General features: G+C 38.2%; 47 protein-coding genes, 8 tRNA genes and 5 pseudogenes (1 of these 60 only partly in view). 52 read left to right on the top strand and 8 right to left on the bottom strand.

Annotated elements, in window-relative coordinates; genetic code table 11:
- The 14 genes from JOC76_RS21575 to JOC76_RS21510 form a co-directional block, all read left to right on the top strand.
- Nucleotides 1-22: transfer RNA gene (locus tag JOC76_RS21575), tRNA-Tyr, on the top strand; it begins 63 nt to the left of the window's first position.
- Nucleotides 23-27: 5 nt separating this feature from the next.
- Nucleotides 28-101: transfer RNA gene (locus JOC76_RS21570), tRNA-Trp, on the top strand.
- 11 nt (nt 102-112) lie between these two features.
- Nucleotides 113-188 (top strand) — tRNA-His (locus JOC76_RS21565).
- 25 nt (nt 189-213) lie between these two features.
- Nucleotides 214-288, top strand: a tRNA-Gln gene (locus JOC76_RS21560).
- Between the two features lie 4 nt (nt 289-292).
- Nucleotides 293-367, top strand: a tRNA-Gly gene (locus JOC76_RS21555).
- A gap of 7 nt (nt 368-374) precedes the next feature.
- A tRNA-Cys gene (locus JOC76_RS21550) sits at nt 375-448 on the top strand.
- Nucleotides 449-479: 31 nt separating this feature from the next.
- Nucleotides 480-565, top strand: a tRNA-Leu gene (locus tag JOC76_RS21545).
- A gap of 21 nt (nt 566-586) precedes the next feature.
- Nucleotides 587-668 (top strand) — tRNA-Leu (locus tag JOC76_RS21540).
- A gap of 237 nt (nt 669-905) precedes the next feature.
- Nucleotides 906-1049, top strand: a complete 144-nt coding sequence (locus tag JOC76_RS21535) for a hypothetical protein (RefSeq protein ID WP_205180838.1) — start codon at nt 906-908, stop codon at nt 1047-1049.
- Nucleotides 992-1342 (top strand): extracellular solute-binding protein, encoded by a 351-nt coding sequence (locus JOC76_RS21530; protein ID WP_372441989.1) that lies wholly within the window; start codon nt 992-994, stop codon nt 1340-1342. Before JOC76_RS21535 ends, JOC76_RS21530 begins: the two co-directional genes overlap by 58 nt.
- Before the next feature lie 44 nt (nt 1343-1386).
- Nucleotides 1387-1524 (top strand): hypothetical protein, encoded by a 138-nt coding sequence (locus tag JOC76_RS21525; RefSeq protein WP_205180836.1) that lies wholly within the window; start codon nt 1387-1389, stop codon nt 1522-1524.
- Between the two features lie 383 nt (nt 1525-1907).
- Nucleotides 1908-2999, top strand: coding sequence for a D-xylose ABC transporter substrate-binding protein (gene xylF, locus JOC76_RS21520; protein ID WP_205180835.1), 1092 nt, complete (start codon nt 1908-1910; stop codon nt 2997-2999).
- 164 nt (nt 3000-3163) lie between these two features.
- The gene (locus tag JOC76_RS21515) at nt 3164-4684 is read left to right on the top strand and encodes a xylose ABC transporter ATP-binding protein (protein WP_205180834.1); all 1521 of its coding nucleotides are present in this window, start codon (nt 3164-3166) and stop codon (nt 4682-4684) included.
- Nucleotides 4657-5850 carry a sugar ABC transporter permease gene (locus JOC76_RS21510; RefSeq protein WP_205180833.1) on the top strand — a complete coding sequence of 398 codons (1194 nt, stop codon included), beginning with the start codon at nt 4657-4659 and terminating at the stop codon, nt 5848-5850. Before JOC76_RS21515 ends, JOC76_RS21510 begins: the two co-directional genes overlap by 28 nt.
- A 508-nt stretch (nt 5851-6358) precedes the next feature.
- Here JOC76_RS21510 and JOC76_RS21505 read toward each other — a convergent pair.
- The gene (locus tag JOC76_RS21505) at nt 6359-7351 is read right to left on the bottom strand and encodes a glycoside hydrolase family 43 protein (protein WP_205180832.1); all 993 of its coding nucleotides are present in this window, start codon (nt 7349-7351) and stop codon (nt 6359-6361) included.
- An 866-nt stretch (nt 7352-8217) separates the two neighbouring features.
- Here JOC76_RS21505 and JOC76_RS21500 point away from each other — a divergent pair.
- The 4 genes and pseudogenes from JOC76_RS21500 to JOC76_RS30925 all read left to right on the top strand — a co-directional run.
- Complete coding sequence (locus JOC76_RS21500; RefSeq protein WP_205180831.1) at nt 8218-8370, top strand: hypothetical protein; 153 nt, start codon at nt 8218-8220, stop codon at nt 8368-8370.
- A 525-nt stretch (nt 8371-8895) separates the two neighbouring features.
- The gene (locus tag JOC76_RS21495; RefSeq protein ID WP_205180830.1) at nt 8896-9033 is read left to right on the top strand and encodes a hypothetical protein; all 138 of its coding nucleotides are present in this window, start codon (nt 8896-8898) and stop codon (nt 9031-9033) included.
- Between the two features lie 551 nt (nt 9034-9584).
- The gene (locus tag JOC76_RS21490) at nt 9585-10697 is read left to right on the top strand and encodes a serine hydrolase domain-containing protein (RefSeq protein WP_205180829.1); all 1113 of its coding nucleotides are present in this window, start codon (nt 9585-9587) and stop codon (nt 10695-10697) included.
- Nucleotides 10698-10833: 136 nt separating this feature from the next.
- Nucleotides 10834-11049: pseudogene (locus JOC76_RS30925) on the top strand (hypothetical protein); the annotation flags it as partial.
- Between the two features lie 521 nt (nt 11050-11570).
- Here JOC76_RS30925 and JOC76_RS21480 read toward each other — a convergent pair.
- Entirely contained in the window at nt 11571-12728 is a 1158-nt protein-coding gene (locus JOC76_RS21480) for an ROK family transcriptional regulator (RefSeq protein ID WP_205180827.1), read from the bottom strand.
- Nucleotides 12729-12925: 197 nt separating this feature from the next.
- On the opposite strand from JOC76_RS21480, the pseudogene JOC76_RS21475 reads away from it, so the two are divergent.
- Together JOC76_RS21475 and JOC76_RS21470 are read left to right on the top strand one after the other, a co-directional pair.
- Nucleotides 12926-13206 (top strand): annotated as a pseudogene (locus tag JOC76_RS21475) (xylose isomerase); the annotation flags it as partial.
- A gap of 132 nt (nt 13207-13338) precedes the next feature.
- Nucleotides 13339-13533, top strand: coding sequence for an aldo/keto reductase (locus JOC76_RS21470; RefSeq protein ID WP_205180826.1), 195 nt, complete (start codon nt 13339-13341; stop codon nt 13531-13533).
- 169 nt (nt 13534-13702) lie between these two features.
- On the opposite strand, the gene JOC76_RS21465 is transcribed toward JOC76_RS21470, so the two are convergent.
- From JOC76_RS21465 to JOC76_RS21455, 3 genes are read right to left on the bottom strand one after another with little or no spacing between them, the layout of a single operon-like run.
- Entirely contained in the window at nt 13703-14797 is a 1095-nt protein-coding gene (locus JOC76_RS21465; protein ID WP_205180825.1) for a Gfo/Idh/MocA family protein, read from the bottom strand.
- Nucleotides 14798-14835: 38 nt separating this feature from the next.
- Complete coding sequence (locus JOC76_RS21460; RefSeq protein WP_205180824.1) at nt 14836-15573, bottom strand: ThuA domain-containing protein; 738 nt, start codon at nt 15571-15573, stop codon at nt 14836-14838.
- A 31-nt stretch (nt 15574-15604) separates the two neighbouring features.
- The gene (locus tag JOC76_RS21455; RefSeq protein WP_205180823.1) at nt 15605-16765 is read right to left on the bottom strand and encodes a Gfo/Idh/MocA family protein; all 1161 of its coding nucleotides are present in this window, start codon (nt 16763-16765) and stop codon (nt 15605-15607) included.
- A 152-nt stretch (nt 16766-16917) separates the two neighbouring features.
- Here JOC76_RS21455 and JOC76_RS21450 point away from each other — a divergent pair, with 152 nt between their 5' ends.
- A complete protein-coding gene (locus tag JOC76_RS21450; RefSeq protein ID WP_205180822.1) occupies nt 16918-17685 on the top strand; it encodes a helix-turn-helix domain-containing protein in 768 nt (255 codons plus the stop codon).
- A 130-nt stretch (nt 17686-17815) separates the two neighbouring features.
- Entirely contained in the window at nt 17816-17914 is a 99-nt protein-coding gene (locus JOC76_RS30920; protein WP_239557876.1) for an HPr family phosphocarrier protein, read from the top strand.
- Nucleotides 17915-18547: 633 nt separating this feature from the next.
- Here the strand turns inward: JOC76_RS30920 and JOC76_RS30915 are convergent.
- Nucleotides 18548-18744 (bottom strand): annotated as a pseudogene (locus JOC76_RS30915) (MFS transporter); the annotation flags it as partial.
- 793 nt (nt 18745-19537) lie between these two features.
- Between JOC76_RS30915 and JOC76_RS21435 the strand changes: the two are divergent.
- A complete protein-coding gene (locus JOC76_RS21435; protein ID WP_205180821.1) occupies nt 19538-19873 on the top strand; it encodes a hypothetical protein in 336 nt (111 codons plus the stop codon).
- Nucleotides 19873-20115 (top strand): hypothetical protein, encoded by a 243-nt coding sequence (locus JOC76_RS21430; RefSeq protein WP_205180820.1) that lies wholly within the window; start codon nt 19873-19875, stop codon nt 20113-20115. Before JOC76_RS21435 ends, JOC76_RS21430 begins: the two co-directional genes overlap by 1 nt.
- A gap of 565 nt (nt 20116-20680) precedes the next feature.
- Here JOC76_RS21430 and JOC76_RS21425 read toward each other — a convergent pair.
- Together JOC76_RS21425 and JOC76_RS21420 are read right to left on the bottom strand one after the other, a co-directional pair.
- Entirely contained in the window at nt 20681-20914 is a 234-nt protein-coding gene (locus JOC76_RS21425; protein WP_205180819.1) for a hypothetical protein, read from the bottom strand.
- A gap of 434 nt (nt 20915-21348) precedes the next feature.
- On the bottom strand, nt 21349-22518 hold the full coding sequence (locus JOC76_RS21420) for an ROK family protein (protein ID WP_307784749.1): 1170 nt from the start codon (nt 22516-22518) through the stop codon (nt 21349-21351).
- 328 nt (nt 22519-22846) lie between these two features.
- Between JOC76_RS21420 and xylA the strand changes: the two genes are divergently transcribed.
- The 28 genes and pseudogenes from xylA to JOC76_RS21285 all read left to right on the top strand — a co-directional run.
- Nucleotides 22847-24178 carry a xylose isomerase gene (xylA, locus tag JOC76_RS21415; RefSeq protein ID WP_205180818.1) on the top strand — a complete coding sequence of 444 codons (1332 nt, stop codon included), beginning with the start codon at nt 22847-22849 and terminating at the stop codon, nt 24176-24178.
- 73 nt (nt 24179-24251) lie between these two features.
- Nucleotides 24252-25751 carry a xylulokinase gene (gene xylB / locus JOC76_RS21410; RefSeq protein WP_205180817.1) on the top strand — a complete coding sequence of 500 codons (1500 nt, stop codon included), beginning with the start codon at nt 24252-24254 and terminating at the stop codon, nt 25749-25751.
- 169 nt (nt 25752-25920) lie between these two features.
- A complete protein-coding gene (locus JOC76_RS21405) occupies nt 25921-26163 on the top strand; it encodes a hypothetical protein (RefSeq protein WP_205180816.1) in 243 nt (80 codons plus the stop codon).
- A 154-nt stretch (nt 26164-26317) separates the two neighbouring features.
- The gene (locus JOC76_RS21400; RefSeq protein WP_205180815.1) at nt 26318-28447 is read left to right on the top strand and encodes a glycoside hydrolase family 52 protein; all 2130 of its coding nucleotides are present in this window, start codon (nt 26318-26320) and stop codon (nt 28445-28447) included.
- Between the two features lie 245 nt (nt 28448-28692).
- Nucleotides 28693-29733 carry an aldose epimerase family protein gene (locus JOC76_RS21395; RefSeq protein ID WP_205180844.1) on the top strand — a complete coding sequence of 347 codons (1041 nt, stop codon included), beginning with the start codon at nt 28693-28695 and terminating at the stop codon, nt 29731-29733.
- A gap of 17 nt (nt 29734-29750) precedes the next feature.
- Entirely contained in the window at nt 29751-30734 is a 984-nt protein-coding gene (locus tag JOC76_RS21390; RefSeq protein ID WP_205180814.1) for an aldo/keto reductase, read from the top strand.
- A gap of 519 nt (nt 30735-31253) precedes the next feature.
- Complete coding sequence (locus JOC76_RS21385; protein WP_275591391.1) at nt 31254-31874, top strand: polysaccharide deacetylase family protein; 621 nt, start codon at nt 31254-31256, stop codon at nt 31872-31874.
- 232 nt (nt 31875-32106) lie between these two features.
- Nucleotides 32107-33855 (top strand): sensor histidine kinase, encoded by a 1749-nt coding sequence (locus tag JOC76_RS21380; protein ID WP_205180813.1) that lies wholly within the window; start codon nt 32107-32109, stop codon nt 33853-33855.
- The gene (locus tag JOC76_RS21375; protein ID WP_205180812.1) at nt 33849-34646 is read left to right on the top strand and encodes a response regulator transcription factor; all 798 of its coding nucleotides are present in this window, start codon (nt 33849-33851) and stop codon (nt 34644-34646) included. Before JOC76_RS21380 ends, JOC76_RS21375 begins: the two co-directional genes overlap by 7 nt.
- A 108-nt stretch (nt 34647-34754) precedes the next feature.
- Complete coding sequence (locus JOC76_RS21370) at nt 34755-36065, top strand: extracellular solute-binding protein (RefSeq protein WP_205180842.1); 1311 nt, start codon at nt 34755-34757, stop codon at nt 36063-36065.
- A 757-nt stretch (nt 36066-36822) separates the two neighbouring features.
- Nucleotides 36823-38481: an ABC transporter substrate-binding protein gene (locus tag JOC76_RS21365; RefSeq protein ID WP_205180811.1), complete on the top strand. Its 1659-nt coding sequence runs from the start codon at nt 36823-36825 to the stop codon at nt 38479-38481.
- Nucleotides 38482-38573: 92 nt separating this feature from the next.
- The gene (locus JOC76_RS21360; protein ID WP_205180810.1) at nt 38574-39563 is read left to right on the top strand and encodes an ABC transporter permease; all 990 of its coding nucleotides are present in this window, start codon (nt 38574-38576) and stop codon (nt 39561-39563) included.
- The gene (locus tag JOC76_RS21355; protein WP_239557873.1) at nt 39560-40510 is read left to right on the top strand and encodes an ABC transporter permease; all 951 of its coding nucleotides are present in this window, start codon (nt 39560-39562) and stop codon (nt 40508-40510) included. Before JOC76_RS21360 ends, JOC76_RS21355 begins: the two co-directional genes overlap by 4 nt.
- On the top strand, nt 40494-41495 hold the full coding sequence (locus tag JOC76_RS21350; RefSeq protein ID WP_205180809.1) for an ABC transporter ATP-binding protein: 1002 nt from the start codon (nt 40494-40496) through the stop codon (nt 41493-41495). The genes JOC76_RS21355 and JOC76_RS21350 overlap by 17 nt, the downstream gene beginning before the upstream one ends.
- Nucleotides 41496-42485 (top strand): ABC transporter ATP-binding protein, encoded by a 990-nt coding sequence (locus tag JOC76_RS21345; RefSeq protein WP_239557872.1) that lies wholly within the window; start codon nt 41496-41498, stop codon nt 42483-42485.
- A 401-nt stretch (nt 42486-42886) separates the two neighbouring features.
- A complete protein-coding gene (locus tag JOC76_RS30160; protein WP_239557871.1) occupies nt 42887-43138 on the top strand; it encodes a hypothetical protein in 252 nt (83 codons plus the stop codon).
- Between the two features lie 9 nt (nt 43139-43147).
- Nucleotides 43148-43429 carry an MATE family efflux transporter gene (locus JOC76_RS30155; protein ID WP_239557870.1) on the top strand — a complete coding sequence of 94 codons (282 nt, stop codon included), beginning with the start codon at nt 43148-43150 and terminating at the stop codon, nt 43427-43429.
- Between the two features lie 167 nt (nt 43430-43596).
- Nucleotides 43597-44445 carry an NAD-dependent epimerase/dehydratase family protein gene (locus tag JOC76_RS21335; protein ID WP_205180808.1) on the top strand — a complete coding sequence of 283 codons (849 nt, stop codon included), beginning with the start codon at nt 43597-43599 and terminating at the stop codon, nt 44443-44445.
- Between the two features lie 47 nt (nt 44446-44492).
- A complete protein-coding gene (locus tag JOC76_RS21330; RefSeq protein WP_205180807.1) occupies nt 44493-45332 on the top strand; it encodes an aldo/keto reductase in 840 nt (279 codons plus the stop codon).
- A gap of 296 nt (nt 45333-45628) precedes the next feature.
- Nucleotides 45629-46531 (top strand): fumarylacetoacetate hydrolase family protein, encoded by a 903-nt coding sequence (locus JOC76_RS21325; RefSeq protein ID WP_205180806.1) that lies wholly within the window; start codon nt 45629-45631, stop codon nt 46529-46531.
- Nucleotides 46528-47991, top strand: coding sequence for an alpha-ketoglutaric semialdehyde dehydrogenase GucD (gene gucD, locus JOC76_RS21320; RefSeq protein WP_205180805.1), 1464 nt, complete (start codon nt 46528-46530; stop codon nt 47989-47991). The genes JOC76_RS21325 and gucD overlap by 4 nt, the downstream gene beginning before the upstream one ends.
- A gap of 157 nt (nt 47992-48148) precedes the next feature.
- Nucleotides 48149-50146 (top strand): YjhG/YagF family D-xylonate dehydratase, encoded by a 1998-nt coding sequence (locus tag JOC76_RS21315; protein WP_205180804.1) that lies wholly within the window; start codon nt 48149-48151, stop codon nt 50144-50146.
- A gap of 358 nt (nt 50147-50504) precedes the next feature.
- On the top strand, nt 50505-51860 hold the full coding sequence (locus tag JOC76_RS21310; protein WP_372441988.1) for a glycoside-pentoside-hexuronide (GPH):cation symporter: 1356 nt from the start codon (nt 50505-50507) through the stop codon (nt 51858-51860).
- Nucleotides 51861-51865: 5 nt separating this feature from the next.
- Nucleotides 51866-53464: a glycoside hydrolase family 43 protein gene (locus JOC76_RS21305; RefSeq protein WP_205180802.1), complete on the top strand. Its 1599-nt coding sequence runs from the start codon at nt 51866-51868 to the stop codon at nt 53462-53464.
- A gap of 20 nt (nt 53465-53484) precedes the next feature.
- Nucleotides 53485-54960 (top strand): glycoside hydrolase family 5 protein, encoded by a 1476-nt coding sequence (locus tag JOC76_RS21300; RefSeq protein WP_205180801.1) that lies wholly within the window; start codon nt 53485-53487, stop codon nt 54958-54960.
- A gap of 216 nt (nt 54961-55176) precedes the next feature.
- Nucleotides 55177-55842: a nitroreductase gene (locus JOC76_RS21295; RefSeq protein WP_205180800.1), complete on the top strand. Its 666-nt coding sequence runs from the start codon at nt 55177-55179 to the stop codon at nt 55840-55842.
- A gap of 220 nt (nt 55843-56062) precedes the next feature.
- A pseudogene (locus JOC76_RS21290) lies at nt 56063-56480 on the top strand (aldo/keto reductase); the annotation flags it as partial.
- Nucleotides 56481-56565: 85 nt separating this feature from the next.
- Nucleotides 56566-57121, top strand: a pseudogene (locus JOC76_RS21285) (ABC transporter ATP-binding protein); the annotation flags it as partial.
- Nucleotides 57122-57671 lie beyond the last annotated feature (550 nt).

The following is a 57671-nucleotide window of genomic DNA, read 5'->3' as shown; positions in this document are numbered from 1 at the left end:
TCGAATCCGTCCCCCTCCACCATTTATAGGGGTATAGTTTAAAGGTAGAACGAAGGTCTCCAAAACCTTTGGTGTGGGTTCGATTCCTACTACCCCTGCCAATTATATTGTGGCGATTGTGGCGAAGTGGTTAACGCATCGGATTGTGGTTCCGACATTCGTGGGTTCGATTCCCATCAGTCGCCCCATAATATAACCAATTTTTATAAGCATTGGGCTATAGCCAAGCGGTAAGGCATCGCACTTTGACTGCGACATGCGTTGGTTCAAATCCAGCTAGCCCAGCCATTTTGCGGAAGTAGTTCAGTGGTAGAACACCACCTTGCCAAGGTGGGGGTCGCGGGTTCGAATCCCGTCTTCCGCTCCAATATTTTGGCGGCATAGCCAAGTGGTAAGGCAGAGGTCTGCAAAACCTTTACCACCGGTTCGAATCCGGTTGCCGCCTCCAAAATGTTATGAATAAGCAATGCTTTTATTATGCCGGGGTGGCGGAACTGGCAGACGCACAGGACTTAAAATCCTGCGGTAGGTGACTACCGTACCGGTTCGATTCCGGTCCTCGGCATTGCTTTACACAACTTAATACGCCGGTGTGGCGGAATTGGCAGACGCGCACGACTCAAAATCGTGTTCCGTGAGGAGTGTCGGTTCGACCCCGACCACCGGTATACTAGGCAGCTAGCCAAAGCTGTCAAATGAAGGCTTTCGACAGTTCATGTTGGAAGTCTTTTTTGTTGTTTCAACAAGACTGAAATTAGTTAAAATCATATGCTTTGAATCTTATGCTGAGGGAGATACGATATCAAGAAGAAGAGGACGGCTAAAGATGATGAGTTGAAAGTAGTAATGCAAAAATTACTGATAAAAAAAGAGATGGACGTTAGAAATTAAACAAAGCAAATTAATTGTTAAAAACATCGATTATAACAGCGGCAAAAGAAACACAAAACCTTGTAGATAGGGGGGGGCTTTTGAGGAAGGTGCTAGTGCGATATCAAATGATGATGCAAGAAAATACTTTATTAATGAAAAAGCAGCAATCTTCCTAATAGCTACCTGGGAGTTGCCGAACTATACGACAAGCCCTTATTTTTCACAAGAGTTTAAAGATAAAATCGGTTACTTTAAATTCCCGCTTTATGAAGGCGGTAAAGGTACAGATCAAAACAGTTATGTTGGCGGTCCCGGTATTGGTTTATTTGTCGCACAAAACTCTAAAGTAAGAAAACAGGCTGAAGATTTTGCTGCATTTCTTGTAAAGGAGTGGGGGGATAAATCAGTTAGGGCTGCAGGGGTCATTCCAGCAACAAAAGTAGATACAACTTTCTCCAATGTACAATGATATCTTGAAAGATTTAAACAGTTCATCAATTATAACAACTTATTTTGATACCCAGTCAACAACCCGCAGAATCAAAACTATACGATCAACTGATTACTGCATTATTTGGAAAGCAAATCACACCTGAGGATTTTGCCAGACAACAAGAAGACGTAATCGTTAAAGACAGAAGTAAGTATTGAGTTTTAGTATATTTTGCTTATGAAAGAGGACATAAGAATTATGTCCTCTTTCACATTTATTCGGGAGATATTCACAGGATTTCAATCAGGGCACCGTTAACGTAACAAAAAACGGAAAATGAAAGGGTTTTCTAAAGAAAGTGGTATTTTTTCTAATCGCTGTTACCTTTTAATAAAAACTTTAAATGTTAAAATTTATTTATACATAAAATCTTCTAAAAATGCCTGAAGGGGGAGTACATGGTTGAAAAAGAAAACGATCAGAATTTAATGACAAATGGTCATTCTAAATTCAAAAAACTTAGTTTATCTAGTGGACAAACGAATTGATTTATAGTAAATTAATAATTGTTAATAATCAAAAAAATTTAGGGGGTAATTAAATGAAAAAGTGGAAAGGCTTTCTCAGTAGTTTCCTAGTAGTATTTCTAGTAGTTATGCTAGCTGCCTGTAGTGCTGGTGGGCAGGATGTTAGCAAGAATGCAAGCGGTAACAGTACGGGAGGAAAAAGCGGCAAACTTAAAATTGGTTTATCTGTAGGAGATTTAACACTGGAAAGATGGCAGCATGACAGGGATATCTTTGTAAAAGAAGCAAAAAAACAAGGTGCTGATGTTTTAGTGCAGTCGGCGGATGGTGATGCAGCGAAACAATTATCACAGATCCAAAATATGCTTTCACAAGGAATTAACGCCCTTGTTATTATTTCAGTTAACTCTGATTCTCTTTCACCAGTTGTAGAGCAAGCTAAAAAACAAGGTATTCCGGTTGTAGCATATGACCGCTTAATCAACAATGCCGATGTTGATGCTTATGTTTCATTCGATAATGTTAAAGTAGGGGAAATGCAAGCTGAAGCTATAGTAAAACAAGTACCAAAAGGCAATTACTTCTTATTGGGCGGTTCTCCAACTGATAATAATGCGAAACTGTTTAGACAAGGCCAAATGAATGTTCTTAAGCCTCTAATTGATAAAGGTGATATTAAAGTTGTTGGTGACCAGTGGGCTAAAAACTGGGATGCTAATGAAGCTATGAAACTCATTGAAAATGGTTTGACGGCTAATCACAATAAAGTTGATGCAATTGTAGCATCAAATGACAGCACAGCTAGTGGTACAATTCAAGCGTTAGCAGAACAACATTTAGATGGAAAAGTTGCGGTTTCTGGACAAGATGCTGACTTGGATGCTGTACAACATATTGTTGAAGGCACACAAACAATGACTGTTTACAAGCCAATCCAATTACTCGCAACAAAAAGTGCGGATGTAGCTGTTCAACTTGCTAAAGGTGAAAAAGTTACTGGAGACAGTACAATCAACAATGGTAAGGTGGATGTTCCATACATCATGCTAACTCCAATCGCGGTAACTAAAGACAACGTCATGGATACGATTGTTAAAGATGGATTCCATACCTACGATGAAGTTTACAAAAACGTTCCAGCTAATGAGCGTCCAGCGAAAAAATAGCAGCTATTAAAGAGGATGTGGGATGCCAAGTCCCCATCTTCTCTTTTAAAAGACTTAAATAATAATTTAGCTCCAGCGCCAAGTCCCAAAAGCAATAATAGTTTTATTAGATTGATAGGGGCAACTCAAAGGCGTTTGCGCTTTTCTTAGGAGGTCATTTATGTATGGAAGCTTATGCACTCCAAATGCAAGGTATAACAAAAGAGTTTCCCGGTGTTAAAGCTTTAAATAACGTGACATTCTCCATACACAAAGGAGAAATTCACGCCCTATGTGGTGAAAATGGCGCAGGGAAATCAACATTAATGAAAATATTAAGCGGGGTTTATCCGAGTGGAACCTATAGCGGTAAAATTTTGATAAATGGAAATGAAGTTTCCTTTAAATCCATTAAAGAATCCCAGGAAGCAGGAGTATCGATCATTTATCAGGAGCTTGCGCTCGTAGGGGAAATGACAGTAGCGGAAAACATTTTTCTTAGCCATGACCTAATGAGAAGAAAATTCATTGATTGGGATAAAATCAACTCTGAAGCAAAACAATGGCTTAGTGCAATTGGGCTGGATATTAATCCTGAAACAAAGGTAAACCAATTAACTGTTGGGAAGCAGCAGCTGATTGAGATTACGAAAGCATTAACACATCATACAGACATCTTAATTTTAGATGAACCGACAGCTGCGTTAACAGAAAGTGACGTTGAAATCCTGAAAGGACTATTGCTGGATTTAAAAGCAAAAGGTGTTACTTGTATCTATATTTCCCACAAGCTTGGTGAAGTAATGGACTTAGCCGATAATGTAACCATTCTTCGTGATGGGCAAACGATTGGTACATACCCAATTGAAGAAATGACAGAAGATAAAATCATTGCGAAAATGGTTGGAAGAGAGCTCACTGAATTATTTCCATATGAACCTCGTCAAATTGGCGGAGCAGTTTTAGAAGTCGATCATTATTCCTTTTATGATAAACATGCACAGAAATCAATTATTAAAAATGCAACTTTTAACCTGAAAAAAGGTGAAATTCTTGGCATTTCAGGGTTAATGGGAGCTGGCCGAACAGAGCTTTTTACAAGTATTTTTGGCGGCTTGGAGGGAAAGAAAGAAGGCCGGATTGTTATTGACGGCAAGGAAGAAAAAATTCAAAAACCAGCCGATGCCATTCAAGCAGGTTTAGCCTATGTTTCGGAGGACAGAAAAAGATATGGTCTTGTGTTGGGGATGAGTATAGCAAAAAATTCAACATTGGTTGCCCTAAATAAGGTGCTTAAATTTAAGGTAATTGATAATGCATTAGAGGTAAAAAGATCTGAAGAGATTACGAAAAAAATGAAACTAAAAGCTCCTAATCTCGAGGTAAAAGTCAGCCAGTTAAGCGGCGGAAACCAGCAAAAGGTTGTCTTGAGCAAGTGGATCCTAAATAATCCAAAAATTCTAATTTTGGATGAGCCGACTAGGGGAATTGATGTTGGTGCAAAATATGAAATCTATAAAATCATCAATGAACTTGCTGAACAAGGCGTAGGAATTGTGATTATTTCTTCAGAATTGCCAGAGGTGCTTGGAATGTCCGACCGTATCCTCGTTATGTCTGAAGGTGAGATCAAGGGTGAGTTCACTAGGAATGAAGCAACGCAGGAAAAAATCATGGCATGTGCCACTGGAGGGAGAAAACTGTGAGCAGTCAAGTATCTACAACAAACATAAAACCACAAGCTAAAAAGTCAGTCGGCTTTAAATTTGATCTTCAATCCTATACATTAATTATTGCTCTTGTTGTGATTGCAATTATCTTCGGATTTTTCACTGGCGGGGATTTTTTATCATCCCGAAATTTATCAAACTTATTTACCCAGATGGCTGTGATTTCTGTGCTGGCGGTTGGTATGACATTGGTTATTGTTGCTGGGCATATTGATTTATCAGTCGGGTCAATTGTCGGTTTAACTGGTGGAATTGCAGCAATCCTACAAGGTTGGATGGGCTGGAATACTGTAGCATCCATTGTTGCAGCTCTTGTAGCAGGCGCAATCATTGGTTTATGGCAAGGTTGGTGGACTGCTTATCGCAATGTTCCATCGTTTATCGTTACCTTGGGTGGAATGTTAATTTTTCGTGGCGTTTTACTTGGACTAAGCAAAGGCCAAACTATTTCAGGACTTAGCAACAGCTTTGGCGAAATTGGAAGCAGCTTTTTGCCATATATTGTTGGTTGGATTCTTGCTTTCATCGGTGTTGTCCTTCTTTTCTTTTCCAAAGCCCGTTCAAGAGCTAAACGTCAGACACTGGGATTAATCAATCCTGCATTAGGAATTGATTATGGCAGAATTATAGCCTATTCAGTATGTATTTTATTCTTGACTTATATGCTAAATCGTTATCTCGGTATACCACTTCCACTGTTAATTGTTGTTGTATTAGCGGGAATATTCATGTTCACTTCCAATAAGACATCTTTTGGGCGTTATATCTATGCAATTGGAGGAAACGTAGAAGCCGCAGCGCTATCAGGAATCAATATTAAACGCAATATATTATACGTTTTTGTTTTAATGGGTGCATTAGCCGGGGTTGCTGGCGTACTGCTGACAAGCCGCCTGAATGCCGCAACAACGGATGCAGGTTCATCCTATGAACTGGATGCCATCGCCGCTTGTGTAATCGGCGGTACAAGCTTAATGGGTGGTAAAGGAAATATCGTTGGTGCCATCATTGGTGCCTTAATTATGACGAGTATCGACAATGGTATGAGTATGATGAATATTGAGGCATTCTGGCAATACATCGTAAAAGGCATGATTCTCATTCTGGCGGTTTGGATGGACATTTCCAACCAGAAAAAATAAGTTTCACTATAAACTCGCCAATCGGCGAGTTTTCTTTATATTTGAGGTGCAAATAAACGATTAACAACACACCATATTATCAAGTGTGCCGGCTCGTTAATTTAATTAGCCATGCATTAGCAACTGGGATGCGGCACTTGCAACCCCACCTAACGCCATAAAACTCAGGGCACGACCACGCTTTTGAATAAACCATTGGGGAACAAGCGTATTAGAAATAAGCGTCATGCCTCCTTGACAAATAATTGAATTAGAAAGAAACCAACCGCCATCAGCCATGTATTTGCGACAAAGCTATTAAAAAACAACCAAGTAATAGGCTAACATTTACATCATTTTTCTTTGACCTAAACTATCCACCAATCAACCGATGAACATAATAAGTATGCCTGAACATATTGTGGTAAAAGTATAAAGACTTGAGAATTCCGAATGGGTCCGTTCAAAACTTTTTATGTATTCATCAAAAAAAGCTGACCTCCATGTATGGAAGCCAGCTATCACCATATTATTTATCACCATAGGGGTCAATGGTTTGAATTGTTCCGTCTTCGTTATATTTTAGTTCCGTGAACTTCACCGAACGCTTATGGTCCACACCATCCGATAGAGAGCAATCATGATAGAACAAATACCACTTGTCCTTAAATTGGACAATCGAATGGTGGGTAGTCCAGCCAATGACCGGAGTAAGAATGGTTCCTTTGAATACAAATGGTCCTTGTGGGTTTTCGCTTACCGCATATACGATTTTATGAGTTGTCCCCGTTGAATAGGAGAGATAGTAAAGCCCATTATATTTATGAACCCAAGGGCCTTCAAAATATCTTCGGTCCTCGTCACTCGCAAGAATTGGATGGCCGTTTTCATCTACAATAGAGATTTCCTTCGGTTCACTTTTAAATGTCAGCATATCATCGCTTAGTTCCGCTACTCTTGGTCCTAAAGCTGGTTCTGTAGGAGCGGGACCATCGGCATCCGGTTGGAATTCTCCTGTCTGCCACTTCTCCAACTGACCTCCCCATAGTCCTCCGAAATAAACATAGGCCCTTGAATCATCATCTACTAGCACTGCTGGGTCAATGCTGAAGCTGCCTGGTATGTAATTTTCCTCAGCTTTGAAAGGTCCTGCTGGATTCTTGCTTGTTGCTACACCAATTCGGAAAATACCATCTTTATCTCTTGCTGGGAAAAATAAATAATACGTGTTATTTTTGTAAGCAGCATCTGGTGCCCAAAGCTGTTTACTGGCCCATGGAACATCTCTTAAGTGAAGCGCTTCTCCATTGTCGACACATGGTGCGTTTTCATCATCCATCGATAAAATATGGTAGTCTTCCATCGCATATTGATCACCACTACCATCATCAATAGTTTTTCCAGTATGTTCAATATCATGGGAAGGATAAATATAAAGCTTTCCTTCAAAAACATGGGCAGAAGGATCTGCTGTAAAAATATGAGTTACTAAAGGTTTATCTTGTTTTGAGTTTTTCACCATATATATCTCTCCATTAAAAAGTATTTACGCTTGCATCTTTATTATAACTGAAAGTTTGCATCTTTGTATACCCGGACAACAAAGTTTTTTTGATAAAATTTTCGAAGGAAAGAGGGGAGTGATCAAACAGTTGGAATGGTAAGATCTATACAGAATGAAACAATCACTATAAATGAAAAAAAAGGTAATTTGGAGAATTAAACTTAGGCTTATTTACCTACTTAAAGCCAGAATCAGAATACTTTTGAACAGGACCTGAAAATGCAGCGATATAGAGGATAACCCACATTCCTGTTAGAATATCTAACAATGTTTTTTGTTTAAAAACATTTGGGTCTAAATACTAAATTTAATAAATAAGGGAAATATTAACCAAGCATTTTAAAGAGGGGCTCTATACTTATGCCTGAAATAAAGTAAGCATATAATATACATTTTATTCAATTAAACTATCAAAAACTCATGTTAAACTCGCTATATAATGTTATTTTTACCCGATTTCATATGATTTTTTTGGTCATTAAACTCGTCATATAAGTTAAGAGATGGAAAGAGTGATAGAAGAATATATTACCAATATTTAATAAAAAAAGTTTAGGGGCCTTTTTTGCTGCTCTTGATAATAAATCAACAAAGCCAAGCACTCATTCTTTTAAAATATGGGCTTGTGGGCCTAGTTATTTAACCATCCATAAAAGGAATATTACATAGGTTAAGTCTAACATTATGTTTTTAAAATGAAGGGAATAGGCGTATGAACCAGTATTGGTATGTGAATTCAAAGGGGAGCGGGCAGCTATATAATAACCAAATTTAAGTACAACCATTATATTTACAGCCACAATCACCCAAACTTGGAGGAATAAATGGTCTTGGAATTTCCGAGCGTTGGAGTAGTCGAATCTATCCGGCTGGTTGGAAGAGTCGGGGGGTTAAAGGGTCAGTTTACCGAAATTTTAAACAACGTTAATACAGTATTAATTAGAGCCTTCGGGCTCTATTTTTATTTACAAAAATAATTCATTTGAAGCAATGTCATTGGTCATAAAAAGACTCAAGCATAATTGCAAGATGTAGAACCTGTAGTCAGGGGTTCCACGTAAGCAACACGGCAGATATCATCGATCTCGGAGTAGTAAAACGGGAGTTCCATACAATCGAACATATGGATTCATGATGGTACTGGTAACAGCTCGGATTGTTGGCGGGCGTAGAGTGCAATATCTTTGCAAGTCGTGCATCCCAGAGTTTAGGAGCGGACATTTGTGGGGCACTATACACTAGGGGTCAAACCTTTTCTTTTGAGAATCTTTATGAGTTTAAGACAGGCTCGTTAATAACAAGAATGGCAAACGATGTTGTTTAAGTCCAAAATTTACTAGAATAGCCCTTCAATCACTCAACAATCAATGATGGGAAAATACTAAATGAAATATCTGTTATTCTAGAATTTTTTTAAAAAAGATATTGACAGGAAAATAACTCTGTTATATTTTATATATAAATTAAATTAGTTGTTATATAACAGTTGAGGGGGCTAGTTGATGAACAAGTATGAAAAAGCCTATGATAGTTATTTAAGGATTTGTGAAAGGTATGAAATGGAGTCAATCGACTTTGACCGCTTCATCAAAAATCTTACCAATGATCAGTTGGACGAATACAGTAAATTAGCCGTTTAACTGAATGGCGTGATTACACAAGATGGATATCCCGGTTGATGTAGTTGTAGAAGAAAGATAGAAACCCCACTAGTTGCTAAGGAGAACTGGTGGAGTTTTCCATGTGAAGTCACGAGAAGATTGGTGGAATCAGGTAAGATTCTAGGAATATAGGTTCTAGATCACCTGATTGTGAATGCCTATGCAGAATACTACAGCATCAAAGCAGAAGATAAAATTTTTCAAATGTAGAGAATGGTGTAAATTCTATAGGAGATGTAAATAATAAGATTTATCAAATACTAAGTACTCGAACTTCGCACCTAAATTTTCAAGTAAAATAGTTTGGGTCGTCAACATTTAGCGGAAAACATGCGTTAAGCAAAATTCGACAAGGATTTATTTGAATTTTCATATGCTAAGACCAGTACTTGTGTTAAAAACATAAATATTAGCAGGTTATTGAACATTGAAAAGAAATGGGTTAGTTTTAACTGATAAAGGATTGAAACCATGATAAAAAATCCGGATATACTCTGAATAAGCTAAAAAGGAAAGACGTGTTGAAGTATATGAACTGTAAAAATCTTTGGCTCCTGTTCATCACTTTATTGATTGTGTGCACACTAGGAGGATGTGGAGGATCCAATATAGATAAGAATATAACCATTACGAAAAAACCGGTAAAAGTTGCAAAAATTAATAATAAACTCAAAAAGGAAAGTCAAAAGGAATCGAAAATTCGTCAAGAAGTGAAGAATTATTTGCAAAAAAATAAATTAAGCGGATCAGTTGCGATTGTGAGAGGCAACCACATTTTGTTTAATGAAGGCGTTGGTTATGCGGATATCGATAAAAAAGTTTTAAATCAACCATCCACTACGTTTCCCATCGGTTCAATTACAAAATCCTTTGTCGCAACGAGTATAATGAAGCTACAGGAACAAGGAAAATTAAACATTCAAGATCCAATTTCAAAATACATACCAACATTTCCAGATGGAAAAAACATAAATCTTTATCATTTTTTAACACATACATCTGGTATTCAAAGATTGCGTTGGCATCCAGGAGATACCACGCCTTTAAAATTAATACAGGAAATTGAAAAAATGGGATTAAAATACCCGCCGGGTAGCAGATGGGATTATTTAGATACAAATTACATAGTTCTTGGATATGTGCTGGAAAAAGTGACAGGAATGGATCTTAACAATTTTATTCAAACAAATATATTTGATAAAGTTCCAATGAAGGACAGTGGATTTATTACCCCGGACCATCCTGTATCATATACTTCTGTTGGTTATTTACTAAATGGAGATAACTACACACCGACAAAGTACCTGAATACCTATGCACTTTTTGGATGTGGGAGTATTTATTCCACCGCCTTGGATGTAGCTCAGTACGATCAAGCATTAATGAATGGTCGTCTCACTTCAAAGGCTATCCTCAAGCAGATTATTACCCCTTCAAGCAAGTCCACATATGGGCTGGGTCTTTATAATGATATTACTAATGTTTACAGCGTTGGGGTTTTAGGTGGTTGGTATACAATGCATGCGTATTATCCTACGGATAAAACATCTATTGTAGTTTTATTGAATGAACGGGGGAATTCCATCAATATTAAATCTATCGTTTCCGATATCCATCAAATTACAGTAAGCAGCCATCACTAATATTTAAGGAAAAGATCTCTACAATTAAAGAAGTAACTACTCCATTTATAGCGAAAAAAACCAGTCATACCAATAAGAAAAAGAGGTAAAATTACACAACCGAGATAACTTTTTAATCAAGTAACGTGCGTTTGTAAAGCTGTATTTGCTCTCGTGGATCGAGCAGGGGAGACTCTACGGTCAAGGGATGTTGAATGATTTTTATAAACAATTTCAACACTTAAATTATAAGCCCAACCATTCTGAAGTTTACAAAGGATTGCATAAACTGCTGGAGAATGGAATCATCATAAGGTCTCGAATTATAGAAGAGTCCACATTAAATTGGGTGAAGTTTCCTGAAAGAAATTAATAGAGGGCAAAAGGGTAATTAGGTCGGTTTAGATGAGTTAGATTAATTTATCCACTTAAAACTAATATTAAGTAAAAGATAAGATTACTTTTATAGAGTTTCAGTTCTATTACAGAATATATCCTGCTGTAGAGTAGTAGGCGATTTTTATTTTAATACCTGGAAGTAAAATATTACGTAAAATAACGTTTTGACATAATAATCATCGGAGCAATATTAAATGCAAGTTGATTACTGTATATATAAAAAATGTTTCCCTGATAGAATTTTACGGATTAATGCTTTCGGTACAGTGGATGAGCTATTTTTTCCAAAACACCTTAAATTTTTATGAGAGAAAGAATTGCAAATATACGCCTTTCAATATAATCACCAATCTTTTCATGCGAGAAATAAAGAGGGAAATGTATCCAAAATATTATGAAGGAATGCATGGCAGTAAGTACGACTATTGGAAATTCTCCAATCAAAAAGGACCGGGCAGTTTTTGCCCGGTTATCCTAGCTTCCTATCAGCATTTTTCAGGTACTTACGTTTTCTAAAAAGTGTTCGATTACAAGGGAGGATGCTCCCATTGCGGTTGCGTTTTTTCCTAAAGATGACAGCAACAGCTCATAACTACTTCCTAATTGATCATTGATTCTTGATGAAATGGAATTTCGCAGTGAGTTTAAGACGATAGGCAGCGCTTCAATTATATCGTTGCGGACCACAACCGCCTGAGGGTTAAACGTATTTAAAACATTGACCAAGCCAACCCCTAAGTAGTAGCCAAAGTTTTGCAAGGCGCTTAAGATTTCAGGGTCATTTTGGTTGGCGAGATTGATTATTTCCTGCTTGGACTTTTTGGGGAGTTGACTTGGCTGGGAATTCAGCATCGCCTTTTCGGAGGCATACAATTCCCAGCAGCCCCGGTTTCCACACCTACATTTAGGTCCATTTAGGTCAATCGTTAAATGCCCCATTTCCCCAGCAAATCCAATGTCCCCTCTATATAATTCGTTATTAATAATGATCCCTGTCCCAATTCCGGTACCGACACTCACGAATACCAGGTTTTGATAATCTTTAGCGGCTCCAAATTCTTTCTCTCCGTGGGCTCCGGCATTAGCTTCATTTTCAATAAATACGGGTACTTGAAATTCTTGTTCGAGGACCTTCTTTAAGTCGATATCCTTATACCAGTTGAGATTTGGGGCAAGTGTAATTTGATGTTCATTATTGACAAGCCCCGGTACCCCTAAACCGATGCCGATTAACCCGTAAGGTGAATCCGGCATCTGGTTGATAAAGCTGTTAATCATGGAACATAACTGATTTTTAATGGTTTCGACATTAGGATTATCTAGCTTCTGATGGTCCTCGAGGACAATATTTCCTTTCAAATCGGATAAGATGCCATTTAGATCATCAACACCAACATCAATTCCGATTGAAAATCCAGCATTTTTATTAAATAAAAGCATTACCGGTTTTCTTCCTCCGCTTGACTGCCCCTGACCGATTTCAAAAATAAGATTTTTCTCTATTAACGTGCTGATTTGTGAAGACACAGTTGATTTATTCAATCCGGTTTTTTCGGATAAACTCGCCCGTGAAATTGGAGAGTTGGAGACAATTTCATTTAAAAGTACTTTTTGATTAATTTTTTTGACTAACATTTGATCCGCAATTACCAAGTTTCTTCCCACCTAATTTGTTTATCCGATGAATAAAGTAAACATCACTTTTATATTAATATTATACCCAAAATAAACTAAATTTGAACATAAATTTTAAATAAACTATTGATAAAAACGCTTTAAGTTTATAAGATGTAATTTAATTAGTTTGTTTAATCAATATACTAATTGAAAAATTTATTATTAATTTTAATTTGGTTCAATCAACATTAAGTGAATATTTTGGAAGCATAAACAAGGTGGCTTATGGAAAAGATTAAAAAATCCATTGGGATTCAAATACTATAATCTAGAGGAAGTAATCACCGGCAAAACTATGAAGGACCATTTGCGTTTTTCCGTTGCCTACTGGCATACGTTTTCAGCAGATGGAACGGACCCATTTGGTGTAGGGACGATGCATAGACCTTGGGATTGCTTTTCGGGTATGGATTTAGCCAAATCAAGAGTAGAAGCAAGGGTAAGAATTTATAAAAACGGTGTATGATCTCCGGAAAAAATTGGACGGTCTGCAGCCGCTAACGATTAATTTTTTATGCTATTAAAAAAGAAATGAACCAATGAAATTTCTCTATTTAGGAAAAACAGGTTTAATAGTAAGTGAGCCTTGTTTGGGGAAGATGACGTTTGGCCGGGAAAAACGGAACAGGACAGCTTTAAAATTTTAGACCGTTTTGTTGGGAATTTTATTGATACGGCCGATGTCTATACCCGGGGCGTGTCGGGAGAAATCGTCGGAAAATGGCTGCAAGGAAAGAAAGAGGATGACTATGTCATTGTCACAAAAGTCGATTCAGCATAGGAGAAGGACCAAATAATATTCAAAGATATTCTGATTCCTCTTTGTAAGTATCGTTGATGCATTTTTTAATAAAATTTCCTAGTTAATTATGCGTAGATAACATAACCAGGTCGAGTATATAAACTGTGTTTTGAAAGGGCCTTCCAAAATGGAACAGCCCTTAAAATTTTTACTTTTCCTGCAATTCAAGAGGAACTGATCCCGGGCGATTACATGTACTTTCCATTATATAATGTTTACCGCTATCTGAGGAATCATGGAAGCCGTGCATTGCTTCTAAAACATGATAAGCTAGCTCGCCGCTTGCACGATAGTTTCCACCTTCGAGGATGGCTCTAGCCATATCTGCCACCCCCAGACCTCTGCTGTTTTGGGCATGCCCATAGGCAAGAGGGACTTCTTTAAATTCTTTTTCATCTCGTTTTCTAATCTTGACAGGCCCGTCGAACGTATTGGGATCAGGAACAAGTAACGTGCCTTTACTGCCGTAAATTTCAATCGAGGGGAGAGAGGTACCGCCAAATGCATCAAAGCTTGTTGTGAGATTGCCGATGGCTCCCGATTCAAAATCAATCACTCCAGAGATGTGCGTAGGGGTCAATACTTGAATTTTCGTACCGGCTTTCGGTGTGCTAAGCACCGTTCTTTCAGGGTAACTAATCCGAGTGGAACCAGAGATCCGTTTAATTGGTCCCAAAAGAGCGATTAAGGCCGTTAAGTAATAAGGTCCCATATCAAACATTGGCCCGCCGCCTATATCATAATAGAAAGCAGGGTCTGGATGCCAATGCTCGTGCCCGGGGCAAATCATGAAGGCCGATGCCCCGACAAGTTCCCCAATTTCATTTTGTTCTATTAAATGGATCGCCGTTTGAATACCCGCACCCAAGAAGGTATCAGGTGCGCTCCCAACGAGAAGATTACGTTTCTTGGCTGTTTCTAAAATTTGTCTTCCCTCCTCACGTGTGACAGCCAGCGGCTTTTCGGTATAGACATGCTTGCCTGCTTCAAGTGCCTGGATGCACACAGAGGCATGTGCTTTTGGAATGGTTAAATTGATCACTAAGTCAATGTCAGCATCTAACAGCAGCTCTTGTACCGAGCAAGCTTTAGGAATACCGAATTTTTCAGCTTGAGACTCGGCACGCTGGATATCGATGTCCGCACAGGCGATAAGCTTGAGGTGAGGGAACTTCTGGCAGTTCTCCATATAAATGGAGCTAATATTACCACAACCAATGATACCGATTTTAAGTTTTTTCATAATGAATCCTCCGTTTATTATTTTTTTAATGACTGAACTTATTGACTATCCCCCATACCTGTATAGGCACGTACATTTCCATAAATAGCCGCCACATCCAATTCTTCAGCGCGTTTCTTCCCTTCGGCAGACCACAAAAATCCCCGGCGCATAATCAGCGAGACTTCCGGAATGGCAATAATGTTTGCTTGATGACCTAATGAACAGTAAAACACATTTCCAAGGCCCCAGCGTTTTGTCCAGATTACAGGCATATCAACCACCTTATTCGCAGCATGCGGCCCGTGATAAACCGGGAAGCGGGTGGTAGCCAACACTTCAACTGCCGGATCGTAATGAAGGTAATATTGCTCACTCACGATTTTAAAATCAGAGAGACCCTCTAATAACGGACTTGAGGAATGCTTGATGTTCACGGTGTATTCCACACCATCATTTCCAGGATGGGCAACCCAATTCCCTCCCGTCATAAATTGCCAGTCTACATTATTTCGGAACGAGTCACACATTCCGCCATGGCATCCTACCAGCCCTACCCCTGATGCTACCGCTTCGGATATATTCAAAACATATTTTTTTTGGATTTCACCCATCGTCCAGTGGGGAATGATTAAATCCAATGATTTTAATTTTTCCTTGTCTGCATAAGAATCAAGAGAGTTGGACAACTCCACTTGGAAGTTTTCCTCTTCAAGGATTCCTTTAAAGATTTCCGCTACCTGTTCGGGCTGATGGCCATCCCACCCTCCCCAAACGATTAAGGCTTTTTTTTTCACGACTCAAGCACTCCCTTTGAACTTTTTTATTTTAAACTTCAGAAATTTGGATCCATTGGCGTTTTTCAATTGATAAATCTACAGCTTCTAAAACTTGCTGGCACTTTACGCCGTCATGGAAATTTGGCACAGGCTGACGATCCTCACGGAAGGACTCCATTAGCTCCACAACCTCATGGATGAACGTATGCTCATAACCAATCGTGTGTCCAGGCGGCCACCAGTGTTGCGCAAAAGCGTGCGAGGGATCAGTCGCTAAGACGCGGCGGAAGCCTTGTACATCTTCTTCGTCATTAGCAAAGTAAACCTGCAGCTCATTCATGCGTTCAAAGTCGAAAATGACGCTGCCCTTACTACCGTTGATTTCAAAAGAATTTTTACAGCGATGGCCTGTGGCAAAGCGAGTGGCTTCAAAGCTGCCCAATGCTCCTTTCGCAAAACGGGCCATGAATAGTGTTGCATCATCTACCGTAACTTCACCTTTTTCGCCGCTATCGCTGCCTCTTGCCGATAATCCAGTCATCTCGAAAGGAAGCGGTCGTTCCTTAATAAAAGTTTCGCTCATACCGATAACTTCCGTGATATCGCCAACTAGATAGTGGGCCAAATCGATAAGATGGGCTCCAAGGTCGCCGTGTGACCCGGAACCTGCAATATCCTTCTGAAGTCGCCAGACAAGCGGGAAGCTTGGATCAACAATCCAATCCTGCAGAAACCATGCGCGGAAATGATATATATCTCCCAATCTGCCTTCGTCGATAAGCTTTTTCGCCAACATGACAGCAGGGGCAAAGCGGTAATTGAATCCAACCATATGCTTGACCCCGGCGGCCTCTACGACTTCAAGCATTTCTCTAGAGTCTTTTAATGTAAGCGCTAACGGTTTTTCGCAAAAAACATGTTTTCCTGCTAGTGCAGCCGCGATGGTTATTTCTTTATGAACATCACTTGGGGCATTTATATCGATTAAATCAATATCGTTTCTATCTAAGAGCTTTTTCCAATCTGTCATGTATTCTTCCCATCCGAATTGCTTGGCTGCATAAGCCACGCTCTGCAGGTCACGGCCACAAATAACCTTCATTTCAGGGTGAACCGTCTTTGGGAAAAAGAGTGGAAGATCCTTGTAGGCATGGCTGTGCGCTTTACCCATAAATTTATAGCCGACCATTCCTATTTTAAGTTTTTTCATAGCTTGTCTCCTTTTTATTTGCTTAGCGGTGTGATGGATTATTCTGAATGTTTTTTATATTGGTAAATGTATCACTATTTTATTTGACACAACAAGATAAAACTTATATAATCCTAGACAAAATTTATTATTTTTTGAGGAAAAATCTTAATATGTTACTATATGAAGCACACCATTTTGATTTAATCACAAACTATTATTGCATGAATTTAAACTTCCCAAGCCATATCCACCGTTGTTTTGAATTAATATTTCTCGATGATGGGGAGATGGAAGTAATCATTAATCAAAGACGATTTCATTTAAAGGCTGGACAATTCTTACTAATATTGCCGTATGAAATTCATTCACTTCTGACGAAAACACAATCTCGGGCTAACATTTGTATTTTTTCTCCAGACTACGTTCAAACGTTTCAAAGAATGACAGAAAATAGTGCGCTTGAAAATCCCATATTTAACCTGTCTCCGGAAGTACATACATTAATTTCCAGGACATTATTCCAAGATACCACAAACCTTCTTGAACATAAGGCTAGTCTTTATTACCTATTATCAGAGCTGATGGGACAAACCACTTTAATGAATGTGAATAAAAAAGACCCGGAATTGCTCCATACTCTACTAACCTACATACAGGAACACTTTACGGAATCAATTTCGTTAAAGAGCATTGCGGATACATTGGGCTACAGCTACAATTATTTATCGAAATATTTTAATGCGAATGTTAGAATGTCTTTTGCAGACTTTTTAAATGGAACCAGGATTAACTATGCTTGTTATTTACTAAGATCGTCGGAAAAGAGCATTACCGAAATCGCTTATCTTAGTGGTTTTGAAAACATACGTTCATTCAATCGCAACTTTGTGAAAATAAAATTATGTACGCCAACGGAATACGGGAAAATCAACCACTGATGTTTATTGATTTGTATCCTATCAACTGCAAAAACACTTAAGGATATAGCCATAAAAGGAGGGGAAATATGGTAGAAAAATCTTTTACGGTTGTCGACCAGGCTGCCATCCATGCCGTCCAGCCATAGTATTGTTCAGCACCGAATCGAAATTTAAGTCAGATGTGAAATTAGAATACAAGGAAAAACAGGTGAATTTGAAATCGCTTATTGGACGCTATGTCCCTTGAAATTCCCTATGTAGCATAAATAAAGGTGATTGCCGCGAGAGAAGATTTCAAGAAGAAGTTCAAGGGCTTGAAGAAGTCCTGAAAAAAGAAGAATTGGCGAAATAGTGGGCTTATTGGAAAACTCCATCACATTTTTTTGAGAGGTCTGAAAAAGTTCCTTTAAAATTTAGGGCTGTGTGTCTAAATTGGCTGTTGATTTCCGCTCAAATAAACATAGTTCTTCGAAATAGCTATATTTTAAAAAGGTATAATTTCTAATAATTAAGGGGATTATATCCTTTTTTCTGTATAATTATAGTATCAATTTCAAGTGATGGGTATTAGGATCCAAAATCAACAGTCGTTGCTTTTCAGTCTGTATATGGCTATCTATGATTTAGTTGTTCCACAGGATAATTTGTTGAGCAAAATCATGGATGCCACACATACAAAAGCCCGCTACAATCAGAAATCTCCTAGAGAAATTCTGATGGATTGCTCTAAAAAACTTAGAAAAGCAGTTTACCAGTTCGACGAAAATATAAAAATAAATTCCCCACCCAAAATACAACTGATATCCTTGAGAATGAAATTGACTATTGCCACAAGCTTGTTGACGTTATTGAAAAGGAAGATACCTTAACCCAATGACGTTTTTTTTCTTCCAAATTTATCAGATAATTTCCCACTAACAGCTGCCCCGATTATGGCTCTAACTAAGATGGAACTTACCACAATTCCCTCAGTCATATAATTTAATCCTAGGCTTTTCTTAATGTAGAGAATCGCACAGAAATGACACGGGTATCAAAACCAAACCACCTAGTGCTCCAAGGAATAAATGATAGCATTATTACTTTTCTTGTAAAACCCCCTATATAGTTCATTCTTGCAATTCTAATTAGGCTGACTATTTTAATTCCAATCAGGTCAATTTACTTTACAATATGACATTTTCATCGCTGGGTCTGTTTTTTTATTTCGGCTTTTAATTAATGCCATTTTTGATTGATGCAACGACTGCAAAGTGCGATTGGTTCATGAATTTTATCGAGAGGTAAAACTTTAGGTCACACCTGTAAGTCGGGCGTTGTTCTCTCCTATGAGCACAAAACGGCAAAACATGGCTGCAAATGGAGGCCGATATTTTTAATACAAAAATTGAAAAGCTTTTCTAGCGGGAAGGAAACGTGTATGGGAGCGACTATGCCGGCTCATACAGATTCTGTTGGCTCCTTAAAAAATTAATAATCCATTATTTTTGGAAAAGTGAAGAACAGAAACATTCAGCAGGAAAATAAAAACAAACCCGTTGGAAGCGGATAGCATGTATGTTCTCTTATTATTTCTATGGGTGTTTGTATGATAGATGAACAAAGTAAAATAAGGAAAAACATAGTTCACAAGTGTTTTTATTGTATTTTTTTTAAGAAATTGAATGGTATCATGAAATAGAATGTGTTAAAATATAGTTAACATAGTTTGGTTAGAAGACAAACTAACAAGAAGCCTCAGGCCGTGTATAGATATTCTTTATGGGTATGGTACGTTATTAAGAATGTAAGGGCTTTTAATTGAATGGTGTCATTAACTCTGTTACTGGTTTTGTATTGAAAATAGGTTTTGCTTTAGGCGGGATTGTCCGTGGATATGTACTTGTCTGTAACAGGGTTTGTTGAAGTTTTTAAAGTTCAAAGTGCTGTAGCTATGCATGGTATTTTAATGGTTCTTTGCATAATCCCAATTTGTGTCGTCATTCTTGGGATAGTCGGTATTCTTTTTTACCCGATTTCCAACAAAGGTATTGAAAAAACGAATACAGATATTGAGGACAGAAAAGAATTAAGGGAAAATACCAGTGATTACCCCATCTACGGTGTTTGCTTTATGAGGGGGCGGCTCGATTTTGATGTAACCAGATTTGCACGGCAAATTTTAATTACTGCATGTATAAGAAAAGTAAGAAGGAGAGTTGTTTAATGAATAAGAATGAAAAGAAAATGAAGATTAATGCTGAAAAATTTGCATACACAGTTGTATCTTCACGTAATGTTGAAGGTGATATGCCAGAAGAAATAGCGAAGAAACAATTAACACTATATTTAAGTGCTTATTGGCTGGCAGAGAAGTTTAACAGCTTAGAGACCCAATCTTTCCAAAATATGAAAAGAAAAGAATATGAGGACCTAATGATGAAACTTTCAGGATATAAAGTGTTTTGATAGCTGAATATGTTCTGTTTACAGCAAAGAATCACCACTCACCGAATAAGGACGACGTAGTGATTTTTTTAAAAAAATAAATTGCCTAGTCAAATGTAATTGTTGATATATAGCAATTCTTTTATATCAGTTTATTTCCTGAACAAACTAAGTAATCCAATATTTTTTCCAGTGAACCTAAAGTCTGCAACTCTTTTTATTTATGTTCCGGCATTGAAAGATTAATAAAATCATCCATAGCTTTATAGCCCGGATCACTAGCGTGCAAGTGATCCCCGGAATCATATTTTTTGGATTCAACATACGCAGGTTATTTGGATCAAGTAAAAGCTTACTAAAATCGCTGATATCATTGATTCCTTTTACTAAAATAACATCAGTAACACGGTTTGGTTAAACACATCCCGATCCAATCGTTCCAAAGCTTTGATCTCATAATTTGGCGAATCGCTCAGAATCCGATTGCCTGTAATCCCTTCATTAAGGACGGACATCTGTTGGCCAACAGTTCCTGTTTAAAACGGTCCGCTAAGAAATCAGTCCAGCGATGATTGGCATTTGGTGTCTACTGCCAACCGTCAGTAATCGAGTCCCCGAGAGTCACGACAGCTCCTTTGACCGATGGGTGTGCTAAAAACATCAACGCCACCCAGCCAGTAACAGCCATTTCCAGTTTTTGAAGGTTAATCAGAATTTCAGTATCCGATGTGTGGTCCCCAGTATTAGAGAAATAAGTATTCTGATTCGAATTAAAATGCCATGTAGCCGGGCCGCTCTTTAATTCCTGGCCAGTAGGCATAGTAACAGATTGGCTTCCATTAAAAGTCACTTGATGGTCCTTAGTTAGAAACAGAGAGTTAAAAAAAATTCCTGCCTTTTATCGAATCTTTGTTAACGGATATTGGGATCTCCCAATATACAGGTCGTTCTAGACGAAATGGGGGAATTTTTAATTAAGTGCGATAAATGTTTATATTCAGATGTAGTTAATGAGCATTTAAAAGCGATAAGTAGAGAAAAAAATATTTTATATTCGCTTCAGCAAAGGGATTAACCGATAATGGGGACTTTTTACGATTTCACAGGTAGAACGCACTTTATTTTAATGAGGTGATGAATGCCTGCTTGTAGGAGACACTTTGGATTAACAAAGGTTGTATGGTATTGAAGTTAAGATTATAGCAAATGCCCGCTCTGTTGTAGAGCGGGCATTTGAAATGTAATTAAAGGGGGTTACGCTTCGTTTATCCCATTTTTGATAAAATTTTCAATTGCGAAAGCTGCTACACCTAGCGCTGTTGAATGGGTGGAAAGCTTTGAAAAGAGAATTTCATTATCGCTCTGATTATATGATAAGGCAGAGGATTTAACCGTTTTTCGAATCGCAGGCTCTATCCACTTTTGTGCCATAGCCAGCCGATTTCCAATGATCACTTGTCTTGGATTAAAACTATTGATAATATTGTTAATTCCATAGCCGATATATTGTCCAATTTCCTCAAATAGTTTGATGGTGTTTTGATCATTTTCTTCGGCCAATTGGATTAAAGACTCAAGGGTTACATTTCTTTGATTGGTCAACGACATTAAAGCGTTCTCAGAGGCGTACATTTCCCAACATCCCTTGCTGCCGCATTTGCAAGGTCTTCCATTGATGTGAATAATCATATGTCCCATTTCACCAGAAAAACCACTCTCACCTTTATACAGCTGTCCATTTAATATAATGCCAACACCAATTCCACTGCTGGCACTAACATAAATGAGGTTTTCTGAATTCTGGCCTGCACCAAATTGTTTTTCGGCATATGCTCCAGCATTTGCCTCGTTTTCAACACATACGGGAACATTAAATTCGGCTTCCAATTCTTCTTTTAGGTTGATATTCTTCCAGCCTAGGTTTGGTGCGAGCACTACGATGCCTTCTTTATCAACAATTCCTGGAACTCCGACTGCAAACCCAACAATGCCATATTTGCTGTAGGGCATTTCGTTCATAATGGCACGAATCATCTTTTTAACTTGTCCAATTACAACCGAATAAGTTGAATCAATGATTTGTTCATGTTTTTCGATTACAATTTCGCCTTTTAAATTGGTTAAAACAATTAAAATATAATTAACACCAATATCTATTCCAATAGAAAAACCGGCTGCTCTTTTAAAATAAAGAATGACAGGACGACGTCCGCCACTGGATTCACCAGCGCCCGATTCATACACCAGTTCTTCTTCTAATAATTCATTTATCAAAGAAGAAACGGTTGCTTTATTTAGACCAGTAGATTGGGCAATATCCGCACGCGATATTGGATCGTTTTCCCTAACCATATCTAATACAAGTGATTTATTATTTTTTTTCACAACTTGTTGATTCCATGTTAATGGCTGCAATAAATTCACCTCCTTTGTTTGATATATAACATAATAATACCATGAATTTAGTTTGTTTGATATCCAAACGTAATATGTTGTTTAAACGGTCAAACTAGAAGACCGTTTTTTTTATTATATTCATTATCCTTATAAGGATAATATCATAAAAGTAGATATTGTTAAATAATTAACAAAGATATTCCTAATCGTGACTGAGTCTATATATAATTTATAAAAATTATTTAGTTTATTCGATAGACAAACTAAGTTGGCGGTGATATAATAAAACTGTAAACAAGATTAAAAGCCGAACAAGGCGTTGAAAAGGATATTTAAATTACAGGAGGAAACGACAATGGCTTACTTTGAAAATGTAAACAAGATTAAGTATGAAGGTGCAGATTCGAAAAATCCTTTAGCTTATAAATATTATAATCCACAAGAAAAAGTAAATGGTAAAACAATGGAGGAACTACTTCGTTTTTCAGTAGCTTATTGGCACACTTTTAATGCAGACGGAACAGATCCGTTTGGAGTAGGTACTGCCATTCGACCATGGGGTCATTTAAAAGGTATGGATTTAGCAAAAGCACGTGTTGAGGCTGCTTTTGAATTTTTTGAAAAGCTTGATGTTCCTTTCTTCTGTTTCCATGATTTTGATATTGCTCCAGAGGGAAGCACATTAAAAGAATCAAATGAAAACTTAGATGTTATTGTTGCAATGATTAAAGAATACATGAAAACAAGCAAAACAAAGCTATTATGGAATACTGCCAACATGTTTACAAACCCACGTTATACACATGGTGCAGCTACATCCTGCAACGCTGATGTTTTTGCTTACTCTGCAGCAAAAGTGAAAAAGGGATTGGAAGTTGCAAAAGAACTTGGTGCAGAAAACTATGTATTCTGGGGCGGCCGTGAAGGTTATGAAACACTGTTAAACACAGATATGAAATTAGAGATGGACAACTTAGGACGCTTCTTCCATATGGCAGTTGATTATGCAAAAGAAATCGGTTTCGATGGACCATTCTTAATCGAGCCTAAACCAAAAGAGCCTACTAAGCACCAATATGATTTTGATGTTGCTACAGGACTAGCATTCTTACAAAAATATGATTTACAAGATTACTTTAAGTTTAATATCGAAGCAAACCATGCAACTCTTGCAGGCCATACATTTGAGCATGAATTAAGAACTGCTCGTATCAATGGGATGTTAGGTTCAGTTGACGCCAACCAAGGTGATGTATTGCTTGGATGGGATACAGATGAATTCCCAACAGATCTTTATACTACTACTCTTGCAATGTATGAAATTTTGAAAAACGGGGGTCTTGGAAAAGGCGGATTAAACTTCGATGCAAAAGTTAGAAGAGGATCTTTTGATCCTGAAGACCTATTTGAGGGCCATATCGCAGGAATGGATTCTTTTGCTATCGGCTTAAAGGTTGCTAACAAGCTGATTGAAGATAAAGTGTTTGATAGTTTCATTGAAGACCGCTACAGCAGCTATACTCAAGGTATTGGCAAGAAAATCGTTGAAGGTACAACAAACTTCCACGAGTTAGAAGAATATGCCCTAGGATTGACTGAAATCAAAAATAAATCTGGTAAAACAGAGCGCCTAAGAGCATTATTGAATCAATATCTTCTTGAAACTCTTTCCAGTGTGCGTGTTTAATAAATAGAATAATCATTAAAAATGTGCTGGAGCTTAACTCCAGCACGTTTTTATAGAAAAGAGATGATAAAAAATGAAGTACGTAATTGGAATCGACCTTGGTACAAGTGCAGTAAAAATTTTGCTTGTGAATCAAGACGGCGAAGTTTGCCAGGAAGTATCAAAATCCTACCCTTTAATAATCGAAAAGTCGGGCTATAGTGAGCAGGATCCAGAAGCATGGGTGTCAAGAACAACAGAAGGACTTGCTGAACTTGTCAATAATTTCAAAGGCGATATCAGTGAAATTGAGGGAATCAGTTTTTCTGGACAGATGCACGGCCTTGTTTTATTAGATCAAAATCGTCAGGTAATAAGAAATGCAATTTTGTGGAATGACACACGCACAACTGAACAATGTCAGCAAATTTATGATGTTGTTGGCAAGGAACAGTTATTGGAGATAACAAAGAATCCAGCATTGGAAGGGTTTACTTTACCGAAGCTTCTTTGGGTAAAAGAGTATGAGCCAAATAACTTTGTAAAAGCCAAGGTATTCATGCTGCCAAAAGATTATTTACGTTATCGGATCACAGGTAATATCCATATGGAATACTCAGATGCTGCAGGAACCCTCATGCTTAATGTAGCCAAACGGGAGTGGAGCACTGAAATATTAAATCTGTTCGGTCTTTCACCAGAGCTTTGTCCACCGTTAGTTGAATCACATGCGTGTGTTGGAACCGTTTCTATTGACTTTGCCAAGAGTACTGGATTGTCTGAAGCTACAAAAGTGTTTGCCGGTGGGGCTGATAATGCTTGCGGTGCAATTGGTGCTGGGATATTGGCGGAAGGTAAAACGTTATGCAGCGTAGGTACATCCGGTGTCATTCTTTCCTATGAAAAGAGAAATGATCTCGATTTTGATGGTAAGGTTCATTATTTTAACCATAGTGAAGAAAATACCTACTATACGATGGGTGTAACCCTCGCCGCAGGATATAGCCTAAGCTGGTTTAAAGATACATTTGCAAAGGAAGAATCATTTGATGAGTTTCTGCAAGGGGTCGATACGGTTCCCCCAGGAGCAAATGGCTTGTTATTTACTCCATATTTAGTTGGGGAACGAACACCGCATGCGGATTCGAATATTCGCGCAAGCTTCATTGGTATAGATGCCTCTCATGAAAGGAAGCACTTTGCCCGCTGTGTTCTCGAAGGAATCACGTTTTCTTTAAATGAAACGATTCAAATTTTTAGAAACAATGATAAAAAAATTGATTCCATCGTTTCTATTGGCGGCGGTGCAAAAAATGATATTTGGCTGCAAATGCAAGCAGATATTTTTGATGCCAAAATTGAAAAGCTGGCAAGTGAACAGGGACCGGGAATGGGCGCTGCGATGCTGGCTGCTTTCGGCTGCGGCTGGTTCTCTTCTTTGAAGGAATGCGCAGAAAATTTTATTCAAACTGCCAAGACCTATTATCCAATTAAAGAAAATGTTGAAACATACAAAAAACTATTTACGATCTATCAGGATGTTTATACACATACGAAGACTCTTAATGAGCAATTAAGAGAATTTAGAAAGTAATTCAGATTTCAGTTGATACTTTCCAAATAAGACCTTGGAGGCACCTGGAGCTTCCATGGTCTTTGTAAAGGTTATTCAAAATTGAAGAATACTGAGGGTTTGATAAAAGGTAATATAGCAACTTAATTCAATTAATGGACAAACAAAGTTTGAGAGAGGAGAATTATCAATGGATAAAATGGATAAGAAAATGAAAATTAATCCTGAAAAGTTTGCCTACACAGTTATATCATCACAAAATGTTGAAAGTAATTTGCCGGAGGAAATAGTAAAAAAACAATTAACCCTTTATTTATCTGCCTACTGGCTGGTAGAGAAATTTAATCAGATGGAGGCCCAATCTTTCGAAAATATGGAAAGAAGAGAATATGAAGATCTTATGGTGAAGCTTTCTGGATTTAGAGCGCTTTGAAAGCGTTCTCGAAAAATTGGTTCTAATGAACAAAGGGAGTGCCCCTAAAAGTATCACCTCATAGGGGCACCGATCGAGGGTAAGTTGGCAGTAGCATTGGCAAGTAAATAAAACAGCAATGTGTACTTAATTATAATGAAAGTAGGGAATTCATTTGCCAAAGAATATGTTTTTTAATGCACACCATTCACCAATTGGAGCATTTTCAAGTTTTACACTAGGGTTTTATGGAAATGGAGGCGGTTTGGATTTAGAACTTGGACGCTCTCCTCGGAAAAATGTATATGTAGGTGTGGAATCTTTAGAACGTGAGGGGATTTATGAGGCACTTCCTTTCTTTGATGTAGAAGATGATGAAAGTAAGCGCTATGACATTGAAAATATGGATCCCAATCCAGATAAACCACGTATTATTCTTCCTTATTTGAAAGAAGAAATCAAACGTAATTTCCAATTGGGAACAGATACTTGGAAGGCGGGAGATTTAACTTTCACAATCTATACTCAGGTTCAATCAGTTCCTGATCCAGCTGCTGCATCAGACGAAGAGTTGATGAAAACATTAATTCCGGCTGTTTGGGCGGAGCTTACCATTGATAATACAAATGGAACGAAAACGAGACGTGCCTTCTTTGGATATCAAGGGAGTGATGCATACAGTTCCATGCGCCGCCTGGATGATACATGTGATGGAATTGCCGGGATTGGACAAGGGCGTTTAACCGGTATTGCAACTAATGATTCTGAAGTAAAATCAGCTTTGCACTTCAGTTTGGAAAATATTTTAACAACGCCTTTTGAAGAAAACTGGGCATTCGGTTTAGGACCGGTTGGTGCATTGATTATGGATGTTCCGGCAGGGCAAAAACGAACCTATAAATTTGCCGTTTGCTTCCACCGTTCCGGATATGTGACTGCCGGAATGGATGCATCTTACTACTACACAAGATATTTTCCTAATATCGAAACAGTAGCAGCGTTTGCATTAGAAAATTTCGATGAATTTGCAAATCGGGCAAGACAAGCAAATAGCTTGGTAAGTGACGCGGCTCATTTATCAGAAGATCAAAAGTTTATGATGATTCATTCGATTCGCAGTTATTATGGATCTACACAACTGCTTGATGCAGAAGGCGAACCTTTCTGGGTAGTAAATGAAGGCGAATATCGGATGATGAATACCTTTGACCTGACTATTGACCAGATCTTCTTTGAACTAAAAATGAATCCGTGGACGGTCAAAAATGAACTGGACATGTTTGTTAAACGCTTTAGCTATGAGGATAAAGTTCGTTTCCCTGGGGATGAAGCAGAATATCCGGGCGGGATTAGCTTTACTCACGATATGGGAGTTGCTAACACAGTTTCTCGTCCGCATTATTCTTCCTATGAGTTATACGGTTTAGATGGATGTTTCTCACATATGACCTATGAGCAGCTTGTAAACTGGGTATTGTGTGCGTCAGTTTATGTAGAACAAACAGGGGATGTTCAGTGGTTAAACACCAACTTAGATGTTTTTGTACGCTGCTTTGAAAGTATGATAAACCGCGATCATCCTGAAGCGGATAAGCGTGATGGAATTATGGGATTGGATTCATCACGTGTTATGGGTGGAGCAGAGATTACAACTTATGACAGTTTAGATGTCTCTCTTGGCCAGGCGAGAAATAATATTTATTTGGCAGGAAAAACTTGGGCCTCATATGTGGCTTTAGAGAAGTTATTTAGAGAAAATGATTTTGCTGAACTTTCTAAGCAGTCAGGAGAGCAAGCTCAAAAATGCGCTGCGACTATTGTTTCTCATGTAACCCCAACTGGCTATATTCCTGCAGTGATAAAAGAGGGAAATGATTCAAAGATTATTCCTGCAATTGAGGGATTAATTTTCCCTTACTATACCAACAATCATGATGCATTAGATCCAAATGGACGTTTTGGAGCCTATATTCAAGTATTGAAAACACATCTAGAAACCGTATTAACTGATGGGGTATGTTTGTTTGAAGATGGGGGCTGGAAGATTTCATCTACAAGCAACAATTCTTGGTTAAGCAAAATTTACCTGTGTCAATTTATTGCGCGGGAGATTCTCGGATGGGAATGGGATGAAAAAGGAGCTAAAGCAGATGCGGCTCATGTGGCTTGGTTAACTCATCCGACTTTATCGGTTTGGAGCTGGAGCGATCAAATTATCTCCGGTGAAATTGCAGGAAGTAAGTATTATCCTCGCGGAGTAACCAGTATTTTATGGCTTGAAGAAGGTAAAAAAGATCTACGTTAATTTGTCAAAGTGTGCTGGCAGTATTGTTACTCCAGCACATTTTTAAGTACGACTAGTTATAGAGCTCTTTAGTACTTTTGGAGAACGATGAATAGGCTAATCTATATGGTTAACAAATTTAGTCCTATCCGCAATTATTTGAGTCTTGGATCAGCTGCAGGACATATGGTTTTGGCGAGGGCAGTATTGAAAAGATCGGTTTCGATTAGAACCGAGCCTAACTAAATTTGAAAGGAAAAATTAACATGAAAATCATTCAAGAAAGCTTTGGTCAAATTGACAATCAAACTGTTTTTTCGTATACATTGGTTAACGATCATGGGTTAGAAGTAACCGCAATCAATTATGGATGTATTATAACTAAAATTGTTGCTCCTGATAGAAACAAAAATTTTGAAAATATTGTCCTTGGCTATGATACATTAAACGAATATGTAAAAGATTCTTCTTACCTTGGTGCCATTGCTGGCCGTGTGGCTGGAAGGATTAAAGACGGTTCATTCGAACTTGATGGAACTGAGTATTTACTTGCTAAAAATGATCATGGTAACCATCTGCATGGGGGAATAAAAGGATTTAATAAGGTCTTTTGGGATGCAGAAATCATTGAGGATGGAGTCCGTTTTTCGTATAAAAGTCCCGATGGTGAGGAGGGATACCCTGGAAATTTAATTGTACAAGTTACTTATACTTTAAATAACAACAACGAATTAACCATTGAGTATGCAGCCCAAACAGATAAAAAAACGTTAGTGACCGTTACCAATCATTCTTATTTTAACTTAAGTGGAAATTTAAAAAGGGATATTTTAAATCACACCTTAAAAATACAGAGTGATCGATTTTTAGAGCTTGATTCTGAATTTATTCCAACGGGCAAGTCTATTCAAGTAGAGGATACTCCATTTGATTTTACAAGTGAGAGGGCAATAAACACTGGAGTAACATCCACATATGCGCAAAATGTGTTGGTTGGGGAAGGGTATGACCATCCATTCCTATTAAAAACCAATAAGGATAAGGAAATTAACTTGAAGGATCCTGAAAGCGGGCGTACTCTAACGATTGAAACAGATGAGCCAGCGGTGGTTGTTTATACGGGTAACTCATTACCATCTGAAGGTGAATTTTGTGGCATAACGTCTAGGAAATATCTTGGAATTTGCCTTGAGACTCAAGGTTTGCCTGACGCTGTACATCATCCCCATTTTCCAACAGTGATTTTAGATAAGGGCGAACAGTATTCTTCTAAAACAGTATATCAATTTGGGATTGAAGAGAATTAAAAATAGGAGATGTTGACATGAATTATCGTGAATTGGGGAATTCAGGGATAAAGATTAGCGAAGTCAGCTTTGGAACTTGGGCGATTGGAGGTGCATGGGGTAAGACCAGCGATGAAGAAGCATTGAAATCATTAGAGTATGCAATGGAGCAGGGTGTGAACTTCTTTGATACAGCCGATGTATATGGCGACGGCCATAGCGAAGAGTTATTGGCGAAGGCAACTAAGGGTAAGGAAGATCAGATTTATATTGCAACAAAGTTTTGCCGTCAGGGAGACATTTTTGACCCGGTAAATTACAGCTATGAAAAAGTAAGTTCCTACTGTGAAGACAGCCTACACCGTTTAAAACGGGAAGCCATTGATTTATATCAGATCCACTGCCCGGCTACAGAGGTTTTAAAAGATGGCAAAGTATTTGAAGTGCTTGACCGGCTACAGCGCGAAGGGAAAATTCGTCATTATGGGGTAAGTGTGGAAACAGTGGAGGAAGGTCTTATTTGTTTAAACAACCCTAATGTAAAAAGTTTGCAAATTATTTTTAATATTTTTCGCCAGAAGCCATTAGAAGAATTAATACCTGAGGCAAATAAAAAAGGTGTTGGCCTCCTTGTTAGATTACCGCTTGCCAGCGGACTGCTAACAGGGAAATTCACGCAAGGTCATGTCTTTGAAGAGGACGACCATCGCCGCTTTAACGAAAATGGAGAGGAATTTAATGTAGGGGAAACGTTTGCCGGACTTGGATTCCAAAAGGGTGTTGAATTAGCCGATCAGTTAAGGTGGATTGCAGAAGGCAGGCCGTCTATGGCCAGTGCGGCACTTCGCTGGATTTTGGATTGTAAAGAGATTACTTGTATCATTCCTGGTTTTAAGAATATAAAGCAAGTCGAGCAAAATCTTACAGCATTGGATACTAAACGTTTCTCTAAAGAAGAAATGCGAAAACTCCAAAGTTTTTATGAAGAAAAAGTAAAGGAATCTATTAGAGGACCTTATTGATTTTGAAAATAAAGGGTAGCCAGGCATAGGTATCCACCTAAAGTGTTTTAGTAAAAAATCTGTCTTTTCATAATGTGTACCCCGTTGTAAAGGACATTTATAAAAAATCCTAGGCAGATTTAAGAAGATGAGCTCTGTATTGAAGGAGGCCACTGAAAAAGTCCAATATTTAATAAAGACAGTTGAAAGTTCAATCTAATGAACTTTCAACTGCCTTTTTACTTTATAATATTGGTATCAAATGTATGTAGGCGGTATCCAAGTGATTTCAAATCAAGAATCTCTCAACTTTAGCCCATATATAGCTTTAAACGATATTGTTGTACCAAAGGATAATATGCTTCGAAAAATTAATGAGCTTGTAGTCTTAACTTCATACGTATCCCAAAAAAAGATATGTTAAATTTATTCTAAAGTTAGTTAGTTAAATAAACCAACAAAGGGGTAAAGTTAACCATATGGTGGTTTATTAAAACTCAGCAATTAGACCAAAAGGAATATATAAAGGAGTAATTTCGATTGACTAAACAAAGTTTGATTAATGAGGTAAATACTTCTGAAAAAATGATTGCGGTTACATTTGATGATGGTCCCAATCCCGTTTATACAACGCAACTGTTGGATATTTTTTCTGAAGTACAAGGTAAAGCGACCTTTTTTATGATTGGCGAACAAATGAATCGACATCCAGAAATTGTAAGGAAAGTATATGAACAAGGCCACGAAATCGGAAATCACACATATTCACATGCTAAAATGACCGAGTTAGCTGAAGCCGAATGCGTAGAAGAAGTTATACGGAATGAGCAATTAATATATCAACTGACTGGTCAAAAGCCGGTTGTCTTACGACCTCCATATCTTGATTATAACCATGAAACTGTTTCATTCATGCAGCAAAAGGGATACCCCATGATTGGAGCACTTAATCTAGAAGCGCATGACTGGGAGATGCCAGGGGTCAATCATATCCTATCCAAGTCGAGAGAATGTGTAAAAAATGGAAGTATATTAATTTTCCATGATGGATATGGCGACCGTTCACAATCTATAGAAGCTGTTCGGATCCTTGTTTCCGAACTTAAATTTCAAGGTTATCAACTTGTAACTGTAAGTGAACTGCTAAGAATGGAAAATTAGAATAAAAAAAGCTCTCGTTTGAAGGGCAAAAACCAAAGATTACTAGCCCCCCAAATAGAAATGCCAATCCAAAGCAAGTTCACATGAGCAAGCCTTGTATTCACTATTAAGGGCGTAAGCACCACTCATTGAAAATTTATTCAAGCAATAAACCCCTTTTCACTTAAAGCTGTTTACTCCATTATTCGGCTCATTTTGGAAAAACTATTCTATTATAAAAGGGCGATTATGAATGTTCTCAAGATTAAAAAAATGGAACACATTACGTAACCAAATACTGGTGGTATTCCTGTTTGTCATGGCCATTGTTTTATTAATAGTGGGTACTTTAACATTTAATCAAGTATCTACCATGCTCAAAAATAATGCAGATAAGCAAATCAAACAGACAGCAGTTGAAGCAAACGGCAGACTTGGATCACTATATGAACAAATCGATACTGCCTCAAAACTTATTATGATGAATAATAATGTACAAACAACCTTATTAAACGAATATGAAGGAATCCAAACTTCATTTGCTCAACGTCAACAATTAATGGGGATTGTGAATATGATTCAAGCGAACTCGGAAGGAATTTTTTCTTTTGAGCTTTATACAAGTAACCGCAAACACCTATTACCATTAGATGATAGGAATTTAACTACTCGAGTTAGTGAGAAATGGATTCAACAAGTGGATGCAGCAAAAGGCCGGTTGGTCTGGATAGGAAAGGATCCGGATAATCCAGACAATCTACTAGCTTTAAGAAGGGTTAATTTATTGGACCATGGATTTAATAAGGGCGGTTACCTCCTTATTAGGATATACCGCAACTATTTTCAATTTACAAATCAAGAATCCGATAATAACCTGGATCAGTATTCCATTTTATTGGATAAAAACTATAAACCCATTCTTTCAAACTATGATGGGGCTCTTGAACCAATTATAAAGAACAACATCCAGACCATTTTCTTAGATAAACAGGAGTATATGGTTACGAAACAAATTTCCAATGAAACGGGGTGGACCATTATTATATTAACCCCGGTTAACGATCTTACTAAGGGAATTAATGTATTGCGAATGGGGATTATATTTTCCGGAATTATTGGTTATTTTATTTATTTCATTTGTTCATTATTTTTATCAAATATCATTACTAGGCCTATTTTAAAATTAACGAAAACGATGGAGCGGGTCAGTAATGGAACGTTAACGATGGCACCAAAAGTACTTTCAGCAAATGAAATCGTTGAACTAAACAGCACTTATAACCATCTTGTTAAAGAAATCAATCATTTGATTGAGATGGTTTATCAAAAAGAAATTATCCGCAGCCAAAGTGAGTTAAAAGCACTTCAAGCACAAATAAATCCTCATTTTCTTTTTAACACCCTGGACGCTCTTCGTTGGTCACTTGAGGAAAAAGATGAAGAGGAACTGTCAGAGCTTGTAGTTGCTATGTCCAACTTATTCCGTTATACGATTACAAAAAAAACGGATGGGGATTGGGTGACGATTAAAGAAGAGATTCAACATATTGTTGACTATATTGAAATCATGAAAATGCGATTTGGTGAGCATGTAAATTGGAATTTGAACTTATCTCCCGAGTGGGAGCATGTAAAGATACCAAAATTGCTGATCCAGCCATTAGTTGAGAATGCAGTTCTTCATGGGGCCGGGAATACTGTGGAGAATTGTACGATTACAATTTCCATTTATCAGGATGCCGATAAAGATTACCTTCAGATTCTTGTTCAAGATGATGGTCCAGGGGTAGATGAAGAAAAATTGGTTTTTATTAAAAAATCAATAGAAACTGGGGAGAGGACTTCTGAAAAAGGAAGTGGAATGGCTTTATCCAATGTTTACAAGAGGCTCCAATTGTATTATCAAGATCGTTTAAAACAGGGACTAACAATTACAAGTGAGGTTAATGTCGGTACAACTGTATCATTTATCATACCGGTCAATGGAGGGGAAACATGTTAAACGAAAAAACAATTTTAATCGTTGATGATGAACCAAGGACTCTGCAAGGGCTTAAAAGGACATTGGATAAATGGGCAAATGGTGAATTTAATGTTCTTACCGCCTCTAGCGGGGAAGAAGCAATTGAACTGATGCATAATCAAAAAGTTCACATTCTTATTAGTGATATCCAAATGCCAGAAATATCCGGGCTGCAATTATTGAAAAGAATCAAAGAACATATGATTTCACCTGTAATCATTATGGTTTCGGCTTATTCTGAGTTTCAATATGCCCAAGAAGCTCTTCGACTGGGAGTTATTAACTATTTACTAAAACCCATCGGTAAAAATAATTTAATCGAGGCCGTGGAAGAGGCAGTTCAAGTTGTGGCGAAGAAGGAAAGGATGGGAATTATTGAAAGGGTTGTGGATAATAAGCTCATCGATATAAATAAGCAAAGCTCCACTGCCCATGAAACAATTCGTGAGGCGATGGCTTTTATTAATCATCATTTACAGGATGAGCTGACTCTGAAAGAAGTGGCTGAATATGTTCATTTAAATCCGAGTTATTTTAGTGTCTTATTTAAGGAACATGCCAAAGTAACGTTTAGTGAATATGTTACCAGACGGAGAATCCAACGAGCTAAAGAATTGTTGATCGCTACCAACCTTCCAATTGCGGAAATTGCGGAAGAAGCGGGGTATAAAACGGCAAAATATTTCATCAAGATTTTTAAGGAATTGGGGGGAGTAACTCCAAGTTCATTCCGAAAAAACAATGTTGAAAAGAATCTTGCTAAATATTAGAGTACTTTTCCTAAGCTTTACGCCTTAGAACCTGTAAATAAAACACTAGAAACATCTACTTGAAAGGTTTAAGGGGGGAATTCCTTGTTAAAAGTGAAAACAATTTTAATGTCGATGGCATTGTTTCTTCTCGTAGCTGTGCTACTTACAGGGTGTCTTTCTTTCAGTTCTTCATCTAAAAATGAAAACGATATAAGCGGACGTAAGACAGTAATCAAATTTATGTATATTTGGCCAAGTGGCTCTCAGCATATACTTGTAAACAACATCATCAGTGATTACGAAAAACAACATCCAAATGTAAAAATTGAAACGGAAATTTTAGAAACTGATCAATATAGAGCCAAGCTTAAAGTTTTAGCGGCTTCGAATGAATTACCTGATGTTGGAATGACTTGGTCGGACGGTTTTCTTAAGCCTTACACTCAAGCTAACTTGTTTACACCATTAGATCATGTTATAAATGCAAATTTTAACAAAGTTTTTGTCCCGAATGTGAAAAAATCGTACGATTATCACGGAAAAACTTACGGGTTACCAATGGAATTTAATATATCATATGTGTTTTACAACGAGGACATTTTTAAGAAATATAATCTTCAAGTTCCAAAAACATTTACTGATTTAAAATATATTATTAGAGTATTAAAAAGTCATGGAATAATTCCTGTTACGGTTGGTGCGAAAGATGGCTGGCCAGCATCATTCTGGTTCATGTATCTGGTAGACCGTATTGGAGGACCTAACATTTTAACGGATGTTATTCATGGGAAAGTGAAAATGACCGATCCAGCCATTGTAAAGGCGGCACAAGAAACACAAAACCTTGTGGATATGGGTACTTTTGAGCCTGGCGAGAGTGCTTTATCAAATGATGAAGCAAGGAATTATTTTTTGAATGAAAAAGCAGCGATGTTTTTAACAGCCACCTGGGAATTGCCAAACTATGTAACAAGCCCTTATTTTACATCTGAATTTAAAGATAAAGTCGGCTACTTTAAATTTCCCCTTTATGAAGGTGGAAAGGGGACTAATGTAAATAGTTATGTTGGGGGGCCTGGAGTTGGCTTATTTGTAGCTCAAAACTCCGGAGTGAAGAAACAAGCAAAGGATTTTGCGGCCTTTTTGGTGAAAGAATGGGGAGAAAAATCAATTACTAATGCTGGAATCATTCCGGCAACAAAAGTGGACACAAGCAAGGTAGAGCTCTCTCCAATGTACGTCGATGTCTTGAATGATATAAAAATTGCATCCAATGTAACGACGTACTTCGATATCCAAGCAAGTCCAGGTGTATCAGATTTATACCATCAACTCATGACAGCTTTATTTGAAAAACAAATCACACCTGAAGCTTTTACAAAACAACTGGCAAATGCTCTTGCGAAAGAGCAACACCATATTGGCCGTTCATTTTAAAACATTCAAGACTTCTTGAACTATTTTAATGAAATTGGTTTTTAATGACTATTAATAAGATTAAAACATGGTTTTCCGAGGCTATATAAAACTAATAAAAAATAGCCATCTATTTATCTTCTAAGTGACCGCATTGATGAAAGAATTGAAGTTTGTCCGTAAAAGGATGATAAAGTCCTAAAAAAGCAAGTGGGGAAAATGAGTGTTTTCTCCACTTGCTTTTTTATTGCCATTTAGCTGGCGTCCTTAAACAATTCCCGTTATTGACCATCTTAATGCCGTTTGGCGGAATTACCGCTTGGCTTCGCGTAATAGGCTTAGTTTTGTAGCCAAAAAATCATCCATTTTTGTATAACTAATACTGAAAAAATGTTTATGAAAGGGTTTCCAAAAATAATGGTATTTTTCCTAATCGTTGTTACCTTTTTTTAAAATGTATAACTGATAAACTAAGTATATGAACAAAAGGTACTATAAAAAGATTCAAAAGCAAATAAATAGATGTCAAGCCGGAACCTTTTCCTGATATTGGACAAAAATAGTTGAATATTACCTATTGTGCATTTGTTTAATTTTAACAGTTTTCTAGTTTTTAATCTATAAGAATAAATTTACAAACGATTACAACAAAACAAGTAATCATCCTAAAGGGGGTGAGGTATCAAAATCTATTCCGACGTTTAGAGGGAAATTAAGAAAAATCAATTTATTGTTTGTTTTGTAAGCGATTACCTAAAGTTTTTAGGAGGGTCATTAGATGAAAATGAAGCGCAAAGCATCTTTGGTATTAACCGGATTATTGTCTGTTGGTGTTCTTATGGCTGGTTGTTCCAGCAACTCAGCCACAACTTCAGCAAAATCTGACAGTGGAAATTCAAGCACAGTAGCGGTAAAACCACTTACAGTGGGAGCACCAAACGGAAACTGGCAGGAAAACTTTAACCCATTCGTAACCAATCCATTATATGGAACAATGGGCTTAATTTATCAGCCGCTTTTCATTTACAGTACAGTCAGCCAGGACACTTATCCAGCACTTGGAACGAAATATGCTTGGACAAATAATAACAAAACACTTGAAGTTACATTGCGTAGCGGGGTTAAGTGGTCAGATGGGCAGCCGTTCACTGCTGATGATGTTCTGTTTACTTTCAATACATTAAAGAAATATCCTGCAGCGGACACTTCAGGGATGATGAAGGTTATTACATCTGTTGAGAAAAAGGGAACGGATGTTGTTGATTTCAACTTTAACGAGCGAAACATTCCATTCCAGGAATATGTTTTACAAGCATGTATTGTTCCTGAACATATTTGGGAAAATCTCGGTGACCCTTCAAAAGTTACGATGACAAAACCAATTGGAACCGGTCCATATGAACTTGAAAGCTTCACACAACAAGTTTACAAATTGAAGAAAAACAACACCTTCTATGATAAAGCAAGCTATAAAGTACCAGAAATCGACTTTAAGTCATTTAACTCAAATGAAAGTGCTCAATTGGCACTTGTAAATGGACAACTTGACTGGGCTTCAATGTTTATACCGGACGTTGACAAAGTTTATGCATCTAAGAGCTCTGACTTCCATTACTGGTTCCCAGCAAGTTCAACCATCAATCTATATCCAAACTTAAAGAATTCAATTTTAAAAGATGTGAATGTTCGGAAAGCCATCAATATGGCAATAAACCGAGATAAGATTGCTAAACAAGCTGAATATGGTTATGTACAGCCTCTAAACGTAACAGCTGTTCAGCCTCGTGATAAAGATTTCATTGCACCACAGTATCAAGGCAAACAGTTCAAACAAGATCTTTCAGGTGCAGAAAAACTTCTGCAAGATGCAGGCTACAAAAAAGGCAGCGATGGTATCTATGTTTCTCCTTCCGGTAAGAAACTTAGCTTTACTTTACAAGTAGTAGCTGGTTGGTCCGACTGGATTCAAACCTGTATGTTAGTTGCTCAAGATCTGAAGAAAATCGGTATTGACGTAAAAGTAGAACAACCGCAAATAGGTGCATATCAAGCTAACCTTCAAAGCGGAAAGTTTGACTTGGCAATGGGTTGGACAAACCCAAGTGCAACACCGTACAGAACGTTTAAAGATGAATTAACCAAAACTGGCGGTTGGAATCCTGAAGGCTGGAATGACCCTGCAACAGAACAAGCCTTCAATGATTACAAGGTAACAACTGATCCTGCAGCTCAAAAAGCAGCTATGGCAAAAATTGAAGATGTGGTTGTAAATCAAGCTCCATTTATGCCGTTATTCTACGGTGAAACCTGGTATGAATATTCAACCAAAGATTACACTGGCTGGCCTGATAAAGATAATTCATATGCAACACCTGCAGTATTCTCATGGCCTCAGGCAGCTGTTATTTTGTCTAAATTAAAGCCAGCAGGTAAGTAATTGTATCAAAAGGGGAAGAATCATTCTTCCTCTTCTTTTAAAAAAAAGTAACGACCGTCATTACTTTAAAAATAAAAAAGGAGGGAAGCTCCATGCCATTCATCTTAAAACGGCTCGGTTTCTTTGTTCTATCACTATGGGCCGCCATCACAATCAACTTTATACTTCCTCGAATGATGCCAGGAAATCCTGCGGATATAATGTTTGCTAAGTTTAAAGGTCAATTGGACCCTGCTTCTATGGAAGCGATGAAAAAAGCTTTTGGACTAACAGACAAGCCAATCATTATCCAGTATTTTGAATATTTGAAGGGCCTTTTCACAGGTCAATGGGGATTATCATTTGGCAATTATCCAACTCCTGTTATTGATATTATTAAAAGCAGTCTTCCTTGGACAATTGGACTTGTTGGTCTTGCTACCATTCTTGCTGTTTTCATCGGAACATCAGTGGGCATTTATATTTCCTGGAAGCGGCAGGGCCTTTTAGATAATACATTGCCGATCTTAACAATGGGAATTCAAGCATTGCCTTATTTCTGGGTTGCACTTTTATTCTTGTTTATTTTTGGATTTAAATTAAATTGGTTCCCAATGAATCACGGTTACGATGATGGACTTGTTCCTGGATTCAATTGGACATTTATATCAAGTGTAATTTTTCATGGTTTCCTTCCAGGGTTAACGATTTTACTCGGATCTCTAAGTGGCTGGCTGGTAGGTATGCGTAATAACATGATCAATACTCTTGGTGAAGATTATGTGGTGTTTGCTGAAGCAAAAGGAGTAAGCACATCGCGCCTAATGTTTACGTATGCAGCACGAAATGCCATTCTCCCGCAGCTTACTAGCTTCGCAATCGCTATTGGTAACGTAGTAAGCGGATCTATTTTAACGGAGCAAGTGTTCTCTTATCCCGGAATCGGCGGGCAATTGACAAATGGCGTTCTTCAGGAAGATTATCCATTAATCCAAGCTTCTTTCTTACTGATCGCCGTTGCTGTTCTTGTTGCTAACCTAGTCGTTGACTTGCTTTATAGTCGTTTGGACCCACGCGTAAGAACCGGAGGTACTGATAAATGAGTCTTAATACAGAAATCATTCAAAAAATGCCTGATGCTCCACAAATATATACAAAATCGAAGAGAAAATTGATAGATCGAATTGGGGTTTTAAAACATTTTTTGAAAAATGGTAAAGCATTGATTGGGCTGTTCCTGTTTGCCCTTTTTATACTAATAGCCATTTTCGCAAATTGGATTGCACCCTATGATCCAAAGAATATGAATTTTACACCAAGTTTAAGCCCGACAGCAGCTCATTTATTTGGAACGACTAACACGGGGCAGGACATTTTCTCACAATTTATTTATGGCGCAAGAACTACCATCATCGTAGGTTTTGGGGCAGGTATTATTGCTACTTTCTTTGGATTACTCTTTGGAATAACAGCCGGATATAGAGGAGGTAAAATGGATTCATTTCTTTCTTTCTTAATGAATCTCTTCCTCGTTCTTCCTGGTCTGGCCTTACTGATTGTAATTGAAGCATATGTAAAAAATTCTACTCCTTATACAAACGGTATAATTATCGGTCTTACCGGCTGGGCATGGGGAGCTAGGGTGTTTAGGGCCCAAACCATGTCACTGGCACACCGTGATTTCGTTGTTGCTGCAAAAATGTCAGGTAAATCTGATTTGAATATTATGTTTACGGAAATTGCACCAAATATGATGTCTTTAATTGCTGCTAACGTCATTTATGCAACGTTGGGAGCAGTCCTTGCTGAAGCAGGTCTGGCTTTCTTGGGATTTGAAGATATTAATGCTAATAGCTGGGGAACAATGCTTTACTGGGCAAGCCAAAACGGAGCGATGTTGACAGGTGCCTGGTGGTGGTTTATCCCGCCTGGTCTTGGAATCGGATTGGTAGGTTTGAGCCTGGTATTGATGAATTTTGCAATAGACAGCATCACAAACCCACGTTTAGGATCTCAGAAGAGGAGGAAGCGTCATGTCAAACAAAAATGAGCAACCTGTGCTTGAGCTAAAAAATGTATCAGTTGGCTATGAATCCGTACGCGGAACCGTTCGTGCTGTTAGAGATGTTTCATTAAAAATTTATCGAAATGAAATCGTTGGTTTGATTGGTGAATCAGGATCTGGAAAAAGTACGTTATCCAATGCCATTATGAATCTATTAAAAAACTCTGCAACACTGTTAGGCGGAGAAATTATTGTTATGGGTCAGGACGTCTATAGCCTGAATAAGAGGGATCTTCGCAAGTTTCGCTGGAATAAGATGTCGATGGTTTTTCAAAGTGCTATGAATGCGCTTAATCCAGTACTGACTGTCGAGGAGCAAATTGCTGATGTGTTTAGAGAACACATGCCAAATATGACAAAAAAAGGAATTCATGACAAAGCGGTAGAGCTTATGGAGCTGGTTAGTATTGATCCTAAGCATTTAAAAAGCTATCCGCACGAGTTATCTGGTGGAATGAGACAGAGAATTGTTATCGCAATTGCGATAGCTCTTGAACCTGACCTTGTCATTATGGATGAACCAACTACTGCACTTGACGTTGTGGTTCAAAAGTCAATTTTGGATAAGATAAAAGAACTTCAGCGTAAGAAGGGATTTGCCGTATTATTTATTAGCCATGACTTTAGTTTAGTGGCTGAACTTGCAGAAAAAGTAGCGATTATGTACGCTGGACGTTTAGTCGAAGTCACAAAAGCCGAAGATTTGAATCTTTCTAAGAGACACCATCCCTACACAGAAGGCCTTCTTCGGGCGATACCGGAATTAACAGCAGAAACCGTTAAAATCGAGGGGATACCTGGGAATCCGCCGGATTTAATTAATCTGCCGACAGGATGTGCTTACAATCCTCGATGCAAATATGCGATGGAATCCTGCAAAACTATTCATCCAGTAGAACAAGATCTTGATGGACGTCTAATAGCTTGTCATCTATATAATGAAGATTTTGTAACAAAGGCGGTGAGATAAATGGCAATGAAACAACCAAAACTCAAAAATGATACAGTTGTAGAAGTTGAAGAGCTCGTCGTCACATTTACTGTGCGAGGAGAGTCAGGAAGTCAAACAATCATCCCGGTTGATCATGTTAATTTTTCTATACGTAAAGGAGAAGTTCTTGCCCTCGTAGGTGAATCCGGAAGCGGAAAAAGTACTATCGGCCGTGCGTTGGTACGAATCAATCGTCCAAGCGGCGGAACGATTCGAGTAAATGGAGAAGACGTAACAAATATCAGCGGGAGAAAGCTGAAGGATTATCGAAAAAACGCACAGATGGTATTCCAAGATCCATTTGGTTCTTTAAACCCGGTAAAAACAATTGAAAATCATTTAACTTTTCCGTTAAAAAAACACCAGGGTTATAGGGGACAGGAGCTTTATCAAAAGGTAGGAGAACTTCTTCATAAGGTAGGTTTAACTCCTGTTAATGAAATACGGGTAAAATATCCTTATGAGCTTTCCGGCGGACAGCGGCAACGTTTAGCGATTGCTCGTGCTCTTGCAGTGAATCCAATGTTTGTCGTAGCTGATGAGCCAATCTCCATGTTGGATGTGTCCATTCGGGCCGGTATTTTGGAGTTAATGAACCAATTAAAAGCAGATTTTGGACTTTCATATCTTTATATAACACATGATTTGGCTTCTGCCCGCTATTTTGGGGATCGAATCATGGTTATGTATGGCGGTAAGGTAATGGAAGTGGCAGACTCGAAAGAATTAATTAAGGAACCGCTCCATCCTTACACAAGACTGCTGCTGGCATCTACTCCTGGCAGTCAAATGGACATCGATTTAACGAACTACTCAAACGAACCGCCAAATTTAAATATTGAACGAAAAGGTTGCACGTTTGCTTACAGATGCCCATTGGCCACAGATATTTGCCGAGAGCAAATGCCTTCTCTTTTAGATAAAGGTTTTTCGTCTGATCATTTGGTGGCCTGTCATCACAGTAATTGAATTTGATGAAAACAGAAAATTTACTTGGGGTGACATGATTTTTGATAGAATCATATTTTAAATCCCAATTTCTTTTCCATACCGCAATTTCCATATAACTGGATGCATACAGCAGCATCAAGATGAAAGCTGTAAGGAGCATTTGGTTGATTGTGTTAATTGTGTTATAAACCTCAATATACTATGTTTGGAGTTTTTCTATTATTTTTAATTTAAGAAGAGGGGTATACTGCTGAAACTAGTTAAAGAAATCCTTCGTTTAGCAGTTCCATCGATTGCCACTTTTTCTTCGATTATGTTAGAGGTCTGTTGATCTTGATAATTGTTTTAATGATGATATTTACAGTTTTCAATATCGTTATTTATCTTATATGAGAGCTATAGGTAACACAAAGACTCCAATGAATATTTCTATTATTAATAGTGCCTTGGTGGTCTTTTTAACTTATGCCCTGGTGTATGGGAAATCGGGTTTTCCAGATTTGGGTTTGCAAGGAGCGGGCTGGTGTATGGTGGCCGCTGAAGGAATCACACTTCTTCTTAATCCCCTTGTCCATAATAAATTTCTAAACGACACTTTTTTTACCTGTTCATGGGTGCCTATTGAAGCTCGGCAAATTTGGTTGTTGTTAGTAGAAAGTATGAAGCTTTGAGTTACAGAATTGTCCAATAGTTTAGGAATGTTGGTGTTTACCAGCTATATAACCCGGCTCGGGACAGTGGCATTTGCTGCAAATCAAATTGCTTTAAATATTCTTTCCTTTGGCTTTATGCCATCGAACGGATTTGGAGCGACTGCCACTGTAGGGATTGGACAGGAAATAGGTAGAGGTCGGCGATTGGAAGGAAAGCGCTTTGGAATGGTAACTGTGTACCTTGGATGGGATTTATGTCATTGTTTCAACTATGATAAAATTGAGTCAACAAAATGGTACATGAAATAAACAAAAGCCAATTAGCTGGTTTCGCAGTCTGAAGATATATGCCTTTAGCACAGATAATAAGGTAATATATTAGCTTAATAAAAAGTAATATGATATCATAAAACCAATATAGTTTATCTGATAAACAAACAAAGTAATAAGAGACAAAGAGAATGGGAGGAAATAAGATGAAAAAGGTTGTCATAACCGGTGGAAGTGGACTTCTAGGTTCAGCAGTTATCAAAGAATTTATTGATCATGGTTACAACGTGGTTAATGCAGATCTTAAACATCAAAAAGAAGCGCTTTGTCAAACGGTTATTACAGATTTAACTAATCTTGGTGAAGTATACGGGGTATTAGCAGGTGCTGATGCAGTTGTACACCTTGCCGCTATTCCGGTTGCTTACTCGCATCCAAACGAAGTGACCTTTAAAAATAACGTGATGTCCACTTACAATATTTTGGAAGTTGCTGGGACACTAGGGATTAAAAAAGCAGTTATCTCTTCGAGTGAATCGTCTTATGGCATTTGTTTTTCAAAGCAAGACTTAAAACCTCAATATGTACCAATGGATGAAGAACACCCTCAATTACCGGAAGAAAGCTATGGTTTATCGAAAATTGTGAACGAGAAAACAGCAGATATGATTCATCAAAGAACAGGTATGCAGGTTGTGTCATTTAGATTGGGAAATGTTATATCTCCGGAAATGTATAAAAATTTCCCTGGTTTTATTCATGACCCCAAACAGCGTAAAACCATTTTATGGAGCTACATTGATACAAGAGATGCGGCAACTGCTTATAGATTGGCTGTTGAAACGGATGGGCTTGGCTCAGTTGCACTTAATATAGCTGCAGATGATACGAGTATGGATATTCCAAGCAAACAGCTTATGGAAATTTGTTATCCAACGGTAAAAGATTTCCGCAAAGAATTAAATGGTTTTGAATCATTATTAAACAATGAAAAAGCTAAGAAGTTATTAAATTGGCAGCCTGTACATCAGTGGAGAAATTATGTGACGCTTTAAATTCAATTTTTTATAGAATAATAATTTTGATTAAGGAGAGATGATCTATGTTGAAAAGTTTACAAAGTACGACAACATTACACAATGGTGTGAAAATGCCTTGGTTAGGTTTAGGCGTTTTCTTGGTAAAGGATGGAGAAGAAGTTGTTAGTTCTGTAAAAGCAGCTCTTGAAGCAGGCTATCGAAGCATCGATACAGCAGCGATTTATCGTAATGAAGAGGGCGTTGGCAGAGCTATTGCCGAATCAAACGTTCCTCGTGAAGAATTGTTTATTACGACAAAACTATGGAATGCGAACCATGGCTATGAATCTACATTAGCTGCATTTGATGAAAGCATGAAAAAACTGGGATTAGAGTATTTAGATCTTTATTTAATTCACTGGCCGCTGCCTTCTAAAGGGAAGTATGTAGAAACATGGAAAGCACTAGAGAAACTTTATAAGGATGGACGAGTTCGTGCCATTGGAGTAAGTAACTTTAAAGTACATCACCTTCAGGATATTATCGAAAACTGTGAGATCAAACCAATGGTCAATCAAGTAGAATACCATCCGCGCTTTAATCAACAAGAATTGCATGATTTTTGTAAAAATCATGGAATCCAGCTTGAAGCATGGTCTCCACTAATGCAAGGGGGGCTTTTTGATGAGCCTGTGCTGGTTGAGATTGCAAATAAATACAATAAATCAACAGCACAGGTCATTATCCGGTGGGATTTACAAACTGGGGTAGTAACGATTCCAAAATCCACAAAGCCTCACCGTATCGCTGAAAATGCAGATGTCTTTGATTTTGAGCTTTCACAAGAAGACATGGATAAAATAAACTCTCTCAATCAGGAGAAACGCCAGTTTGCAGATCCTGATGAATTTAATAAAGAATAAGTAAACCATATTAATTAAAGGCGGGATGGCAGTATTTTCGCCCTTTGAGTAAATCAGATATTACAATCAAAGTCTGTATCCATGAATAATAGAATTGCGTTAATTTAAAGGCGGCTACCTTCGTTAAGCCGTTTTTTACTAGGTCAGAGAATAAAAAGGGTATAAAAGTTATATATTTAGTTTATTCAGTAGACAAACTAAGTTGAAGGCTCTATAATTAGAATTGCGATAAGTTAATATTAAGAAAGTTCTAAAATTGCGAAATTGTTTATAGAAAAGGGGGATATGTCTTCTTTATGAGAATTATATGTTTTAAATCAGAACAAAAAATGGAGCAACTTGCTGCACTGACAGACAGTGGTGAGGTCTATCTTTTACCTTATAAAAGTTTCTTAGACCTTATGAAAGAAGCAGAAACTAAAAAACAGGGCTGCTTATCTCTAGTTCAACAGTCCATTATAGATTCACTGCCAATAGAAGAAAAATTGGAAGAACTTCAGTTGATTTTACCTATCCGTCCGGAAGAAGTTTGGGCATCTGGAGTTACTTATCTAAAAAGCAAGGTAGCCAGAAACCTAGAATCAAAAGCAACCACACATGAGTCCATTTATGACAAAGTATATGAGGCCGAAAGACCGGAGTTATTTATGAAGTCAACATTCCATAGAACGATAGGTCCGGATACACCTGTTTATATCAGAACAGATTCCAACTGGCAGATCCCTGAACCGGAGCTAGGCCTGGTTTTGAGCCGCAACGGTGACATTATTGGCTATACGATTGGGAATGACATGAGCAGCCGCGATATCGAGGGTGAAAATCCGTTATATCTGCCTCAGGCAAAAATTTGGAAAAACTCTTGTTCAATTGGACCTAGCATTCGTTTAGCTGAGACGGTGGATGATCCATATAATTTTGAGATTACTTGTCGAATCTATCGCAATAATGAAAAATTGTTTGAAGATAGTGCTAATACATCCCAATTAAAAAGAAAATATGATGAGATAGTCACGTATTTATGCCGAGATAATGAGGTGTTTGACGGAACTGTATTGTTAACCGGTACATGCATAGTTCCATCTGAGGATTTTACGCTTGCAGATGGCGATGTGATTGAAATTGAGATTTCTGGAATCGGCATCTTGCGGAACCCAGTTCAAGTTCAAAATCCCGTTAAACTAGAAGGAGTATACAGATGACAACTTTATCACCAATAAAAACATTTTTAAACTATATCAATGGCAGCTGGCAAGCAGGCTCTTCAGATGAAACATTGGCAAGCATCAATCCTGCCAACCGGGAAGTTGTAGGTTATGTCCAAAGCTCAACAAGAGAAGATTTAAATGAAGCTGTAGAAGCTGCCAAGCAGGCACAAAAAGAATGGAGAAAACTGTCCGGAACAGAGAGAGGCAATCTTTTATTTAAAGCTGCCGATATTCTTGAAAAAAATCTGGATGAAGTAGCGGAATCAATGACAAGAGAAATGGGAAAAACCTTGACAGAGGCAAAAGGCGAAACTGCACGCGGCGTTGCTATTTTGCGCTATTATGCCGGTGAAGGCATGAGAAAGATGGGTGATCTTATACCTGCATCAGATGGCACGGCCCTTCAATTTAGCAAGCGCGTTCCTTTAGGTGTTGTGGGAGCGATTACACCATGGAATTTCCCTGTTGCGATTCCGATTTGGAAAGTAGCACCTGCTTTGATTTATGGAAATGCGGTTGTTCTTAAGCCGGCTACTGAAGCAGCAGTGACTGCTGCTAAAGTGATCGAGTGTTTTAATCAGGCTGGCTTCCCTAAAGGGGTTATTAACTTGATTACGGGTAAAGGTTCTGTTATTGGACAGGGGCTTGCTGAACACCAAGATGTTGCTGTTATCACATTTACAGGTTCAAATTCAGTAGGAAAACAAATTGGCCAAACTGCTGCCGCACGCGGTGCTAAGTATCAGCTTGAAATGGGCGGGAAAAACCCGATCATTATTGCCAATGATGCTGACCTTGATCAAGCTGTTGCAGCTGTTTTAAGCGGTGGATTAAAATCTACCGGCCAAAAATGTACTTGCAGCAGCCGTGTAATCGTTCAAAGTGGTGTTTACGAAGAATTTAAGGAAAAATTAATTGCAGCAGTGAAAACGATTAAAGTTGGAAATGGCTTGGATGCTGATACATGGATGGGACCTTGTGCATCTGAAGACCAATACAATACCGTAAAGTATTACATTCAAAAAGGGATTGAAGAGGGTTCACAAATTTTGATTGGCGGCGATTCTCCGGAGTCTGAGGAGTTAAAACAAGGTTTCTATGTGAATCCAACTGTATTTGACAATGTTACTACCAACATGATAATAGCCCAAGAAGAAATTTTTGGACCTGTATTGGCTCTTATGAAAGTTGAATCCATTGAAGAAGCAATCGAGGTTGCCAATGATGTTGAATTTGGTCTAAGTGCTTCCATTTTTACAAAGGATATCAGCAAAATGCTTACCTTTATTGATGATATCGATGCTGGCCTTGTCCGTGTCAACTACGAAACAGCCGGCGTAGAACTGCAAGCTCCATTCGGCGGAATGAAGGCATCCAGCTCACACTCTCGAGAACAAGGAGAGGCAGCGAAAGAATTCTTTACAACCACTAAAACGGTCTTTATTAAAGGTTAATTCGGAAGTATTTTAATATGTGGCTGTGTTAAAGCTATTGTTGATTTTTTAACCAAGTTGATTGGAGCAGATATCAACAGCCAAATTTAACACAGCCTAAAAAGTTAAGATTGTGAATTTTATAGATTCATATTTGCGCTAAAAAGGAGACAAAATAATGGATCATTCTGTCGAACAGCTAATGAACGGAAATAACCCAGACATTTTTTCCATAAAAACAAAAGCACATGGCCCACAAGGAAAACTGCCGCTTACCGATCGAATGTTGCGAGAAGAGCCGAGTGGCAACCTTTTTGGAATGACTCAAAATGTAGGCATGGGTTGGAAACCAACAAAATTAAACGGCAAACAAGTCCTCCTTTTAAGTACGCAAGGTGGAATGAAAGATACAAATGGTGATCCGATTGCCCTGGGCTATCATACAGGCCATTGGGAAGTCGATTTGTTAATGAAGGAAGCAGCAAGGGAAGTCAGTAAGCATGGGGGAATTCCATTTGCTGGCTATGTAAGTGATCCATGTGATGGCAGATCCCAAGGAACAACCGGAATGTTTGATTCCCTTCCATATCGGAACGACGCAGCAATGGTCTTTCGCCGCTTAATTCGATCACTGCCAACTCGTCAAGCGACAATCGGGATTGCTACCTGTGACAAAGGTCTACCTGCGATGATGATTGCAATCGCTTCCATGCATGACCTTCCAACGGTTGTAATTCCTGGAGGTGTTACCCTTCCTCCAACATATGGGGAAGATGCGGGAAAAGTTCAAACGATTGGAGCACGGTACTCCAATAATGAATTAAGTCTATTGGAAGCTGCTGAACTTGGCTGCAGGGCTTGTGCAACACCTGGTGGAGGCTGTCAATTCTTAGGAACCGCGGCAACCGCTCAGGTCGTCAGTGAAGCATTAGGTCTTTCTGTCCCGCATGCCGCCTTAGCTCCATCTGGACAAGATGTTTGGAAAGAAATGGCCAGACAATCTGCTCGTGCTGTTATTAATCTTGAAGCACAAGGAATTACGACAAAGGATATCGTGACAAATGCAGCAATTCGAAATGCCATGGTTGTTCATGCTGCATTTGGCGGGTCAACGAATCTTCTTCTTCATATCCCAGCCATTGCCTATGCTGCCGGATGTGATATTCCAACTGTAGAGGATTGGATTGAAGTCAATAAGACCACTCCTCGCTTGGTGAGCGTTTTACCAAACGGTCCAGTTCACCACCCAACGATTCGCGCCTTCTTGGCTGGCGGAGTTCCAGAGGTTATGCTTCATCTGCGTGATTTAGGGTTATTGGATTTGGATGTTATGACCGTAACAGGTAAGACACTCCGCGCAAATCTTGACTGGTGGGAACATTCTGAGCGCCGCAAAAAAATGAAGCAAATCCTAAAGGAACAGGACAATGTTGATGCGGGTGACGTTATCATGCCTCCAAGTGTAGCGGCAGAACGCGGCATGCATTCGACATTGACGTTCCCAACTGGAAATATTGCACCAGAAGGATCTATTATAAAATCTGCGTCAATTGATCCTGAAAAAATTGATGAAAATGGTGTCTACTATCATAAGAGCCCAGCAAAAGTGTTTACGAGTGAATATGAAGCCATCAAAGCTATTAAAAATGGTGAGATTTTTGCAGGGGATATTATGGTTGTTACTGGATGCGGTCCGCTTGGAACAGGTATGGAGGAAACCTACCAACTTACTTCTGCCTTGAAACATTTGTCTTTTGGAAAACATGTGACGTTGCTAACTGATGCTCGTTTTTCAGGTGTTTCAACAGGAGCTTGCATCGGCCATGTCGGTCCTGAAGGTCTTGCAGACGGTCCAATTGGGAAATTAAAGACTGGAGATTTAATCGAGGTCTATATAAATACAAAGGAATTAGAAGGACATCTTCAATTTATCGGAACACTTGAGAACGAGGTTACACCTGAAGAAGGAAGTGCCATCCTTTCAAAGAGACCCGTTAACCCAAATGTAAAGCCGTCACCTCAGCTTCCTGATGATACAAGGCTTTGGGCTGCTCTACAATCGGTCAGCGGAGGCACATGGCGCGGTAGTATCTACGACGTAGATCGAATCATTGAAGTATTGAAAGCTGGAGAAGAAGTATTAAAAGTGAAGAATAGCGAAGGTTCTCTTGCTTAACTAATCAAAGATGTTCATTCGATTTTGACTAAGAAGGATCTCATGTAGGAATCCCGTTCATGATCGGATGGATGGGATTTCTAGATTATTTTGAGGATAAAATCAATCTCACTAATTATTTTTATAATTTTTAAAAAAATGCCTTTAAGAATGAAATAAACTATGTTATTATTAATCCAAACTTAGTTTATTTAAAACACAAACTAAGTTTGGATTATTCTAAAATAATAATTTAAGGGGTGAAAAAAGATACTTTTTAAACTCAACAAAATTTTTTTGATCTATGGTGAAAGCACTTTCAACACGCATTTTATACCTTAAGAGGAGGATTCAAATGGGAGTTAGTACTGCTAAGCAATTGACAAATAATTTTATTGAAAAAATTAGTTTCAAAGAAAAAGTTGGTTATGCAACTGGTGATTTGGCCTGTAACTTCATTTATCAAACTGTAAGCAGTTATCTATTATTTTTTTATACAGACATTTTTGGAATATCAGCAGCAGCAGCAGGCTTTATGTTTTTAATCGTTCGGTGTATCGATGCTGTGATTGATCCACTTATTGGGACTGTTGTTGATAAAACAAATTCAAAATATGGGAGATTCCGTCCTTACCTTTTATATGGTGCTTTTCCATTTGCAATCGTTGCCATTCTTTGCTTTACAACACCTGGATTCTCTGATACTGGAAAAATAGTTTATGCTTATATTACTTATATCTTATTATCCATTACGTATTCGTCTATAAACGTTCCTTATGCAGCACTTACTTCTGCCATTACGCGAGATAATAAAGAGATTGTTAGTTTAACTTCTGTCAGGATGCTTTTTTCAAATGGAGGAGGAATGATTGTTTCCTTTGGTGTACCTGCCTTAGCTGCACTGTTCACACATGCAACAGGGAAAACGAGTACAGGCTGGCAGATGACAATGTCATTGATGGGAATTCTCGGAGCTATTTTGTTGATTGTATGTTTCTTAAACACAAAAGAAAGAGTTCAAGTTTCTGAAGCAGAATCCAAAGTTAGCTTTAAGGACATTTTTACGCAATTACGAGTGAATCGTCCTCTTATTCTTGTATGCATTTTCTTTATTCTTAACTTTGGTGTAAACTCAATCATTAACTCAGTTGGTATCTATTATGTTACATATAATGTAGCCAGACCTGATTTAGTAAAATGGTACGGATTAATGGGAACGCTTCCTGCACTTATCCTAATGCCATTAATCCCGGTAATGTACAAATTTATCGGTAAGAAAAAATTGCTGTTCTTATCATTAGCTTTAAAATTTATTGGTTTAGTGGGACTATTCTTAATTCCTTCAACGATGGTTACTGGCGTATTTATCGCAAGAATCATTCAAGCAATTGGCACGATTACATGTGGTGGTTTTGTTTGGGCATTGATTCCAGAAACAATTGATTTTGGTGAATATAAGACTGGTAAGCGTGCAAGCGGTGTCGTTTATGCTCTTGTAAATTTCTTCTTCAAATTTGGTATGGCTATTGGCGGTATTGTTCCAGGGATTCTTTTATCCAATTTCGGCTATATTGCTAACCACGCGCAAACACCAGCTGCTTTACATGGAATTTTACTAACTTTATCAGTAATCCCGGCAGTGTTTGTCGCGATCGAGTTATTTGCAATTTATTTCTATAATTTGGATGAAAAAGAACATAAGCGTGTTCTTGCTGAGTTATCTTCGAGAGGTTGATTGAAATGATAAAGATTCAAAATCCGATCTTAAAAGGATTTAATCCCGACCCTAGCATTTGCAGGGTCGGGGATGACTATTATATTGCCACTTCTACGTTTGAATGGTTTCCGGGCGTACAAATTCACCATTCAAAAGATTTGGTTAACTGGCATCTTGTTTCCCGTCCGTTAAATCGTGTTTCTCTTCTTGACATGAAGGGCAACCCAAATTCCGGAGGGGTTTGGGCACCAAGCCTGTCTTATTCTGGTGGGAAATTCTGGTTGATTTATTCGGATATGAAGACTAAATTCGGTGCATGGCGGGATGTTCATAATTATCTCACTACTTGTGAGACCATTGACGGAGAGTGGAGCGAGCCCATCTTTTTGAATAGTTCGGGCTTTGATCCCTCTTTATTCCAAGATGATGATGGAAGAAAGTATGTGGTTAACAGGAATTGGGACCAAAGAACTCGTAATGATTCTCCTTGTACGATTGTTCTGCAGGAATACTCTGATGCAGAAAAACGCTTAATTGGAAAGCCGAAAGTAATTTTTACGGGAACAGATCTTGCGTATACGGAAGGTCCAAATCTATATAAAATTAACGGGTATTATTACTTGGTTACAGCAGAAGGCGGAACATGGTATGGACATGCTGCTACATTGGCTAGATCCGAAAAGATCGAAGGACCTTATGTGCTACATCCGGATAACCCATTGCTTTCTTCTTGGCATGACCCAAGAAATCCACTGCAAAAATGCGGACATGCTGCATTCGTTGAAACACAAACCAATGAATGGTATATGGTGCATTTAACAGGAAGAACCTTGCCGCAGAATCAAAAACCTATTCTCGATAATCGGGGTTTTTGTCCGCTAGGAAGAGAGACCGCCATTCAAAAATTAGAATGGAGAAACGGCTGGCCGTATGTTGTCGGCGGTAAACAAGGTTCGCTTGAGGTGGAAGCGCCGAATCTGGAAGAAGTAAAATGGGAAAAAGATTATGACGAGGTAGATGATTTTAATAGTCCGATTTTGAATCATCACTTCCAATCATTACGAATCCCATTAACAGATGAAATTATGTCATTGACAGACAGACCTGGGAATTTGCGGCTGTATGGCAGAGAGTCACTTACATCCCTGTTTACACAGGCGCTGGTTGCAAGACGTTGGCAGGCTTTTAACTTTGATGCCAGTACAGGAGTTTTCTTTAAACCTGATACATTCCAGCAGGCCGCAGGATTGGTATGTTACTACGATACGGAAAATTGGACATCCGTCCAAGTTACCTGGAATGAAGAAAAAGGAAGAATTATTGACCTGGTTATCCGAGATCATATTTCCTTCTCTAGGCCACTCCAGGGTGCGGAGATTCAGGTCCCTGAAACAGTGGAATATGTCCATTTCAAAGTGAAAGTTCGAGAACATACTTATCAATATTATTATTCTTTTGACAATGAAACATGGATAGAAATTCCTGGACTCTTTGAATCTTACAATTTGTCAGATGAACATGCCAATGGATTTACCGGGGCATTTGTAGGCATGCATTGTCAAGATACAAGCGGGGCAAGAAAAGCTGCAGATTTTGATTATTTCCAATATAAAGAGCTCTAAAGCAGGAAAGGGTGGTACAAATGGATTTACTGCAAGTCAAAGAAAATAAAATCATTAATTCAACTGGAAAATCGGTTCAGCTACGCGGTACATGTATTGGTGGCTGGATGAATATGGAAGATTTTATCAACGGCTATACAGGCACGGAGCATGCACTCCGTCATACTGTTGCCGATGTAATCGGAAAAGAAAAAGCAGAGTTTTTGTTCGATCGAATGCTGCATTACTTCTTTGGTGAAGATGATATTAAGTTTATCAAAAGCTGGGGAGCAACCACCATTCGCATCCCCTTAAATTATCGACATTTTGAGGACGATGAATCCCCGTTTGTTTACAAAGAATCTGGTTTTAAGCGTTTGGACCGAATAATCGATTTATGTGAAAAACAGGGTCTGTACGTTATTTTGGACCTTCATGCTGTACAGGGCTTTCAAAACACCCATTGGCATTCGGACAATGATGTTAGACACAGCTTTTTTTGGCATGACAAAACTTATCAAGACAGATATGTGGCATTATGGGAAGAGTTTGCCCGCCGTTACAATGGGAGAGAGGTTATTGCAGGATACAATGTAATGAACGAACCATGTGTTAATGCGCCTCACGGAGATTTCCCGCATACTTTCTTCGGGAACTATAAACCTGATTGGGAAAGGATGAATCGTATCTACAGGCGTGTAGTGGAAGCTATTCGTAAGATTGATCCGGATCATATCATTTTCCTTGAAGGGGATAATTACTCTAAGCTATTTGATGGATTAGAAGCTCCTTTCGCTGATAACCTGGTATACAGTAGTCATAACTATACTGCTGCAGGATTTGGGCCTGGGCCTTACCCTGGTGTAGCCGATGCAAAAACAGCTCGCGTTGAAAGTGGCAAGTATTGGGATAAAGATGTCCAGGTTGAGGTATTTAACAATCATCAAGGCACACAATTTTCGGAAAAATATAATGTTCCTCTTTGGGTAGGAGAGTTTGGATCGGTATATAATGGACCAGAAGATGAAATACCAGACCGTTTAAAAGCAATGGATGATCAACTTGATATTTTTGAGAAATTTGGCGCCCACTGGACGACATGGACTTATAAAGATGTTGGAGTAATGGGACTGGTTACACTCGATTCGGAATCGGAATATATGAAGAGAATATTTTCCATCATCAAACTGAAGTTTGCTCTTAATACAGATGATTGGATGATATGGCTTCCAGGATTTAAAGCTAGACAGTCAGTTGAGGAGTTAGCTGCCCATTTTGAGGAAGTTATTAACAGCCCGGATATTAATCATGGCAATAATATTGCCGCACTTTCACAATCGATTTTGACCATTTATGCGGGAGCTTTGATTCAACCTGAGTATGCGAAAATTTTCAAAGATCTTTCAGAAGAAGAAATCGACCTGATAATGCAATCTTTTGCTTTTAAAAACTGCAAGATCAATGAAGGTTTGCTGAATGTTTTAAAAAAACATACACAAAAAGAAGTAACACTATAAAAAGTTGATGTCATAAAAAATGACAAACAAATCAACCTTCCAATACGAGCATGGAGAATCGGCCTTTAATTTTGGCCGGTTTTTCTAATTAGTCAGTGTATTGGTACTTTTCTTCGTTGCCCTCCATCATACGCTGTCAGTATTTTTCAGGTTCAAGAAATTTATAAGAATTTGAAAGCGAATGAGGGTAAAACTAGACTAAAGGAGATTTTCTTAATGGAAGCAACAAAAATATTTTTTGAAAGACATACAATTCGAAAATATTTAGATAAGCCTGTCAGCAAGGAATTGTTAACAGATGTTTTGAAGGATGCCACCCGTGCTCCATCCTGGGCAAATTCACAACCATGGGAAATCTATGTCGCATCAGGAGAAACATTAGAAAGGTTACGCTCAGCTTACTTAGAGTCTTTTGAAAATTACGAACCGCACAAACAGGAGCTGTCTACACCGAGAGAATGGCCGGAGTATATCGATAAACGAATGAAGAAAAGTTTTGCAGAATCATTTAAAAGCATGGGAATTGTTCGGGATGACGAGATAGAGCGCTATAAAAACTGGAAAAATAATTATCAGTTTTTTGGTGAGCCAGTTGCTGTATTCTTATGTCTTGATGCTTCCCTTACACATTGGTCAATGTTTGACCTTGGAATGTTTGCCAATAGCTTGATGCTTTCAGCAAAAGCACACGGACTTGACTCAGCACCGGCAGCAAGCTCGGTATCCTATCCCCATCATATTAGAAAGATACTTGATATTCCTGACAACCAGAAAATCATTGTTGGGATCATGATTGGTTATGCGGATCTAGAGCATCCGTATAACCAATATATTTCAAGTCGGACCCCAATTGAAGAAGTGGTCAATTTTAGAGGAATGTAATCACCAGACTAAAGAATCTAGTTCTTTTTTCTTTCAAAATATTATAATAGGTTTTTGTTAACATAGTTTATTTATTATACAAACAAAAGTAAAAAGGAGAGAGACTTCATGCTGGAAAATTTGACCTTACATAATGGAGTAAAAATGCCTTGGTTAGGGTTAGGTGTTTTTCTGGTAAAAGAGGAGATGAAGTTGTTAGTTCCGTAAACCACACTTGAAGCTGAGCAATTTTAAAGTACATCATCTGGAAGACATTTTGGAATTGTGAAATCAAACCAATGGTTAATCAAGTTGTATTTCATCCGCTATTTAATCAACAGAAGTTACATGATTTATGTAAACAAAATGAGATTCAACTTGAAGCATGGTCTCCACTAATGCAAGGAGGACTCCTTGATAATCCTGTTCTTGTTGAGATTGCAAATAAGTACCACAAATCAATAGCACAAGTCATTATCCGCTTGGATTTACAAACAGGGATTGTAACGATTCTAAAATCAACAAAGCCTCATCGCATTGCTGAAAATACACATGTCTTTGATTTTGAGCTTTCACAAACGGCAGGAAATTTTGAGAATCACGGGTATGGGGCTGCATTTGACAAAGGAGACATTAGTAACCCTCAGCCACAGGATTGAAATGGAGTCAGAAGTAGGCAAAGGTGCAACCTTCCGCACATTTTTTTAGAAACTCAAAACCTTACAAACTTGTAAGGAAAGTAAAATTTATGAAGGTAAAATTGCCTATAAGGCATTAAACAATATTAATTTATCAATTGAAGATGGGGAATTTGTTGTCATCATGGGGCCTTCTGGTAGTGGGAAACAACCCTCTTGAACATGATTACGACGAATAGATGAACCAACTATTGGTGAGATACTAATTAATGGAAGGAATCCACATCGTCTCAAAAGAGAGGATTTGGCAAATTTCCGTAGACGAGAGCTCGGGTTTGTTTTCCAGGACTTTAATTTACTTCATACGTTAACCGTGGAGGAAAATATCGTCCTTCCGTTGACTCTTGGTGGGAAAAAGGTCAAAGAGATGAAACAAAAGGCACACGAAATCCTGGGAAAATGGGGGATTACCTCAATTATGAACAAGCGTACCTATGAAATATCAGGTGGGTAGGCACAAAATGGTGGCTGTGGCTAGGGCGATGATTCATGTGCTCAAGATGCTGCTCGCTGATGAACCGACCGGAAATCTTGATTCGAAGTCGTCGAAGGATGTCATGCTAATGTTGGAATCAATCAATAAGATTGAACGCACCACTGTGGCATTTAGTGCGATTGGAACGTTGTTTTGATTTCAAACTTTTTATACGGCAGGGATGAAAAATAACTATCCTTATCTTTTTCCTATACAACTGTTGACTAGGATAAACAGGATGCAGCTGTTATTAATAGGCTATTTTCGCACAAATTGTTGTTTTTCGTAAAAGTTAATCGACCTGTATAACTATATGCATCGTGGCATCTTTTCGTAAGAACATTTGCGAAAATTGCCCTGAAACTTAGTAAAAGGCACATAAATAAGTTCAAAAAGCAACAAAGTTTCGAAAAGAGCCTATTAATAAATCGATTAGGGAAGAAAAGATGGGAGCGAATCACGAGCAAACGATGCTTAGGTTTTATGAAATTGGCCAAGATTCCATCCTTATGCTAGGGAATCGGATTTTAATCGGTTTGCTATTTTGCTGAGAGAAGACACCATTACTATTGAAAAGGGTCAGGTTAAAGTAATTGAATTTGCTGGGAATCAATTTGGATAAACCAAGGAATTACTCGAGCCAACGATTAAATTGAAATCAGGTTTTAAATTAATTC

It is taken from the genome of Neobacillus cucumis, assembly GCF_016908975.1.
GTDB classification, from domain to species: domain Bacteria; phylum Bacillota; class Bacilli; order Bacillales; family Cytobacillaceae; genus Neobacillus; species Neobacillus cucumis.
The sequence above is the reverse complement of the archived record's forward strand: the minus strand, read 5'-3'. Positions and strand labels throughout refer to the sequence as shown.

Excerpts from the sequence above, each read along its gene's own strand:
- JOC76_RS21390 (WP_205180814.1), top strand. The coding sequence starts at position 29,751 with ATGAATTATCGTGAATTGGGGAATTCAGGGATAAAGATTAGCGAAGTC.
- JOC76_RS21505 (WP_205180832.1), bottom strand. The coding sequence starts at position 7,351 with ATGGTGAAAAACTCAAAACAAGATAAACCTTTAGTAACTCATATTTTT.
- gucD (WP_205180805.1), top strand. The coding sequence starts at position 46,528 with ATGACAACTTTATCACCAATAAAAACATTTTTAAACTATATCAATGGC.
- JOC76_RS21425 (WP_205180819.1), bottom strand. The coding sequence starts at position 20,914 with ATGCCTACTGGCCAGGAATTAAAGAGCGGCCCGGCTACATGGCATTTT.
- JOC76_RS21380 (WP_205180813.1), top strand. The coding sequence starts at position 32,107 with ATGTTCTCAAGATTAAAAAAATGGAACACATTACGTAACCAAATACTG.
- JOC76_RS21365 (WP_205180811.1), top strand. The coding sequence starts at position 36,823 with ATGAAAATGAAGCGCAAAGCATCTTTGGTATTAACCGGATTATTGTCT.
- JOC76_RS21355 (WP_239557873.1), top strand. The coding sequence starts at position 39,560 with ATGAGTCTTAATACAGAAATCATTCAAAAAATGCCTGATGCTCCACAA.
- JOC76_RS21455 (WP_205180823.1), bottom strand. The coding sequence starts at position 16,765 with ATGAAAAAACTTAAAATAGGAATGGTCGGCTATAAATTTATGGGTAAA.
- JOC76_RS21450 (WP_205180822.1), top strand. The coding sequence starts at position 16,918 with ATGTTACTATATGAAGCACACCATTTTGATTTAATCACAAACTATTAT.
- JOC76_RS30160 (WP_239557871.1), top strand. The coding sequence starts at position 42,887 with ATGAATATTTCTATTATTAATAGTGCCTTGGTGGTCTTTTTAACTTAT.
- JOC76_RS21330 (WP_205180807.1), top strand. The coding sequence starts at position 44,493 with ATGTTGAAAAGTTTACAAAGTACGACAACATTACACAATGGTGTGAAA.
- JOC76_RS21465 (WP_205180825.1), bottom strand. The coding sequence starts at position 14,797 with ATGAAAAAACTTAAAATCGGTATCATTGGTTGTGGTAATATTAGCTCC.
- JOC76_RS21305 (WP_205180802.1), top strand. The coding sequence starts at position 51,866 with ATGATAAAGATTCAAAATCCGATCTTAAAAGGATTTAATCCCGACCCT.
- JOC76_RS21375 (WP_205180812.1), top strand. The coding sequence starts at position 33,849 with ATGTTAAACGAAAAAACAATTTTAATCGTTGATGATGAACCAAGGACT.
- JOC76_RS21345 (WP_239557872.1), top strand. The coding sequence starts at position 41,496 with ATGGCAATGAAACAACCAAAACTCAAAAATGATACAGTTGTAGAAGTT.
- JOC76_RS21300 (WP_205180801.1), top strand. The coding sequence starts at position 53,485 with ATGGATTTACTGCAAGTCAAAGAAAATAAAATCATTAATTCAACTGGA.
- JOC76_RS21405 (WP_205180816.1), top strand. The coding sequence starts at position 25,921 with ATGGATAAAATGGATAAGAAAATGAAAATTAATCCTGAAAAGTTTGCC.
- JOC76_RS21495 (WP_205180830.1), top strand. The coding sequence starts at position 8,896 with ATGAACAAGTATGAAAAAGCCTATGATAGTTATTTAAGGATTTGTGAA.
- xylA (WP_205180818.1), top strand. The coding sequence starts at position 22,847 with ATGGCTTACTTTGAAAATGTAAACAAGATTAAGTATGAAGGTGCAGAT.
- JOC76_RS21360 (WP_205180810.1), top strand. The coding sequence starts at position 38,574 with ATGCCATTCATCTTAAAACGGCTCGGTTTCTTTGTTCTATCACTATGG.
- JOC76_RS21295 (WP_205180800.1), top strand. The coding sequence starts at position 55,177 with ATGGAAGCAACAAAAATATTTTTTGAAAGACATACAATTCGAAAATAT.
- JOC76_RS21430 (WP_205180820.1), top strand. The coding sequence starts at position 19,873 with ATGAATAAGAATGAAAAGAAAATGAAGATTAATGCTGAAAAATTTGCA.
- xylF (WP_205180835.1), top strand. The coding sequence starts at position 1,908 with ATGAAAAAGTGGAAAGGCTTTCTCAGTAGTTTCCTAGTAGTATTTCTA.
- JOC76_RS21370 (WP_205180842.1), top strand. The coding sequence starts at position 34,755 with ATGTCGATGGCATTGTTTCTTCTCGTAGCTGTGCTACTTACAGGGTGT.
- JOC76_RS21490 (WP_205180829.1), top strand. The coding sequence starts at position 9,585 with ATGAACTGTAAAAATCTTTGGCTCCTGTTCATCACTTTATTGATTGTG.
- JOC76_RS21335 (WP_205180808.1), top strand. The coding sequence starts at position 43,597 with ATGAAAAAGGTTGTCATAACCGGTGGAAGTGGACTTCTAGGTTCAGCA.
- JOC76_RS21315 (WP_205180804.1), top strand. The coding sequence starts at position 48,149 with ATGGATCATTCTGTCGAACAGCTAATGAACGGAAATAACCCAGACATT.
- JOC76_RS21510 (WP_205180833.1), top strand. The coding sequence starts at position 4,657 with ATGTGCCACTGGAGGGAGAAAACTGTGAGCAGTCAAGTATCTACAACA.
- xylB (WP_205180817.1), top strand. The coding sequence starts at position 24,252 with ATGAAGTACGTAATTGGAATCGACCTTGGTACAAGTGCAGTAAAAATT.
- JOC76_RS21325 (WP_205180806.1), top strand. The coding sequence starts at position 45,629 with ATGAGAATTATATGTTTTAAATCAGAACAAAAAATGGAGCAACTTGCT.
- JOC76_RS21515 (WP_205180834.1), top strand. The coding sequence starts at position 3,164 with ATGGAAGCTTATGCACTCCAAATGCAAGGTATAACAAAAGAGTTTCCC.
- JOC76_RS21500 (WP_205180831.1), top strand. The coding sequence starts at position 8,218 with ATGGTCTTGGAATTTCCGAGCGTTGGAGTAGTCGAATCTATCCGGCTG.
- JOC76_RS21350 (WP_205180809.1), top strand. The coding sequence starts at position 40,494 with ATGTCAAACAAAAATGAGCAACCTGTGCTTGAGCTAAAAAATGTATCA.
- JOC76_RS21395 (WP_205180844.1), top strand. The coding sequence starts at position 28,693 with ATGAAAATCATTCAAGAAAGCTTTGGTCAAATTGACAATCAAACTGTT.